This window comes from Flavobacterium anhuiense (assembly GCF_001705175.1).
GTDB lineage: Bacteria > Bacteroidota > Bacteroidia > Flavobacteriales > Flavobacteriaceae > Flavobacterium > Flavobacterium anhuiense.
The window spans coordinates 519,043-576,713 of the sequence record NZ_CP016907.1; the positions used below are offsets into that span (position 1 = coordinate 519,043).

The following is a 57,671-nucleotide window of genomic DNA, read 5'->3' on the forward strand; positions in this document are numbered from 1 at the left end:
TATTAAACCTTGATAATTAGGATTGTAATAATACTTAAAGTTAATACAATAAATTTTACACAATTTATTAAGTATGTTATATAATTATTATCAAACCACTCAATAGCATTATTTGTATCTTTGCCAGCAAGAAATTATCGAATAGAAATGCGAATTGACATTATTACTCTTTTACCTGAATTATTAAGAAGTCCGTTTGAGGCTTCTATTATGAAACGCGCCATTGACAAAGGTTTGGTCGAAGTGCATTTTCACAATCTTCGTGACTATAGCACCAACAAACAGAAAAGTGTAGATGATTATCCTTTTGGTGGAGGTGCTGGAATGGTAATGACAATTCAGCCGATAGATGATTGCATCACACATTTGAAAAGCCAACGCGAATATGATGAAGTAATTTATATGTCTCCTGACGGTGAAACTTTAAATCAAAGAATGGCTAATAAAATGTCGATGTATGAAAACATTATTATTTTATGCGGACATTATAAAGGTGTTGATCAAAGAGTTAGAGATCATTTTATCACAAAAGAAATTTCTATTGGAGATTACGTTTTATCAGGCGGAGAATTAGGTGCTTTAGTTTTATCTGATGCTTTAATTCGATTAATACCTGGCGTTTTAAGTGACGAAACCTCAGCTTTAACAGACAGTTTTCAAGACAACCTATTATCAGGTCCAATCTATACAAGACCCGCAGATTATAAAGGATGGAAAGTTCCTGAAGTTCTAACAAGCGGTCATGCAGCCAAAATAGATAAATGGCGTGAAGACATGGCCTACGAACATACTAAAAATAGACGTCCAGATTTATTGGAAGGACATTAAAATTTAATTTCAAGTTTAAAGCAGTTTTTGTTTCAAGTTAAAACTCTAGACAGCAACAACTTGAAATCTTAAACTTGAAACAAAAGAAACTAAAAATAATTTACAATTTATAATTCATAATTTATAATTATTTTTTACATTTGCACCCGAATTTGACCAACCTCTGGCGAGATCCGTGAATGTTGCTCTAATATAAAAACCATAATTTAAATTATCATGGCAGATTTATTAAAATTCGTTCAAGACGAATTCGTTGCTAAAAAAGATTTCCCAGATTTCGGAGCTGGAGACACAATCACTGTTTTCTACGAAATTAAAGAGGGTGAAAAAACAAGAACTCAGTTTTTTAAAGGAGTTGTTATTCAAAGAAGAGGTTCTGGTGTTACAGAAACTTTTACTATCCGTAAAATGTCTGGATCTGTTGGTGTTGAGCGTATCTTCCCAGTAAACTTACCAGCTTTACAAAAAATCGAAGTTAACAAGAAAGGTGCTGTACGTAGAGCTAGAATTTTCTACTTCAGACAACTTACTGGTAAAAAAGCTAAGATTAAAGATAAAAGAAGATAATCATTTATCAAAATGTTATAAAAAACTCGTTTCATACTCTTTGAAACGAGTTTTTTTTATGTTCCATTTTCAACACTAACAAAACCGTAATTTTTTAATACCAAAATCATCGATTTAGCAATTTAACGAGCTCGAAATAACAATCTGTTAATTTCGTCTTTTCTCGGGAAAACTCAACCGTTTTCGTTGTGATTTTATTATATTTGCTCCGCTCATTTTGAGCCGAATATATCTTTTACATCGTTAACTCCTGACGATACGATTATAAAAAAAAAAGAAAATGACAAAATCAAAAATTTTTTACACCTTAACTGATGAGGCGCCTTTATTGGCAACTTACTCTCTTTTACCAATTGTTCAAGCTTTTACAGCAACAGCTGGAATTGAAATCGAAACCAGAGATATTTCGCTGGCAGGAAGAATTTTATCAAACTTCCCAGATTCTTTGACAGATGCTCAAAAAACTGGAGATGCATTGGCAGAACTTGGCCAATTAGCAACTCAGCCAGAAGCTAACATTATTAAATTACCAAACATCTCAGCATCTGTACCGCAATTAAAAGCGGCAATTGCTGAATTACAATCACACGGATACAACGTACCAAATTTCCCAGAAGATCCGCAAAACGATGCTGAAAAGGAAATTAAAGCGAAATATGCAAAAGTTTTAGGTTCTGCTGTAAACCCAGTTTTACGTGAAGGAAACTCTGACCGTAGAGCCCCAAGAGCAGTTAAAAACTTTGCAAAAGCAAATCCGCACTCAATGGGTGCTTGGTCTGCTGACTCAAAAACTAAAGTGGCTTCTATGTCAGGCGGTGATTTTTACGGAAGTGAAAAATCATTAACTGTAAACGAAGCAAACGATGTAAAAATCGAATTTGTTGCTAAAGACGGAACTACAACTGTTCTTAAAGCAAGTACTCCATTAAAAGCTGGAGAAATCATTGACAGCTCTGTTTTAAGCGTAAACAAATTAAAAGCTTTTGCTGCTGATGTAATCGCTGAAGCTAAAGCTGCAGGAGTTTTACTTTCTGTACACTTAAAAGCTACTATGATGAAAGTTTCTGATCCAATTATCTTTGGCGCTATCGTTGAAGTATATTTTGCAGATGTTTTCAAAAAATACGCTTCTTTATTCGCTGAATTAAACGTTGACACTAGAAATGGTTTAGGTGATATCTACGCTAAAATTGCTGGAAGACCAGAACAAGCAGAAGTTGAAGCCGCTATCGATCAAGCAATCGCAAACGGGCCAGCTTTGGCAATGGTTAATTCTGAAAAAGGAATTACAAACTTACACGTTCCTTCAGATGTAATCGTTGATGCTTCTATGCCAGCAATGATCCGTACTTCTGGACAAATGTGGAACAAAGAAGGAAAACAGCAAGATACATTTGCAGTTATTCCAGACAGATCTTATGCTGGTGTTTATACTGCAACTATCGATTTCTGTAAAAAACATGGTGCTTTTGATCCAAAAACTATGGGAAGTGTTCCTAACGTTGGTTTAATGGCTCAAAAAGCTGAAGAATATGGTTCTCACGACAAAACTTTCCAAATTAAAGGTGATGGTGTTGTGCGTGTGGTTGACCAAAACGGAAATGTTTTAATGGAACAAAACGTTGAAACAAATGATATTTTCAGAATGTGTCAGGCAAAAGATGCTCCTATTCAGGACTGGGTTAAATTGGCTGTAAACAGAGCTCGTTTATCTAGTACTCCTGCTGTTTTCTGGTTAGACGAAAACAGAGCGCACGATAGAGAATTGATCGTAAAAGTTCAAAAATACCTTAAAGACTACGATACTACAAACTTAGATATCCGTATTTTAAACCCAGTTGCTGCTACTGAATTTACTTTAGATAGAATCATCAAAGGTTTAGATACAATTTCTGTAACTGGAAACGTATTACGTGACTATTTAACAGATTTATTTCCAATCTTAGAATTAGGAACTTCTGCAAAAATGCTTTCTATCGTTCCGTTAATGAACGGTGGTGGATTGTTCGAAACTGGTGCTGGAGGTTCTGCTCCTAAACACGTTGAGCAATTTACAGAAGAAGGATACCTACGTTGGGATTCATTAGGAGAGTTCTTAGCTCTTGGTGCTTCATTAGAGCATTTAGGGCAAACTTTAGACAATTCTAAAGCAATTGTTTTATCTGAGACTTTAGACCAAGCTAATGATAAATTCTTAGCAAACGATAAATCTCCAGCACGTAAAGTGGGTCAGATTGACAATAGAGGTTCTCACTTCTATTTAGCTTTTTACTGGGCTCAGGCTTTGGCTGCTCAAACTAAAGATGCTGAATTGAAAGCCATCTTTACTCCAATTGCTGCTGAATTTGAAGCTAACGAAGCTAAAATCGATGCTGAATTAATCGGTGCACAAGGTAAACCTCAAAACATTGGAGGTTACTACCAGCCAACTCCAGAATTGGTAAGCAAAGCAATGCGTCCTAGCGAAACTTTCAACGCTATTGTTGCTAAAATCAAATAATTCAGAATACATCTGTATTTGTAAATAAACAAAAAGGACAACTCGCAAGGTTGTCCTTTTTTTATCTTAACTTATGTTTAACAAAAGTTCCGCGAGATTATTTAGTAAGAATTGTTAACTATGTAAATCAAAATCAATATAATGATTACAAAAAATACCTGCACATTTTTTCTTTTTATTTTAACGATTTTCACCTCATTTGCGCAGGAAAAATTCACTCTAAGCGGAACCATCAGCGACAGCAAAAACAATGAAACTTTAATTGGAGTAAACATTTTTATTCCATCTTTAAAAATAGGAACCACAACAAACGAATACGGTTTTTATTCGCTTTCAGCCCCAAAAGGAGAATACGAAATCGAAATCAGTTATGTTGGCTATCAGACTATTCAAAAGCACATTTCTTTAAATCAAAATACAAAAACCAATTTTTCTATCAGCGAGGGAAATGGCGAAGAACTTCAAGAAGTTATCATTACAGAAAACAAAGGCAAAATAAACGTCAAGTCGCCAGAAATGAGTGTGAATAAACTCTCCATTTCTACCATAAAAAAAATGCCGGTAGTTTTAGGCGAAGTTGATGTTTTAAAATCTATTTTATTACTTCCTGGAGTAACCAATGCAGGTGAAGGTGCTTCTGGATTTAATGTTCGCGGAGGCGGTGCCGATCAAAACTTGATTCTTTTGGACGAAGCAACGATTTTTAATTCTTCTCACGTTTTCGGATTCTTTTCTGTTTTTAATCCTGATGCTATTAAAGATTTAAAATTATATAAAGGCGGAATTCCGGCACGCTATGGCGGAAGAGCTTCTTCTGTTTTAGAAATTTATCAAAAAGATGGAAGCAGTAAAGATTTCCATATGAATGGCGGAATTGGGTTAATTTCAAGTCGCTTATTAGCTGAAGGCCCAATTGTAAAAGACAAAGGTTCTTTCCTGATTGGCGGACGAGCTTCTTATGCGCATCTTTTTCTCAAATTTTCTGAAGATGACAAAGATAATGCCGCCTATTTTTATGATTTAAACACCAAATTAAGCTATAAACTCAATGACAATAACAGTCTTTATTTATCTGGATATTTTGGACGAGACGTTTTCAGGCTGAACAAAAGTTTTACTAATACCTACGGAAATTCAACTTTAAACCTGAGATGGAATCATCTGTATTCCAATAAATTATTCTCCAATCTCTCTTTAATTTACAGCGATTATTACTATGGTTTAGATCTTGATTTTGTGGGATTCAACTGGGACTCTGGAATCAAAAATTATAATATTAAATACGATTTCAAACATTATCTTTCAGATAAACTAAAACTAAATTATGGCGTAAACGGAATTTACTATGATTTTAATCCAGGAACCATAAAGCCAACTGGCAAAGATTCAGGAATCAATCCAGATCAATTAGACAAAAAATATGCTTTTGAACCTTCTGTTTATTTAGATGCTGAAAGTCAGCTTTCTAAAAAAATCACCGTTGCATACGGATTGCGTTACAGCTTATTTTACAGATTAGGCGCATCCACTATTAATTATTACGATAACAATCAGCCAGTGGTTTTTAATAATGATATGCAGATTTATGAAAAAGGTACGCCAACTTCAACAAAATATTTTGGCAAGAACAAAGTCATTCAGAGTTATAATAATCTTGAACCGCGTTTTTCTCTTTCTTATCAATTAAATGAAGACCAATCGATCAAAGCGAGCTATAACCGAATGGCGCAATATCTTCAATTGATTTCCAACACCTCTTCTCCAACTCCTCTTGATGTCTGGATGCCGAGTGACAATTACATCAAACCTCAGCTTGCAGATCAAGTAGCTCTGGGTTATTTTAGAAATATCTATGATGACGCCTATTCTTTGGAAGTAGAAACCTATTACAAGAAAATACAAAACCGATTAGATTATATAGACGGAGCCGATTTAATTGCCAACAATGCCATTGAGCAGGTTATCTTAAACGGTCATATGCGCTCATATGGTTTAGAATTGATGGTAAAGAAAAACAAAGGCCGATTTAATGGCTGGATTTCCTATACCATTTCAAGATCAGAACAGCAGACTCCAGGAAGAACACCAGAAGAAACAGGCATTAATAATGGCAAATGGTATGCTTCGGCTTATGACAAAACACATAATTTAGCCATTACATCAGCTTATAATTTAAACGAAAAATGGTCTTTTGGCGCTAACTTTGTATTGCAGTCAGGACAGCCTGTAACATATCCGAACGGACAGTATGAATATTTAGGAATTGTGGTTCCGAGTTATGGCTTACGAAATGAAAACCGACTTCCTTCTTACAATCATTTGGATATTTCTGCCACTTTAACGCCAAGAAAGAACAAAGACAGAAACTGGAAAGGCGAATGGGTTTTCAGCATTTACAATCTTTATAATAGAATGAATGCTGCGTCAATCAACTTTAGGCAAAATGTTGACACAGGTGTAAATGAAGCCGTGAAATTATCTATTTTCGGAATTGTTCCAGCGGTAAGTTATAATTTCAAATTCTAGAAAATCAGTTCAAAAACTAAAAATATACTTATGAGAAAATTAGTTTTTTTAATCGCATTTTTTACATCCCTATTCTTCACTAGCTGTGAAGAAGTAGTTGATGTCGACTTAGACACCGCGCCTCCGAAATTGGTAATTGAAGCTGCTATCAATTGGGAAAAAGGCACTTCTGGAAAACAGCAGGTTATAAAACTTTCCACGACAACAGGCTATTTTGAGAGTCAGATTCCGGTCGTATCCAATGCTATAATTTCCATAAAAAATAGCAAAAATCAGACGTTTAATTTCGTTGAATTCAATAAATCTGGGCGCTACATCTGCAATGACTTCATACCTCAGCTTAATGAACAATATACTTTAACCGTTATCAGCAAAGGAAATACATACACAGCGACAGAAACTCTAAAATCGGTCGCGCCAATTACAAGAATCGAGCAGAAAAATGATGGCGGTTTTACAGGCAAGGACACCGAAATAAAAGCTTACTTTACAGATCCTGGAGACGAGGATAATTTTTATTTATTTAAATATGTTTATTCGAATAAAATAACTTCCAATTATTATGTTTCTGAAGATAAATTCTATCAAGGCAATGAAATTTTCAGCAGTACCGTTGATGAAGATTTAAAAACTGGAGATGAAGTCGAAATAACGCATTACGGAATTTCAAAACAATATTATAATTACATGAATATTTTGGTCAGCATTGCGGGCAGCAATGTTGGAGGTCCCTTTCAGTCGCCGCCCGCGACGGTAAAAGGAAACATTATCAATACAACAGATAAAAACAATTATCCGTTGGGTTATTTCTCCCTAAGCGAAACCAGTACAAAAAAGTACAAAATAGAGTAATTATGCAACCTATAATCAAAAACTTAGCCGAGAAAAAACTCATTGGACATTTTTTAGAAATGTCTTTTATAGAGAATAAAACTTTTCAATTATGGAATGGTTTTATGCCAAATCGAAAAAAAATTAGCAATACAATTAATGCTAATTTATATTCTTTAGAAGTATACGCAGAAAATCATTTTGATAATTTTGATCCTAGTGACAGTTTCCAAAAGTGGGCTGCTGTAGAAGTCTCAGATTATTCAGCTATTCCCGAAGGAATGGAGATGCTAATTGTTCCTGACGGTTTGTATGCTGTTTTTCTTCATATAGGCCCCGCCTCGGAAGGACATAAAACGTATCATTACATTTTTACGGAATGGCTTCCAAATTCTGAATATACGGTAGACGACAGACCGCATTTTGCCGTTATGAATGAAAAATATAAGAAAGACGATCCAGCTTCTGAGGAAGAAATCTGGATTCCGATAAAAAACAGAAATTAAGTATGATACTAGAAACGCTAAAAACACTTTTCAATCGAGATTTAAACAAACTAAAAAGCGAAATTGAATCGTATCAAACTGAAAGTTCGATCTGGACAATTGATAAAAACATCTCCAATTCAGCAGGAAATCTTTGTCTTCATTTAATTGGAAATTTAAACACATATATTGGCGCAGAAATCGGCAAAACGGGGTATATTCGAAATCGTCCTTTAGAGTTTTCGTTGAAAGACATTCCGAAATCAGAATTAGTTCAAAAAATTGAAGACACCATTTCAATTGTAAACAGCGCCCTTGACAACTTAACAGAGGCCGATTTAGAAGCGATATACCCGCAGATTGTTTTCGAAAAAGAAATGAAAACTGGATTTTTCTTAATTCATCTTTCAACTCATTTAGCCTATCATTTAGGCCAAATTAATTATCACCGAAGACTTTTAGATTAAAAAACAGCTTCTCAACATATGTAAATGTTTTAAAAATTAGAATTACGAAACCTTTGTAATCTTAATTTTAATTTTTAAAACATGAAATATTTAATTTCTCTTTTATTATGCGCCTTCACATTCCAAACAAAAGCGCAAACTTTTAAAAATCCTGATTCATTATTTAATCCAGCTCCATATGGTTTCAGCCATGTATCTTCTGTAAAAACACCTGGCGAATTTATTTATATTTCAGGGCAAAGCGGCGGTTTGGGCAAAGAACATTTTTTAAACCCTGACTTTAGAATACAAGTTAAAACTGCCCTTGAAAACCTAAAAGTAATTTTAAATAGTTATCAGCTAAAACCAGAAAATGTAATGAAAATTACAATCCTGATTGTTGATCACTCTCCTGAAAAATTAAAAATATGGGAAGAAGAAATTAGCAAGGTATGGAACGGCAAACCATTTCCTGCCAGCACATTAATTCCTGTTCCTAAATTAGCGCTCGATGGAATGCTCATCGAAGTGGATGCAATTGCTTTTAAAGCCAATTAACTTAAGACATTTTCTGCCAAAGACTATATCTTTTGTACATTTGTAATTCATTCAAAAAAACTTACATGTCATCACATCATATAGTCCGAGACGATCAGGAACCTGCTTTAATCATTGCCAATGGCGCTGCTTGCGATCCTGAATTATTAGGACAATTGCTAGAATGGTCTCCTTTGGTTGTTGTTTTAGATTCGGCTATCGAAAGAGTGATTGAATTGGGCATAAAAGTCGATGTTCTTTTGGGCGATTTTGATCGCGGATTTGATCCAGAAATTTACAAATCACAATTCCCAATCGAAATCGTTCATACGCCAGATCAGGATAAAACCGATTTAGAAAAGGCTTTTGATTATCTTATCGAAAGAAAAATTCCTGCCGTAAATGTCGTTTGGGCAACAGGAAAACGCGCCGACCATACAATTACAAACCTTACACAAATTGTTCGTTACAGAGATTTACTAAAAATTGTAATTCTTGATGACCATTCTAAAATATTCCTGCTGCCTACAAAATTCGAAAAATGGTATACAGCAGACACCCCAATTTCGCTTATTCCAATTGGAATTGTAAATGGAATTTATTCAACGAACTTGAAATATGAACTAAAAAACGATACGCTCACAATGGGCTACAGAACCGGAAGCAGCAATTCGGTCGAAAAAGATGGAATCGTAACCATTACACATCGTGAAGGCGATTTGCTTTTAATGGAGTGTTTTGATTAGGAGAATTAAAAAATAAAAAGTCCCAGCGGACGAAATTTATAGATTATAATGCTTTAATCTAATTAAAGCTCCAGCGGAGCGACATTTGTTATGTCGCTCCGCTGGAGCTTTTGTTGTAATAATAAATTAAACTAGCTATAAACATTGCGCTCCTCCGGAGCCATTCTTCAAAAAAGGAATCCCTATCTTTGCAATCGAAATCAATGAAAATGAAAGCAGAAAACAATTCGCAAAAAGACAATTTACACCCAAGAAATCTTCATAGAAACCGATATGATTTTGAAAAACTGATTTCAAATTGTCCCGAATTGAAAGCTTTTATTTTCATCAATAAACACGGAATCGAAACGATTGATTTCAGTAATCCACTTGCTGTAAAAACTTTAAATAAGGCTTTACTTCAAACCTATTACAATATTCAAAACTGGGATATTCCTAAAAATTACCTTTGCCCGCCAATTCCAGGACGTGCCGATTATATTCACTACATCGCCGATTTATTGGCAGAAAGCAATAACAATCAAATTCCTGAAACTAGTACAGTTTTAGGATTAGATATCGGAACGGGTTCGAATTTAATCTATCCGATATTAGGGAATTCTATTTACAACTGGAGCTTTGTCGGAACCGATATTGACAAAAAATCAATTGAAAATTGTGCCAAAATTATTGAAGCTAATCCAAAATTAATCGATTCTATCAGTTTGCAACAACAAACAGAACCCCGATTTATCTTTAAAAATATTATAACGCTCGAAGATCGTTTTACCTTCACAATGTGCAATCCGCCTTTTCATGCATCAGCAGAAGAAGCCAATAAAAGCGCTTCGAGGAAAACTTCTAATTTAAATCCGAAAGAAAAAAAGAATGCAAATCCTGTTTTAAATTTTGGCGGACAAAATGCAGAATTATGGTGCAATGGCGGTGAAATCGGATTTATAACCCAAATGATTTACGAAAGTGCCAAATATCCTTCGCAGGTTTTATGGTTTACCACTTTAGTTTCTAAAAAAGAAAATCTTGCTTCCATTTATAAAACTTTGAAAAAAGTAAACGCCATTTCTGTGAAAACAATCGAAATGTCTCAAGGACAAAAAAACAGCAGAATTGTGGCTTGGAGTTTTTTAAATAGTTCAGAGCAGTACTCTTGGAAATTTTAAGACTTTTAAAACCAATAGTATGGTTATCTTTTGTAACTTCGATAAAATTATGCAATCATGAACACTCTTGAACTTAAAACTATTTTAATTTCTGAAATTGAAAAAATTGATGATGATCAATTTTTATCAGCATTAAAAACAATTTTAGATAGTCGCAAAACTCCTATCAATTATTCTGAAAGATATAATGAAGATTTAAAAGTTGCCGAAGAAGATATTCAAAATGGCAATTATTATTCTCATAATGAAATTAAGGATCAAATTGAACAATGGAAAAAGAAATAATCTGGTCAAAAGCTGCTAAAAATCAGCTTGAAAAAATATACTTCCACATATTTAAAGAATCTAAAAGCAGAAACATTTCAAACAAAGTAATTGAGACTATTTATAGCTCTGTTACAATCTTAAAAACAAATTGGGAAATTTACGAATTGGATGAAATGAAGATTCCAAACGATGTAAATTATCGTGCATATGAAATTTATAGCTATAGAATATCTTATAAAATAACTTCAAAAGAGATTCACATTCTAAGAATTCGACATACAAGTCGTAATCCTAAAAAACTGTAATCATTTACTAAAACATCATAGTAATCTGATTTCCAATGCCAAAATCTTGATTTTGCAGTTTACTTTTGCTACATTTATTGTAAAATACTTAAAATCAAGACCATGGCAGAATATATTGGTTATCTCGCATCTGTATTTATTGTTGGCGGTTTTTTGCTGAAAAATCTTCGAACAATCCGATTCATTAATATGTTTGGCTGTATCTGCTTTGTCATTTACGGTATCTTTTTAAACGATTACAGAGATTTCAACCAATGGCTTTGGCCTGTAATTATTCCGAATGCGATTTTAGCGTTTGTTCAGATTTATTATCTGACTTCCAAAAACGACAAATCTTAAAATTATGATATTTTAAAATAAAATTCTGATACACTTTTCGCCCACTCTACCCGTAACTTTAAGCTGAAAATTGAATTTTATTACCATGTCAAAACTATATTCCCGAGTAGTCATTATACTTTTTTTAGTGACAAGTTGCGCTTCAAAAAAAACGAAATACGAAGACTATGTTTTTAAAACCAAAAGCGAAGAAGTAAATTATCAAACCTCTTACGATAAAGCTTTAAAACTTTGGAACATTCCGTACACCGAAGAAGATGTAAAAACAAGTTTCGGAACAGCGCATGTTGTAATGGCTGGCCCAAAAAACGGAAAAGATCTGGTTTTACTTCACGGAATGGATGCCAGTTCTACCATGTGGTATCCCAATATTAAAGCTTTTTCTAAAAATCATCGCATTTACGCAATTGATTTCATCATGGAACCCAATAAATCCAATTTGACAGCAAAACCGCTTTCGTCAGATGATATTGTTACTTTTTACAACGAAGTTTTTACTCACTATAAATTAAAGGATTTTGATATTATTGGCGCTTCACGAGGTGGCTGGATTGCCACCTTATTAGCCGTTCAAAAACCAAATTCAATTGATAAAATTGTTTTACTGAGTCCTGCCCAAACTTTCAAATTTCTTGACCAACCTAGAAAAACGACTTCGGCGTTAATGCTGAAACTTTTTCCTAGCGAAAAGAAATTCAGTAAAACATTAAACACTTTTTCAACTCATCCAGAAAATATAAGCCGCATTTACAAAAGGCAGTTTTATTTGGCCAATAAATATGCAAAATCCAATTCCAGCATGCTCAAAATGATGCCCTTTTCAGATAAAGAATTAGAATCTATTCAAAATCCAGTTTTAGTTTTAATTGGCGACAAAGACGTTATTAATTCGAAAGAAAGTTTAGAAAGAGCACATAAACATCTAAAAAACAGTAAAACCAAAGTTGTACAAGATGCTGGGCATTTTCTAACTATCGATCAGCCCAAAACGGTGAATGATGCTGTAATTAATTTTTTAGATTAAGATTTTGCTGGATCTAATTTTATGAACTTTGACAAATTAGCTTTGAATAATTGTGCAAATTAGTACAATTCGGGACAGACTTTAAATTACTTACTTACACAAACTTCGTATCTTTACAAAACCAAATTTTCAGTATACGCAAATGAAATTTCAAGTTTCCTCAGAATATAGTCCAAAAGGAGATCAGCCTCAAGCCATACAAAAACTGGCGCAAGGTGTAGTCGACGGAGATAAATACCAAACTTTATTGGGAGTTACAGGTTCCGGAAAAACTTTTACCGTAGCCAATGTAATTCAGGAAGTGCAAAGGCCAACTTTGGTTTTGGCGCACAATAAAACATTGGCAGCACAGTTATATTCCGAATTCAAGCAGTTTTTTCCAAATAATGCTGTTGAATATTTTGTTTCGTACTACGACTACTATCAGCCTGAAGCTTTTATGCCCGTAACCGGAGTTTTCATAGAAAAAGATTTATCTATCAATGAAGAATTGGAGAAAATGCGTTTAAGCACTACTTCTTCTCTACTTTCAGGGCGTCGCGACGTTTTGGTCGTGGCATCAGTTTCCTGTCTGTATGGTATTGGAAACCCAGTTGAATTTAAAAAGAACGTAATTGAAATCAAACGCGATCAGGTTATTTCAAGAACTAAATTATTGCATAGTTTAGTACAGAGTTTATACGCCAGAACAGAAGCCGATTTTAACCCTGGAACTTTCAGGATTAAAGGAGATACGGTTGAAGTTTATCCGAGTTATGCAGATGATGCGTATCGAATTCATTTCTTTGGAGATGAAATCGAAGAAATCGAATCATTTGATGCCAAGACTTCTCAAGTTATAGAGAAATTTCAGAGATTAACCATTTATCCAGCCAATATGTTTGTGACTTCGCCAGAAGTTTTACAAGGTGCGATTTGGCAAATTCAGCAGGATTTGGTGAAACAGGTTGATTATTTTAAAGAAATCGGAAAACATCTCGAAGCCAAACGTCTGGAAGAAAGAACCAATTTTGATTTAGAAATGATTCGCGAATTGGGCTATTGTTCTGGAATTGAAAATTACTCGCGTTACCTTGACGGACGTGAAGCTGGAACAAGACCTTTCTGCCTTCTAGATTATTTCCCAAGCGATTATTTGATGGTTGTAGATGAAAGTCACGTAACCGTTTCGCAAGTTCATGCCATGTACGGAGGCGACCGCAGCCGTAAAGAAAATTTGGTTGAATATGGTTTCAGACTTCCAGCTGCAATGGACAATCGTCCGTTGAAATTCGAAGAATTCGAAGCATTGCAAAATCAGGTGATTTACGTTTCGGCAACTCCTGCCGATTACGAACTACAGAAATCTGATGGAATTTATGTAGAACAAATTATTCGTCCAACCGGGTTATTAGATCCAGAAATCGAAGTTCGTCCAAGTTTAAATCAGATCGATGATTTAATTGAGGAAATTCAGGTTCGTTGCGAATTGGACGAAAGGGTTTTAGTGACCACTTTAACCAAAAGAATGGCCGAAGAATTAGCTAAATATTTGACAAAAGTTAGCATCAGATGCCGTTATATCCATTCTGAAGTAGACACTTTAGAACGTATTGAAATCATGCAGGATTTACGAAAAGGCCTTTTTGATGTTTTAATTGGAGTAAACTTGCTTCGTGAAGGTTTGGATTTACCAGAAGTTTCGCTTGTTGCCATTTTAGATGCCGACAAAGAAGGTTTCTTGAGAAATCACAGATCTTTGACGCAGACTATTGGCCGTGCGGCGAGAAACTTAAATGGTAAAGCCATTATGTATGCTGATAAAATCACAGCGAGCATGCAGCGAACAATCGACGAAACCAATTACAGAAGAACCAAACAGATTAATTTCAACGTAGAAAACAATATCGTTCCGCAAGCGCTAAACAAAAAAATCGAAAGCGCATTTACCAAAAATCCGTTGGTAGAATATGAATTAGGACATCCGATTCCTGTTGCAGCTGAACCAGAAACAGCTTATTTATCTAAAACAGAGTTGGAGAAAATGATTCGCGAAAAACGCAAAACGATGGAAAAAGCGGCTAAAGAATTAGACTTCTTGCAAGCTGCCAAACTTCGTGACGAAATTAAAAAACTACAGGAACAGCTGGCTTAGTTATGCTGTTCCTTAAAAATCTCTAGCAAAACTATTGGATTGATTACAGTATTGGGAGATTTTTTCATCATTTCTAAAACACGTTTCACCGCAGCAAGATTCAGTCCCATTTGTAAAGCAATCTGCTGAATGGCTTGAAATTCTCTTTCATGTAAAACACCGTCGCAATGCATTAGCAAAGCCAACCTGTAAAACTGATTAATGCGTTGCATCTCAGATGGAATGGGCAACGATTTGGTTTCCTGATGAAATAAGTCCTGAAATTCTTCTTCGCTAATATTCAATTCTACAGCTACAAGTCTTAAAAATTCAAGCTCACGTTTGTGCAAATGTCCGTCTACAGTGGCCAATGTAATCATTTCTAAAAGTAAACTTCTTTTTTCTGCTTCTGTATTCATCAATTTCTTATTTTTAGCTAAAATATTGCTTTTAAATAAAAATACAAAACACGGATAATGAAGAAGATTTTCTTGATAATTTTACTTCTATTTACTCTTATCAGCAAAGCACAAAGCACCGCTTCTAAAAATGTATCGACTTTTACGATTGAAGCACCTCAGCTCAATACTTCAAAAAAAATCTGGATTTATCTTCCTAAAAATTATTCTAAAAATATTCAGAAAAAATACAGCGTTATTTACATGCACGATGCTCAAAACCTCTTTGATGCTAAAACTTCGTATTCTGGTGAATGGAATGTTGACGAAAAATTGGACAGTTTAAAAGCAAAAGTAATTGTAGTAGGAATCGAACATGGAAATGAAAAACGGATTGACGAATTAACGCCTTTCAAAAATGAAAAATATGGAGGAGGAAATGCCGATAATTATTTAGAATTCATTGTAAAAACATTAAAGCCACATATCGATAAAAATTACAGAACCAAAACAAAAGCAAAAAGCACTATTCTTTTTGGAAGCTCACTAGGCGGATTGGTTTCGTATTACGGTGCTTTAAAATATCCAGAAGTTTTTGGAAAAGCAGGCATTTTTTCACCTTCATTCTGGTTTTCTCCTGATATTTATACTTTTACAGAAAAACAACCTAAAATCAAAACGAAAATTTATTTTCTGTGCGGCGATAAAGAAAGTGATGACATGGTAAACGATTTGACTAAGATGAAACGTTTACTAGATACAAAACGCTGTTATTGCCTTCATCTAGACAAAACTAAAATTGTAAAAGGCGGAGAACACAATGAAAAACTTTGGCGAGATCATTTCGCAGAAGCAATTCTTTGGCTGGGCTATTAATTGAAAAAAAAACAAAAACATCGCATACCAATGAAACTAATTTTAAGAGAATACAATCTCAAGCTAAAACACACTTTTACCATTTCGAGAGAGTCTATTGATTTTCAGCCTTCGTTAATTGTCGAATTGCAAAGCGATGGTTTTTCTGGTTTTGGAGAAGCCACTTCAAATCCGTATTACAATATCACGGTTCCAATGATGATGCAGGATTTAGAAAAAATCAGATCTATTATTGAAAATACTGAGAATGAAACTCCAGAAGTATTTTGGGCAAAAATCCATCCGCATTTAAAACAGGATATGTTTGCCTTGTGCGCGTTGGATTTGGCTTATAATGACTTGTATGCTCGCAAAAAAGGTAAAAAACTTTACGAATTGTGGAATTACACCACCGAAAGAAACCCAATGACGGATTATACAATTGGAATTGCTTCTATCGATAAAATGGTTTCTAAAATGCAGGAACTTCCTTGGCCGATTTATAAAATTAAATTAGGTACAAAAGAAGATATCGAAATTGTAAAAGCACTGCGTAAACACACCAATGCTGTTTTCAGAATTGATGCCAACTGCGGATGGACAGTTGAAGAAACCATCAACAACGCTGTTGAATTGAAAAAACTGGGCGTAGAATTCTTAGAACAGCCCATGAAAGCGGATAATTGGGAAGGACATAAAGAAGTTTTTAAACATTCTGTTCTTCCTGTAATTGCTGATGAAAGCTGTATTATCGAAGAAGATGTAGCAAAATGCCACAATCATTTTCATGGCGTGAATGTAAAACTGGTAAAATGTGGCGGTCTAACTCCTGGAAAACGCATGATCGAGGAAGCTAAAAAATTAGGCTTAAGAACCATGGTGGGTTGTATGACGGAATCTACTGTCGGAATTTCTGCAATTGCGCATTTGCTTCCGCAATTGGATTATGTAGATATGGACGGCGCACTTCTTTTAGCAGAAGATATTGCGACGGGAGTAACCATAAAAGATGGCGTTGTAAGTTATTCAGATCTTAACGGAACTGGTGTTACACTTTTATAAAAATGACAGTCGATAAATTTCCAGATCGAGTTATTGAAATTGACCAAGAACAGTATTTGTATTTTGGCGGAACTGCGTATTTGGGACTTCCAACAAACAAAGAGTTTCAAGAATTAGTAATTCAAAACATTTTAAATTGGGGAACTACATACGGAAGCTCCAGAACGGCAAATATTCAGCTGTCAGCTTATGATGCAGGCGAAAGCTTTTTGGCTTCTCATATTGGTTCTGAAAAGACTGTCACAGTTTCTTCAGGAATGCTGGCTGGAAAATTGGTTATTGATTTAATGAAAAAGCAGACTGATTGCTTTTTTCATTTGAATGATACGCATAATGCGATCCAAACTGAAAATAGTTTTCCAATATTCTTAGACGGAAATTTAAATAACCGTTTATTAGGTTCAAAATCTGAGAAAATAACGATTCTAACTGACGGAATTCCATCTTTTGAAACAAAACCTGCCGATTTATCGTTTTTAGAAAAAATTTCAAAAAGCAAAGAAATTACTTTAGTAATTGATGAATCGCATTCGCTAGGAATTACTGGCAAAAATGGTAGTGGAATTTATTCTTCAATTGAATTTCCCGTTAAAAGAAAAATCATGGTTTCTTCATTAGGAAAAGCTTTCGGATTAACTGGCGGTATAATTGCTTCCGATTCTGAATTTATAAATCTAATCAAAGAATTGGAAACTTTTACAAGTGCCGCAGGAATGAATCCTGCTTTTGTGCAGACACTTTCTGATGCCAGAGAAATATATAAAATACAGCATCAAAAACTGCTGGATAATCTAAATTATATTGATTCGATTTTAATCAAAAACAGCACTATCTTATTTGATAAAAACTATCCTTTAATTTATCTTTTATCGAATGAATTAGTTGAAAAACTAAAACACGAAAACATTATTATTGCCAGTTTCAGATATAAAAAAGAAGCTGAACCTTTAAACCGAATTGTGATTACTGCCAATCATCTTAAACAGGATTTAGATAAACTTGTAAACGTTTTAAATGATTTTAATTCTCGTTTTTAATCATTTAAAAAAACTACCTTTGCAAAAAGTAAATAATGTTTTTTAAGTTCAAGTAACGATTGGAAAAACTTGAAACTTTAAACATGAAACAAAAATTATGACAAATAACGATATACTTAAAAAACTTCGCGTGGCTTTGATGCTCCGTGATGACCAAATAGTTGAAATTTTAGAATTAGTAGATTTCAGAATTTCTAAATCAGAATTGGGCGCTTTTTTTAGAGCAGAGGATCATCCGAATTACATGGAATGCGGCGATCAGGTTTTACGCAATTTCTTAAACGGATTGGTGATTCATTTAAGAGGAACGAAAGAAAACCCTAAAAATCCAAACGAGGTTTTAGCAAAGCATAAAGCTGAAATTCCGAAAAGAGAAACCTCTAAAGAAAGACCGGAATTTAAAGCTGCTCCAAAAGATTCTGAAAAATACAGAGGCGATAAAAGTCCATCAAAATCAGGTTCTGCTGCTGGAAAGCCTAAGAAGAAATCATTCCCAAAAGGAAATGGAAAACCGGTTGTTGTAGAAAAAGTGGTTTACAAAAACGGCAATAAGAAAAAATCATAATTGAGGATTTAACCGCAAAGAACGCAAGTTTTTTTACTTAAAAGACTAAATACAAACGCAAAGTTCGCAAAGCTTTTCCATATAGCTTTGCGAACTTTATGTTTTAAAAAGATTCTAATTACGGTGTACTTTCAAATATAGCCCGCGGTTTCAACCGCAGGGACGCCCAGAATTGTGTCCCCGTGGTTGAAACCACAGGCTATATTGAAATAAAAATCGAAAAATTTTATTGTTTTAGCTTTGCGAACTTTACGTTTGTATTCACAATACTTGGTCAAAAATCCTTGCGTCCTTTGCGGTAAAAAAATCTATATCTTATTCTCCTCGATTTTATCAAAAAAAGCATCTTTAAAAGTCGCACCTATCGGCAGTTCTTTTCCATTGATAAAAACAGAAAAATTATCAGTTGATTCGATATGTTTTAGAGAAACAACATATGATTTATAAATCTGTATAAACTCATTTTCCGGTAACGATTCAATTACATTTTTCAAAGACGAATGTGTGATAATCTGCTGTTTTTCTGTATGAATGCAAACATAATTCTGGAGACTTTCTATATATAAAATGTCTCTTAAAAATACTTTCTGAAATTTATTCTTACCATCTGTTTTAACGAAAAGAAAATCTGGCAGATTGCTCTGATTTGAAATTTCTATTTTAGGTTCTGAATTCAGCTTTGAGACCGCTTGATAAAAACGTTCAAACGAAATCGGTTTCAATAAATAATCGACTGCATTCAATTCAAAACCTTCTAAAGCAAAATCTGGATAAGCGGTTGTGAAAATGACTTTTATATTTTTCGAAATGATTCTAGAAAGCTGCAATCCCGTTAACTGAGGCATTTGAATATCCAAGAAAATCACATCAACAGATTGTGTGTTTAAAAATTCTAATGCTTTTAATGAATCATTAAAAACTCCAACTTTTTCAAGAAAATTTACTTTTCCTATATAGTTTTCCAATATTCTGGTTGCAGGCGGTTCATCGTCTACAATAATGCATTTAAAAGCCATAGATTATTTTTTTAGCGGTATTTTTAAGTACGTTTTAAAGGTATTATTTTCTTCTGTTTTTTCAAGAATAAATTGATCTTTGTACATATACTCAAGTCTTTTGGTAAGGTTTTCAAAACCAATCCCGGTAGAGGAATAATTTTCTCCGCTTACATTATAATTGAAAGTTAAAATCTCTAAAAAACCGTTTGTTATTTTGATAGAAATAAGAGCTTTTTCCTTTTCATCATTTAGTTTCCCGTGTTTAAAAACATTCTCCACAAAATGTACCAAAGCCGAAGAAATGAGTTTTTCGTTTGAATAATTCCCTTCAATTGTAAAATCTAAAAACAGCTGATCTTCAAAACGTTTTTTCTGCAAATGAATATAGTTTTGAATAAATTGAATTTCTTTTGAAAGTATGGCTTCATCTTTATCTGTTTCGGTAATAACGTATCGAAGCAAATCGGAAAGCACCAAAATATCATCAGCCATTTCGTCTTCTTTCAAAACCAACTGACTATAAAAAGAATTCAACGTATTAAACAAAAAATGTGGGCTAACCTGTGCTTTAAGCATTTGAAACTCTGCTTTTTTATTCTCCAAAAGCAATTCCTGGTTTTGATGCTGTGCGGTTTGGAACTGCCAAAACAAAAAAGTTAATGCACTTAAAATTACAGCTGGCAATCCGAAGAAAAAATTGTCTTTTATGTAATAGGTAATTTCCCTTGCTTCTTCATAATAGTTGTGCATTCCTGTGATACTATACAAAACAACTTCTTCCAAAAAATAACGAACAGCAGTAAATAGCAATAACGAAACTGGAATTGTTAGAATATAAAAGAGTAATTTCTTTTTGTTTAAAAACCAATTACAAAAAAGATAAAAATTAAGAATATAGATAATAAAAACAGCCAATAAATAAGCTGGAGTAATTCCTAAGTAAATAGATTGCAATACGAATTTTACTTCTCTATTATTTAGTCCAATATCCCAGAAAATATAGGTTAGAAGTAACAAAAAGAAAAGAACAATATGATAGTAAAAAGGAATTTTTGATTTCATAGTTTTTGATAATTAACTCAAAAATACGATTATGACTTTAAAAGAAAATGGTATTTATATGAAACCTTATTTTTTTGATGACAAACGGCTAAAAGCTTTACACGAACATTTTGAAAGTGAAATTTGGATAGTTGGTCTAATGGAATCTGCGTTTCATCAAAAATGAAAATTAAGTTCTAAATCTGCTGATACATTTGCCATGAATTTAAAAAACAAAACGTCATGCAAAAAATCATTTTATTACTCGCAATTATCACATTAAATTTAACTTCTGCTCAAACCAAGAAAAAACAGATATTATTGGTTGGGACTTTTCATTACGCCAATCCAGGTCTTGATGTTGCTAAACTGAATAGTTTCAATATTATGTCTGAAAAGAGCCAAAAGGAACTCGAAATAATGAGTGACAAAATCAAAAAATTTGGTCCTGATAAAATATTCGTTGAATGGGAGTTTAGCAAACAAGCAGAATTAGATAAGCTTTATAATAAAAACACGGATAGTCTTTTTAAAAACGATAAAAACGAAATAACACAACTGGCAATTCGCACGGCTAAAAAACTGAATCATAAAAAATTGTATGGAATGAATCTTTATACTCCTTTTCGATATGATAGTTTAATGATAGCCATGGAAAAAGCAAACCAAAAGGAGTTAATGGAGAAAAACAAAGTTACAACAGGAAATTTTGAAAAAGAACATAATGAAAAAATAGCAAAAAGCTCATTACAAGAAATGATGTTGTATTACAATACAAAACAAACCGAAAATGAAAATCTTCAATGGTATTTGGAAATAGCAAACAGAGCTGGAAATCCAGATGATTTTTCAGGACCTTCTTTAGTTGCTAATTGGTACAAAAGAAACTTATACATGTATTCTTTAATCCAGAAATTAACCGAAAGCACAGATAACAAAATAATGGTATTAGTTGGTTCAGGTCATGCTTCAATCATTCGAGGCTTTATAGAAAATGATCCAACATTTGAAATTGTGGACTTATCAACTGTTTTGAAATAATATTTTTTAACCGCAAAGCACGCAAGGATTTTACCAAGTAATATGTATACAAACGCAAAGTTCGCAAAGCTATATGGATAAAGCTTTGCGAACTTTGCGTTTATTTATATTCTTATACGTAGAAAATCCTTGCGCCCTTTGCGGTTAAAACAAAAAAAAATCCACTCCTTTTGGAATGGATTTTCTATATAAATTGATTTCTTATTTTAATTAAGAAAGAGCAGCTTTTACTTGGTCAGCAGCTTCTTGGAATTGAACTGCAGATAAGATTGGCATACCAGAGTTGTCAATTAATTCTTTTGCAATTTCAGCATTTGTTCCTTGCAAACGAACGATAATTGGCACTTTAATAGCGTCACCCATGTTTTTGTAAGCATCAACTACACCTTGAGCAACACGGTCACAACGAACGATTCCTCCGAAGATGTTAATTAAAATAGCTTTTACGTTTGGATCTTTCAAGATAATTCTGAAAGCTGTCTCAACACGTTTTGCATCAGCAGTTCCTCCTACGTCAAGGAAGTTAGCAGGCTCAAAACCAGCATATTTAATTAAGTCCATAGTTGCCATTGCAAGACCTGCTCCGTTTACCATACATCCAACAGTACCGTCAAGGTCAACATAGTTAAGACCAACTTCTTTAGCTTCAACTTCGATTGGATTCTCCTCACGGATATCTCTCATTTCAGCATATTTAGGTTGTCTGTATAAAGCGTTATCATCGATGTTAACTTTAGCGTCAACAGCTAAGATTTTGTTATCAGAAGTTTTAAGAACTGGATTGATTTCAAACATTGAAGCATCAGAACCAATGTAAGCATTGTAAAGTGCATCGATGAATTTCACCATTTCTTTGAAAGCGTTTCCAGAAAGACCTAAATTGAAAGCAATTCTTCTAGCTTGGAAACCTTGTAATCCTACAGAAGGATCGATTTCTTCAGTAAAGATTAAGTGCGGAGTATGCTCAGCAACTTCTTCGATATCCATTCCACCTTCAGTAGAATACATAATCATGTTGCGTCCTGTACCTCTATTCAATAAAACAGAAACATAAAATTCAGAAGTTTCGCTTTCTCCAGGATAGTAAACATCTTCAGCTACTAATACTTTGTTAACTTTTTTACCTTCAGGCGGAGTCTGAGGAGTAATTAATTGCATTCCGATGATTTGTTCTGCTAACTCTTCAACTTGTTGTAAGTTTTTTGCCAGCTTAACTCCACCACCTTTTCCACGACCACCTGCGTGAATTTGTGCTTTAATTACATGCCATCCTGTTCCAGTTTCGGCAGTTAATTGTTTTGCAGCAGCCACAGCTTCAACTGCATTATTAGCCACGATTCCGCGTTGCACACGTACTCCGTAACTCGCTAAAATTTCTTTTCCTTGATATTCGTGTATGTTCATAATATAGAATTTGTCTGGTTCTGAATTTATTTCAGAATAAAAGTGCGACAAAAGTAACAAAATACAACTGAATAGTAAAATCTTTTTCAATTAAATAAATATTATATGTAGGTATTGAGCGTTGATAATTTTTCAAAGCAAACAAATCGTTAACGGAACAATTTGTTAATGTTAACACAATTCTCAGAAAACGTTTGATATTTAACAAAAAATTCATTGGTTTTATTGGCCTCCCGACGATTTTTCCTAATATATTTTAAGAGTAATTATATTTTTAGCAATTCGGGATGCCTTCTATAATAATATTAATAATTAAGAACCCTTTTTCTAATATTACAGCAAAAATGAAAGCAAAAGCACTATTTCAATACATTATGTTTAACGAAATCTGTATTTTTGTAAAAAAAATATCAAGAATGAGAGTTAAAGAACAAGGGCTTTATCTGCCTGAATTTGAACACGACAATTGTGGTGCAGGATTTATTTGTAATTTGAATGGTATTAAGTCAAATGATATTATTCACAAAGCATTAGACATCTTAATTAAATTGGAACATCGTGGTGCCGTAAGTTCTGATGGAAGAACTGGTGACGGAGCCGGAATTTTATTCGACATTCCTCATGATTTTTTTAAGAAAGTTTGTGACTTTGAAATCCCAGAAGCGCGTGAGTATGCAGTAGGAATGGTTTTTTTACCAAAAAGCAAAAACCAGGTTTCTTTTTGTATTAATGCATTTGAAGCTACTATTAAAGATCAAAACTTAAAAGTTTTAGGTTGGAGAGATGTACCTGTTGACGTTGAAAATTTAGGTGAAATCGCCGCAGAAAAAGAACCAACAATTAAACAAGTTTTCGTTTCTAAAAACGGACAAGATTTAACTGAACAAGAATTTAATGCAAAACTTTTTGCAGCTAGAAAAATTGCTGAACATGCCGTAAGAGGATCTAAGACCTCAGAAAGCCACATGTTTTATTTTACTAGTTTATCGACAACTACTATAATATATAAAGGTCTATTGATGCCAGAAGACATCAGCCGTTATTATATAGATTTGAAAGATCCAGACTTGGTGACACGCTTAGCGCTTGTACACCAGCGTTTCTCTACAAATACATTCCCATCTTGGGACTTAGCTCAACCATTTAGATACATGTGTCACAATGGTGAGATCAACACACTTCGTGGAAACGTAAGCCGTATGCGTGCTCGTGAAGAGCTTATGCAAAGCGCAGTTTTTGGCGATGACATCAAAAAATTATTCCCAATTATCTTAGAAGGAAAATCAGATTCTGCTTCTATGGATATGGTAATTGAACTTTTATTAATGACTGGCCGTTCTCTTCCAGAGGCAATGATGATGGTAGTTCCTGAAGCTTGGGAAAAACACCAGACAATGTCTCCTGAGAAAAGAGCTTTCTATGAGTACAATGCTTGTATCATGGAGCCTTGGGATGGTCCAGCCTCTATTCCGTTTACTGATGGAAACGTAATTGGAGCTTTACTAGACAGAAATGGTTTACGTCCTTCTCGTTATACATTAACAAAAAGCGGCTTCGTAATTATGTCATCTGAAATTGGTGTATTAGACATCGATCCAGAAGATGTAATTCAGCACGGTCGTCTTGAGCCAGGAAAAATGTTCTTGGTGGATATGAACGAAGGGCGTATCATCGAAGACGAAGAAGTAAAGAAAGCGATCGTTACAAAACGTCCATATAAACAATGGGTTGACGAAAACTTATTGCCTTTGGCTAGTGTTCCTTATACCAACAACCCTACTCCTGTTGAAAAATTAGATTTCTTAACAAGACAGCGTTTGTTTGGTTATACTATTGAAGATTTAAAAACAATCATCAACCCAATGGGTAGCGACGGAGCTGAAGCCATCAGTTCTATGGGTAACGATACACCTTTGGCAGTTCTTTCAGATCAGCCTCAGTTGTTGTACAACTACTTCAAACAATTGTTTGCTCAGGTTACAAACCCGCCATTGGATGGTATTCGTGAAGAAATCATTACGGATATCAGTTTAGCGATTGGTGGAGATTTCAATATTTTCGAAATTGAATCTAAACAATGTAAAAAATTAAAAATCCAAAATCCTGTTATTTCTAATGAGGATTTGGATAAAATCAGAAATATCGATCACGCAGATTTCAAATCGGCTACTATTTCTACTTTATATAAAATAGAAAAAGGAGTTAACGGTTTAGAGCGCGCGCTTGAAAAATGCGTTCAGGCGACTTTTAAAGCGGTTAATGAAGGATGCAACATCATCATCTTATCAGATAGAGGTGTAAGCGAAGAATTAGCTCCAATTCCTATGTTATTGGCTTGTTCTTACATTCACCACTCCTTAAACATTTTACAAGTTCGTTCTAAATTCGGAATCATCATCGAATCTGCTGAACCACGTGAACCGCATCATTTTGCTTTATTGTTCGGATACGGCGCAAGTGCTATCAATCCTTACATGGTAAACGAAATCATTCACGATCAGGTTGAAAAAGGTTTCATTACAAAAGTAAAAGCAGATTACGCAGTTGTGAATTACAACAAAGCGATTGCAAAAGGAATCGTGAAAATCATGAACAAGATTGGTATCTCTACTTTACATTCATACAGAGCTGCTCAGATTTTCGAGATTTTAGGTTTAAACAAAACATTTACATCTAAATACTTCCCTTACACTCCATCAAGAATTGAAGGAATTGGTTTAATGGAAGTTGAAAAAGAGGTTAAAAAACGTTTCCAAAAAGCGTTCCCAAATTCAAAAATTGCAAACTTGCTTTCTCTTGAAATTGGAGGTATTTACAGATGGAGACGTGGTGGCGAAAAACACATGTTTAACCCAACTACGATTTCTAAATTACAACAAGCAGTTCGTTTAAACAGCCCAGAAAGTTATAAAGAATATGCAAATGCTGTAAATGAGCAAAGCTCAAACTTAATGACTATTAGAGGTTTGTTTGAATTCAACAATTTGGACCCAATTTCAATTGACGAAGTAGAGCCTTGGACAGAAATTGTGAAGAAATTCAAAACCGGAGCAATGTCTTACGGTTCTATTAGCCAAGAAGCGCATGAGAACTTAGCAATTGCAATGAACAGAATTGGTGGAAAAAGTAACTCTGGAGAAGGTGGAGAAGATCCAAGACGTTTCCAGAAAGAAATTAACGGAGATTCTAGAAACTCTGCTATTAAACAAGTTGCGTCTGGACGTTTTGGAGTTTCGATCAACTATTTGACAAATGCTAAAGAAATCCAAATCAAAATGGCTCAGGGAGCAAAACCTGGTGAAGGTGGACAGTTGCCTGGAGAAAAAGTAGTGCCTTGGATTGCTGAAACTAGAAACTCTACGCCTTATGTAGGTTTGATTTCGCCTCCACCTCACCACGATATTTACTCTATTGAGGATTTATCTCAGTTGATTTACGATTTGAAAAACGCAAACCGTGAAGCTCGTATCAACGTGAAATTAGTTTCTGAAGTTGGAGTTGGAACCATCGCTGCCGGTGTTGCCAAAGCAAAAGCTGACGTTATTTTGATTTCAGGTTATGACGGAGGAACGGGAGCTGCTCCATTAACGTCTTTACAGCACACAGGTATTCCATGGGAACTTGGTTTAGCTGAAGCACAACAAACTTTGATTCTAAACGATTTAAGAAGCCGTGTAGTTTTAGAATGTGACGGACAGTTGAAAACAGGACGTGACGTAGCAATCGCTGCTTTATTAGGCGCAGAAGAATTCGGATTTGCAACGGCTCCGCTTGTAGCTTCTGGATGTATCATGATGAGAGCTTGTCACTTAAATACTTGCCCGGTTGGTATTGCAACTCAGGATCCAGAATTGAGAAAAAATTTCAAAGGAACTCCAGAGCACGTAATCAACTTCATGTATTTCATTGCTGAAGAGTTAAGAGAAATCATGGCACAGTTAGGTTTCAGAACTTTAAAAGAAATGGTAGGTCAGTCTCAAAAATTAAACGTAGACAAAGCGATCAAACATTATAAAGCAAACGGATTAGATTTATCGACTATTCTATACAAACCAGAAAAAGCGAAAACAGTTCCAAATCACAACACAACAACTCAAGACCACGCTCTTGAAAACGTATTGGATTTCGACATCATCAAAGAAGCTATTCCATCTATCTATAGAAAGGAGAAAACGAGAGTTACTTTCAAAATCAAAAATACAGACCGTTCTGTAGGTGCGATTTTGAGTAACGAAATCTCAAAAATTTATGGCGCACAAGGATTACCAGATGACACTATTTTAGTTGATTTTGAAGGTTCTGCCGGACAAAGTTTTGGTGCATTTGCAACAAACGGATTGTCATTTAAAATTCACGGAAACTGTAATGACTACTTAGGAAAAGGTCTTTCTGGAGGAAAACTAATTGTAAAAGTACCTCCTACTGCGACTTTCAATCCTGAAGACAACATCATTATCGGAAACGTTGCCCTTTACGGAGCTATTACGGGAGAGGCTTATATTAATGGTATCGCAGGAGAGCGTTTCTGTGTGAGAAACTCTGGAGCAACAGCAGTTGTTGAAGGAATTGGGGATCACGGATGCGAGTACATGACAGGTGGTACAGTAGTAGTTTTAGGAAAAACAGGAAGAAACTTCGCAGCTGGTATGAGCGGTGGTGTGGCTTATGTTTACGATCCAAACAAGAAATTCGATTCTACAGTTTGTAACATGGAAATGGTTGCATTCGACCCAATGGAAGAAGAAGATCTTATGAAACTAAGAAAACTGATCAAAAACCATTCGTTGTACACCAGCAGTCCATTAGCAAAAAGAATTTTAGCAGACTGGGAAAACCAACAACAGCACTTCGTAAAAGTAATGCCAACTGATTACAAAAAAGCATTAAAACGAATTGCAGAAGAAAAACAAATAGAAGAATTAATAGCTTAATTAAAGGTTCTGAGATACAAAGGTGCAGAGGTGCTAAGTTTTTTAACTCACCTCTCGCATTTTACAACTCACAACTAAATTTATTAAAATGTCATGGGTAAAATAGGCGGATTTAAAGAATATAACAGAGCCGACGAAAGTAATTTAGCAGTTGCAGAACGCGTTTCGAACTACAACGAATTTACTATTCCGGTACCAAAAGATAAATTAAGAGAACAAGGATCAAGATGTATGGACTGTGGTATTCCTTTTTGCCACAGCGGTTGTCCGTTAGGAAATTTAATTCCTGACTTCAACGACATGGTACATCAGGAAGAATGGCAAAGCGCATTAGAGATTTTACAATCTACCAACAACTTCCCTGAATTTACAGGACGCTTATGCCCTGCTCCATGTGAGAAATCATGTGTATTAGGAATCATCAAAGATCCGGTTTCTATTGAAAACATCGAGAAAAGCATTGTAGAAAGAGGTTTCGCAGAAGGATGGATTAAACCACAGCCACCAAAATCAAGAACTGGAAAAACAGTTGCCGTTATTGGTTCAGGACCTGCAGGTCTTGCTGCAGCTCAACAATTAAACAGAGCAGGTCACACTGTAACTGTTTTTGAAAGAGACAATGCAATTGGAGGTTTATTACGTTACGGAATTCCAAATTTCAAATTAGAAAAAGGAATCATCGATCGTCGTGTAGCTATTCTTGAAGCAGAAGGGATCACTTTCAAAACAAATGTAAATGTTGGAGTTAATTTCAGCGTTGAAGAATTAAACCAATTCGATTCTATTGTTTTATGTGGAGGAGCAACTGAAAGAAGAAGCTTGCCAACTAAAGGAATTGAAAGCAAAGGCGTTGTTCAGGCAATGGATTTCTTAACTCAGCAGACTAAAGTTTTATACGGAGAATCAATTCCAGACCAAGTTAAAGCTACTGGAAAAGATGTAATCGTTATTGGTGGTGGAGATACTGGTTCTGACTGTATCGGTACTTCAAACAGACACGGAGCTAAATCGGTAACTAACTTTGAGATTTTGCCAAAACCTCCAGTTGGAAGAAGCGAGTCAACTCCTTGGCCTTTCTGGCCGTTGCAGTTGAAAACATCTTCTTCTCACGAAGAAGGTTGCGACAGAAACTGGTTAATCAATACTAAAGAATTCATTTCTAACGAAAAAGGTGAATTAACTGGATTAAAAACAGTTGAAGTGCAATGGAAAATGACTCCAGGTCAGCGTCCAGAATTAATCGAAAAAGAAGGTTCTGAAAAAATCTGGCCTTGCGATTTAGCTTTATTAGCTCTTGGATTTACAGGTCCTGAGAAAACGTTAAGCGAGCAATTAGGAATCGAAATTGACGCGAGAAACAACTATAAAGCGCATAACTATCAGACAAACGTTCCTCACATTTTCACTGCTGGTGATATGAGAAGAGGACAATCATTAATCGTGTGGGCTATTTCAGAAGGTCGCGAAGCTGCAAGAGAGGTAGATTTATTCCTTATGGGATCTACAAACTTGCCTACTAAAGGAAAAGGAGATCTTCCTAGCCTGTAAAAACCGAATAAAAATACAACACATACTACCACAAACCCTTGATTTTATATTCAGGGGTTTTGTTTTTTACCACTCCCGATAGTTATCGGGATAAAATGATTAGCACAGATTATTTTTGTCTGCCACTAATTGCACAAATTTTCACGAATTTTTATTTTCTGGTCGATTTCTATTTCAAATAGCTCTTGGTTTCAACCACCGGGATGCAATATATGATTACGTCCAATCCGTACGTTTCCCATGGTTGAAACCACGGGCTATGTTTTGGCATGTTGCGAAAAATCTAAAATTAAAAATTTGCGAAATTTGTGTAATTTGCGGTTAAAACATTTCAACAGCATTTATAAATTAGAGAAATTCGTGAATTCGTGGCAAAAAACCTTTGTATCTTTGTACCTCTGCCCCTTTGAACCTCCTACCACGTTATAAAATTCCAAAAACAGCAACTTTTTGTTTGAAACAAAACAATTTGTTATATTTTGTTATTTTTCTGCAAATTATTTGCTGGTAATCAAAAGTGTAATAACTTTGCCCAAAATGATTTAAAAATGCAAGCAAAAGATTTACTGCAGTTAGCAGACCAATTTGGAAGTCCATTGTATGTTTACGATGCTGAAAAAATCCAATCTCAGTACAACCGATTAACTAAAGCTTTCTCTAAGGTGGAGAACTTAAGAGTTAATTATGCCATGAAGGCATTGTCTAACATTGCGATTCTACAGTTATTAAAGAACATGGGGTCTGGTTTAGACACTGTATCTATTCAGGAAGTTCAGTTAGGGCTTCACGCTGGCTATGAACCCGAAAGAATTTTCTTTACACCAAACGGCGTTTCTCTGGAAGAGATTGAAGAAGTTGCCGCAATGGGTGTACAAATCAATATCGACAATTTATCTATTTTAGAGCAATTCGGAACAAAACACCCACATATTCCGGTATGTATTCGCATCAATCCACACGTAATGGCGGGCGGAAACGCTAACATTTCTGTTGGACATATCGATAGTAAATTCGGAATTTCTGTGCATCAGATTCCGCATATTTTGCGAATTGTAGAGAACACAAAAATGAGCATTATTGGAATTCACATGCACACAGGATCAGATATTTTAGATATCGAAGTATTCTTGTATGCTGCTGAAATCTTGTTTGATACCGCTAAACATTTCAAAGATTTACAATTCTTAGATTTCGGAAGCGGATTCAAAGTTCCTTACAAAAAAGACGATATCGAAACAGACATCGAAGAATTAGGTAAAAAATTATCTAAAAGATTCAATGCTTTCTGTGCAGAATACGGAAGAGATTTAACATTGATTTTCGAACCAGGAAAATTCTTGGTGAGTGAAGCAGGTCATTTCTTAGTAAAAGTAAACGTAGTAAAACAGACAACTTCAACAGTTTTCGCTGGAATCGACAGTGGTTTCAACCACTTAATCCGTCCGATGTTTTACGGATCTTCACACCATATCGAAAACATTTCCAATCCAAAAGGAAAAGAGCGTTTTTACTCTGTTGTAGGATACATTTGCGAAACGGATACTTTTGCAAACAACCGCAGAATTGCAGAAATCACTGAAGGTGACATTTTAGAATTCAGAAACGCTGGAGCATACTGTTTCTCAATGTCTTCAAACTACAATTCAAGATACAAACCAGCCGAAGTTCTTTGGAAAGACGGAAAAGGAATCTTGATTCGTCAAGCCGAAACATTCGAAGATTTACTTAAAAATCAAATTCCATTGCCAGAAGAAATAGCTGCTACGGTTTAACAATAGAAAAAAAAAGGAATATCACTTTTAATCCCGTTTCTTAATTGAGGCGGGATTTTTTTTGATTTTAAAAGTTAATACTTCAATTTTATGATTTATCTCTCTCAATACAAATCAATATTTTAAGATAATAATATGAAATACAAAATTGATTGCGCTTTCTTATTATGGCGCAATCAATTTTATGTTAAAAAGATTATATTTAGGATAATGAACTTATAAACTTTGAACATCTTTTTTTAGTAATATATTTACATTTATATCATAAAATATATTAAACAATTTTCGAGAAAACAATATATGACACAATACGAACAATTTTTAACTCCTGAAAACTTCAAGCTTGCTTTTATAAGACTTAAAACAGCGTCTCGAAATTTATACAAAACGATTTACTACGAAGATTTAAGAACTTTTGGTTTATATCTAGATGAGAATATTGATTCTACAATAGTCCAAATAAAAAATGAAATTTATAAACCAGAAAAAAGTCATAAAATATTTATTCCTAAAAAAGATAATTTGGTAAGACCATTATCTATTTTGACCTTTATCGACCTTCTTATTTATCAAGCTATTACAAATGTAATAGCTGACTCATCTAACGACATTATTGCACCATATTATGATAATTTAATTTTTGGAAACATTATTAATCTATCAACATCAAATGCAACAGATAGAGAATTTTTCTTTAAATCTTGGAAAAAGAAATGGAAAAGATTTAATGAGGTTTCTAAAGAGAACTTTGAAGATGGTTATAAATATTTAAGTGAATTTGATATTGCTTCTTTCTTTGATACTATAGACCACAATATACTTTGTGAAATTTTAGCAAATACTTTTAAGATAGATATTGATATTTTAAATTTACTTTCAAAATGCTTAGAATCATGGACAGCAGATTCAAACCATAGAAGTTTTAAAAGTAAACACGGCATTCCGCAAGGACCAATAAGTTCTCATTTCCTAGCTGATCTTTATCTCTTTTACATCGATACAGAAATAAAAAAATTAAATAAAAAATATGATTTTAAATACCTTCGGTATGTTGATGACATCAGAATATTTTCAAAAGAAAAATTAGTCTCTCAAAAAATCATCGCATCATTAGACTTGATTTCCAGAGATCTAGGCCTAATCCCACAAGGTAGCAAAATATTAATAAAAGAAATAATAGATATTGAAAAGGAATTAAAAATTCAAAACAGCAAGTTTTCTGAAATAACAAAAGAATATAAGAAAGAAAATGAAGGAAAACCAGCTGGTGTCCTAAAATCTAAAACACACAAAAATCTAAAAAAAAGATTCATTAATTGTTTTGATAAAAGTTCCGATGAAGTCTACTTAGACAAAACTGTAATTGGCTTTTCATTGTATAAATTAAATAAGGATGATGAAATAAAAAAAATGATCTTAAAGAATAGTAATATACTATTAACACATTTTGAAGGAATACTCTACTATTTCAAAAAACACTTTGCAAAAGATTCCGAAGTTTTAGATTTTCTTAAATTAATGCTTAACGATGAAGACATTTTATTTCATCATTTAATTGCGTTAATCTTTAAAAATTTTCCAGAATTACCTTTTGATGAAAAAATCTATCAACGCTATAATTTGGAAAAGCATAGACATTGGTTAGTAAACTTTTACATGATTTCTTGGCTCTATCATAATGATAAAAAAGAGCTAATATTAACAGATGCGAATACTGATAATTATTTTATTCAACGGGAATTAAATAATTATAAATATTTTTCATCCTCTGACACAACATATAGAAAAATATTTTCCTCAAAATTGCTAGAAAACTCCAATCCTTTATTAGCTCTTCAAGGCTTGAACCTATTATTTCATGACCCGATTTTATTTAAAGGTTTTAAAACAACATCTGAACAAAATAGTTTTATAAAATTTTTATTAACTAGACAACCTCTAGATATTATCATTCATACATTAAAATATGAGTGGAACATTAATGAACCTGATACATTTTTTAATAGAGGAATCTGGACAGATGATCTTGAATATGAAGAACTAAAAATATCTTTTTTATTATTTCTTAAATCATACAAAATTGATCCCTCTAAAGCATTATTGAATTTAAATGGTTTTAATAATTTAGTTTTTAATAAATTTTGCGACAAATTAAGCATTTCAAAACCTTCAAATGAGTACGGTGTCAATTTAAATAGTGACATAATTGAGAAAGAATTACCTCATTGCAATATGTATTGGAAACAAATAAACGAGAAAAGAAATCAAAAAACAGAAGCCCATCCTTTTGATAAATATGGAAATATTAGGTTAAGAATTACAAATAAAGAATTTGAAGATTTATATCAAAAACAAATTATAACTATAGACGAATTATGCAACTTTAGAAAATATTAAAATAAACTTCACTCTGCTAGTAACGAAGATTACCTAATAAAAATCAAAATCTTATAATTTATAAGAAAAATCATATTTTTGTTTCGATAAAAATTAAATACCTTTGAAATTATGAGCACAACATCAAAACCAAAACATATCGGCAGAAACATAAGCCGAATTAGAGAGCTTAAAGGTATGAAACAGGAAGCGCTTGCGCAGGCAATTGGCTCAAACCAACAAGCAATTTCTATTATTGAAAACAGTGAAAGTGTTGATCAAGAAAGACTTGCTAATATTGCAAAAGCACTTGGCGTTACGGTAGAAGCGATTGAAAATTTTTCAGAAGAAGCGGTTTTCAATTTTTTCAATAACTTTTACGACAATAGTTCTATTAGTGGTGCACAAGGAATTAATAATAATTGCACTTTCAATCCACTTGATAAAGTTGTAGAACTTTACGAACGTTTGGTTCAAGCTGAAAAAGACAAAGTTGAATATTTAGAAAAATTATTAAAAGGAAAATAATTTCCTTGATAAGATAAAATTACAAACGCACAAATATCACTTTGACTTTTGTGCGTTTTTTTATATTGTGAGCTTTAATTTAACAGTTATCTATTTCTTCGATGAAAAAACTTCAATTCCATTTTATTGCTTTTCTATTCCCGCTCTTATTATTATCACAAAATAAAATCTCCAAATCTGAAGTTCAAAAAATAATTAAAGACAGTCAAGCAGCAAAGAAAGATGGCTCGATTAGTTTACCTTCAATTAAATCTTGGAAATTTAATAATTCTGATAGTTTATATTTTAAAAGAGATACGTTAATTGCAATTCAATATAAGACAAATACACAAAATGATTTTTGCGAATTTATTGATTGGACTTTTTATCAAAAAAAGGCATTTATTTTAGGTCGCTGTTCTTTTTGTAAAGAACCTCCGTTACGAAAGGTTACAAAATATCCTAAAGATTATTTTTCGATCGCAATCTATGAAGTTGAAAACAAAACAATTATAGATATTCTCAGATATGACAAAATAATTGTGGAATCCTTTAATGTAATAAAAATTGAAAGTGACGAAAAATTTATTAAAATAAAACTAGTTCGAAGATTCATTCCCGAACCATATGATGAAGTTTATTAGATATATTTACATTCTAAATCCAAACCCCAAAAATCAATGAAACCTACAATCCTACTATCAACACTATTGCTATTATTTGCAACCAATTCATTCAGCCAAACCCTAGCTGATTTAAAACTAAAACCAAAAGAAATTCCGAAAGGCGGTTATATGGTAAGCGACGGCAACGTTTGCATTACGCCACAAGCTTGTAGCTTTTATAATGATATTGAAACCTACAGTAACATTGTTGGAACTGTAAAAAGTAAAGCCATTCAGAGTTTTAAAAGCAAAGCAGACCGCGGTTCTATTATGTATTTTGAATTTGATCATGTTTTTAAAGGCGACCGTTTCTTGCAAGGTTTACTTTGGGGAAAAGCAGGCGAACCAACAGATGAGCATCCGGAAGAATATGTTGTAAAAGGAAAATTTCTAATCATTTGGAGTTTGAAGGCAGATAGTCCGTTAAAAGAAAAATCGGAAACCAAAATAGAAACGCTTTTGCCGTAAAAACCTAATCAGAGCTTCATTTTAAATGCTTAATTTTGCTCGATAAAAAATAATACAAAATGAAACCGCAAGTACGAATCCTCATTTATTCAATTCTTTTCTTTTTATATCTTACTTCTACACAGCTCTTGCTTGAATTAAACGAAAAGTTTAAAGGAGATGCATTTGTCACTTTAGGAGCTGGTTTTGGTATTTTGAATCTTATTTATGCTTTTACAGCCTTAAAATGGAAACCTTTGCTTAACGTACTTTGCGCTGTCGGAATTGCAGCTTTGGCTATGTTTCTAGCTTTACAGTTTACCAATTTGTACCTACTTGTCAATTACGATCCTTATCAGGTTAAAACTGCCATTTTTGCTAATGCTGTTTTTTCAATTATCTTTTGGGAGATTGTATATCAGGTGAAGATCAGAAAATCTAAATAAATACATTTTCAATTGCCTCCAGCTTTAGCTGGAGGTAAATAAAAAGTCATAAAAGGGCTTTAGCCAAATCGTTTTTTTTGGCTAAAGCCTTTTTTATATCAATATTCTACTTCCAGCTAAAGCTGGAGGCAATTCATAAAATAATTTAAAAGGATAATATTCAACAATTCATAAAGCTATATATTTTCGTACGTAATTTTTTATATTAGCATTTTAAATTTATCTAAGCCTAATATGAAAATTAGAACTCTACTCCTTTTATCTGTACTTGCCATTTCTTGTAAAAAAGAAACAAAAACAGAATTAGAAACTCCTAAATTTGTTTCAAAAGATTCTTTGGAAGTAACTGAAAAGAAAAAGCCAGAAACACAAAAAGCAGATACAATTGTTTTATCTATAAAACATAAAACCAACAAAGTTTTATGTGATCTTGACGGAGATAATCTAGACGAAACAGTAGAAATTTTTAGAAGCACAAACAACCAAAAAAGCGGTTTTAAAATCACGTACGGAAACGGAAAAAGAACTGATTATTTAGGTTTTGGAAATGATATTTTAAGACAAGGTTTTGACGAAATTGATTGGGCAGGAATATTTGAAAAAGCGCCTAAAAATGAGGTTTACTTTAACAATGTAAATGAAGATGGCGATATTATTGGCGAAGAACAAGTTGCAGAAGAAGACAAAATAAAACTGCCAAATGACGGAATCTTTATTCATGCCGAAGAAAGCTGCGGAGGCGGTGTTATTTATCTGAAAAACGGAAAATACGAGTGGATTCAGCAGGAATAAACTTTTAATAGTAACTCTTAAATTACTGAATATGAAAAGTACAACAGAAATTGCCAATCGTTTCAGAGAAGTTATTCTAAACGGAACTTGGATTGCAAACACCAATTTTAAAGATCAGCTTGAAAATCTGGATTGGAAAATTGCAGTTAGTCCGATTCAAAATTTAAATACGATTGCAGCTCTGGCTCAGCATGTTCATTATTATATTAACGGAATCAATCAGGTTTTTAAAGGCAGAACATTGGACATAAAAGATCAATTTAGTTTTGACTTTCCTCCTATTCGTTCGCAAGAACAATGGAACAATTTTCTAACTAAATTTTGGAATGATGCTGAAACATTTGCCTCTTTTGTAGAACAAATGCCTGACGAAAACCTAGATGCTGTTTTTGTAGATGTAAAATACGGAACTTACAAAAGAAACATCGAAGCTATGATTGAACATAGTTACTATCATTTAGGACAAATTGTGCTGATCAAAAAACAACTCACTTAAAATTACATACACGCCTTTTATGAAAAAAATTACAATTTTATTATTGTTTATTGTTTTGTTTTCGAATTGTAAACCAGAGAAAAAAGATGACGTAAAAACTGCCGTTTCAAATGGAAAACCTTCAACTGAAGAACCTTTTGTCTTAACGGTTGAAAAAATCGATTCAACTCAATTTCCTGCTTCAATTAAATACGAAGGTTTTGTAAAAAATGCTGTTAGATGGAAAGATAAATTGGGCGATAATATTGTAATTACTACAGAAACTGGTTATCACATCAACAAAAAATTTACGCACGAAACAGAAGGCTCAGATGCTGAATTATTTGGGTATCATTTTATAGTTTCAGGCAATGAAGTGAAGCAAACCTGGAAAGTTTACGATTACATTTCAGATTGTCCAGTTGACATTGTAGCTTCCTTTGTTAAAAACACTTTTCAAGTTACAGATTTAGACAAAAATGGAATTGCCGAAACTTGGCTCATGTATAAAACCGTTTGCCATGGCGATGTAAGCCCTTCTGATATGAAGATTATTATGTATGAAGGCAATACAAAATATGCCATGCGTGGCGAAAATAAAGTCGCAGTTGGCATTGACGATAATGGCAAAAAACAATTTGAAGGAGGCGAATATAAACTGGATGGAAGCTTTAAAAAAGGCCCAAAAATCTTTAAAGATTTTGCTTTGAAATTATGGAGTGATAATGTAATTGAAAACTGGGAAGACTAATTTTTTCCTTCTTATAAAATAGCTTTTTCTGCTCCTCAAATAAATTAGAAAAAGGCATAGTTGTTGAAAGTTAAAAAAGATATATTTACACCTTCAAAAAACAAACTATGCAAAAAATTACTTTTCTCATTTCTATATTGTTTTTAGCTCTTTCTTCTTGTGGGGTAAAGACAACACAATCAATGCTTAGCGATGGAAATTATGATGGCGCAATTGATCGCGCTGTTGAAGCACTTCGCACCAAAAAAGATTCTAAAGGAAAACAAGATTATGTTTATTTATTGGAAGAAGCTTTTGCAAAAGCCAAAGATCGTGATCTTCGAAATTTGGAAATGCTGAACAAAGAAAACAATCCTGCCAATACAGAACGCATTTATAATACTTATTTACAGCTAAATAATCGTCAGGAAAAAATTCGTCCATTATTGCCTCTGCCTTTATTGAAGCAGGGAAAAAATGCTTATTTCCCATTTGATAATTATTCGAATGAAATTGTAAACAGTAAAAATGCACTTTCGAAATATTTATATGAAAACGCTTCAATGCTTTTGAAATCAAATAACAAATTAGATTTTAGAAAAGCTTATGATGATTTTGCGTATTTGGAAAGCATTAATCCAAATTACAAAAACACCAAAAAACTGATGGATGATGCGCAGTTTAAAGGAACTGATTTTGTTGATGTTTATGCTAAAAACGAAACCAATATGGTCATTCCGAAAATGCTTCAGGATGATTTACTGGATTTTAAAACCTACGGATTAAATGATAAATGGACCGTTTATCATAGTGCTAGACAAAAAAATGTGAATTATGACTATAGTTTAATTTTGAGTTTTAGACAAATTGCTATTTCGCCAGAACAAATTAAAGAGAAAGAATTTGTGAAGGAAAGACAAGTTAAAGATGGCGTAAAAACACTTTTGGATAGTCGCGGAAGACCTGTAAAAGACAGTTTAGGCAAAGAGATTAAAGTAGATAATTATAAAACGCTTCGTGCCACGGTTTACGAATTTAGACAGTTTAAGTCTTGTCTCGTAACAGCAAAAGTGGATTATGTAGATTTAAAAAGTAATCAGCTGGTGCAGACTTTCCCGATAAGCAGCGAATATGTTTTTGAAAATATTTATTCTACTTACAAAGGAAATAGAAATGCCTGCGATGATAATTATCTGGCGTATTTTGACAAACGTGCCGTTGCATTTCCGAACAACGAACAAATGGTTTATGATACTGGCGAAGACTTGAAAGCCAAACTAAAAGATATCATTGTAAAAAATAAGTTCAGGAAATAATTATATAACTCCCACATAAAGAAAAGACGCATTTTTAATGCGTCTTTTTTTGTTTAGAATATTCTAATTAAAAAAAATCGCGTTTTTTTATTGCGCAACCAAAAAGTTGCGTATATTTGCAACTGATTAGTTGCGAATTTATATTTAGAAAAATGAAAAGAGATATTTTTCAAGCTATTGCCGATCCGACGAGAAGAGCAATATTAGTTTTGATTTCTTCGAGTGCATTAACCCCAAATGCAATTGCAGAACAGTTTCAAACTACAAGACAAGCAGTTTCTAAACACATTAAAATATTGAATGAATGTGATTTATTAGAAGAAAAGAAATTGGGCAGAGAAATTTACTATCAGCTCAAAATTGAAAAAATGAAAGAAGTTGATCAATGGCTGGAACAATTTAAAGCAATTTGGGAACAGCGTTTTAGCCAATTGGATCAAGTATTACTAAACTTAAAATCTAAAGAAAATGAAGACTGATTTATTAATGATTTTTTCTGTAGACAAGGAAAATAAAAGAGTGAATGTAAAACGCGAATTCAACGCTCCGTTATCAAATGTTTGGTCTGCATGGACAGAACCTGAAATTCTGGATTTGTGGTGGGCTCCAGCTCCGCTAAAATCTGAGACAAAAAGCATGGAGTTTAAAGAAGGCGGACGAAGATTGTACGCAATGGTTGGTGCTGAAGGTGTGCAAGGCTGGAGTACTTTTGATTATACTTCGATTTCTCCTAAAACAAATTTTAAATACACTTCTACTTTTTGCGATGCTGACGGAAATCCAAATTCTGCTTTTGGAAGTTCTTTTTGGGATGTTTCATTCTCTGAGCAGGGAGATTCTACCATTGTTGATATTGTAATTACAAGAGACAGTTTTGAAGAACTTGAAAAAATAATCGAAATGGGATTCAAACAAGGATTTACATCAGCGATGGAAGGTTTGGATAAAATCTTAGCCGAAAAATAAAAACCATTTCTAACGAATTACTATTAACGAATTTAAAATCTAAAGAAAATGAAATCAAATCTTTTAATGAATTTTACTGTTGATAAAGAAAATAATACTGTCAATGTAAAACGCGAATTTAATGCTTCGCTGCCTCAAGTTTGGTCTGCGTGGACAGAACCTCAAATTCTGGATTTGTGGTGGGCTCCTGCTCCGTGGAAATCTAAAACAAAAAGCATGGATTTTAAAGAAGGCGGACGCAGATTATATGCCATGCTTGGGCCAGAAGGCGAAGAACATTGGGCCATTGCAGATTTTACTTCAATTAGTCCGAAAACTAATTTTAAATATCTAGATGCTTTTAGCGACAGCGAAGGCAATTTAAACAAGGAATTTCCACGCTCTGACTGGAATGTGACTTTCTCTGAAAAAGACGGATCTACTTTTGTAGATGTTGTCATCAAACATGAAAAACTATCTGACTTGGAAATGATTATTCAAATGGGATTCAAAGAAGGTTTTACTATTGCAATGGAAGGTCTAGATGCTATTTTTGCTGAAAAAGCAAAATAATTTTCAATTATATATAAAAGGCCAAAACAAAAGAAGAATTTACTGATATTAAAGTTGTATTTTCGTTTTATAAAAACATTTTTACTTTACTATCGATGAACAAATTTTTTGCTCTGGTCTTTTTACTTTTTTCTTCTACTTTCGCATTCAGCCAAAAGAATAAAGCCAAAAACATAGAAACTTCAAAGCCTTTTGTATTGGGAGTTATTGATGAAATTCAATCCAAAGAACTAAACGAAAAAAGAATTTTAAACATTTATCTTCCTGAAGGTTATAATCCAGCAGAAGACACAAAATATCCTGTCATTTACTTATTGGACGGTTCTGCCGATGAAGATTTTATTCATATTTCTGGGCTAGTTCAGTTTAATAGTTTTGAATGGATCAATCAGGTTCCAAAATCAATTGTGGTGGGAATTGCAACTGTTGATAGAAAAAGAGATTTTACTTTTCCAACTACAATTGAAAAAGACAAAACTCGTTTTCCAACCACAGGGCATTCTGATCAGTTTATTGCTTTTATTGAAAAAGAATTACAGCCTTTTATTGAAAAGAAATACAAAACAAATGATTCTAAAACCATCATCGGCCAATCTCTTGGCGGTTTATTAGGAACTGAAATCTTGCTTAAAAAACCAACTCTTTTTAATAAATATGTTATTGTAAGTCCGAGTTTATGGTGGAACAATGGTTCTCTTCTAGATTTAGATTCTGAAATGCTGAAAGAAAATTTTAATCAGCCAACTGAAATCTATATTGCTGTCGGCAAAGAAGGACTAGCTCCAACAGCAATTCCGCATGTTATGGAAGTTGATGCCAATTTACTGGCAGAAAAACTAAAAGAATCAAAAAGTAAAAGCGTAAAAACGTATTTCGATTATTTCCCAGAAGAAAACCACGGATCGATTCTGCATACAGCTGTTTCTAATTCTTTTAAATTCTTTTATCCGAAAAGTAAAGAATAATATTTTTTACAATTATCAATTATCAATTATCAATTGTCAATTGACAATTGATAATTTATCCCAGCCATCCCTCTCGATCCAAACTTCTATATTGAATTGCTTCTGCAATGTGCGATGAAACAATATTTTCTGAATGATCTAAATCGGCTATGGTTCTAGAAACTTTCAAAATCCGATCATAAGCTCTGGCAGAAAGATTTAATCTTTCCATAGCTGTTTTAAGCAATTCTTTTGAAGGTTCGTCCAAAACACAAAATTCACGAATCAGCTTACTGCTCATTTGTGCGTTGTAGTGAACATTTTTAACGGTTTCAAATCGTTTGGTTTGGATTTCTCGCGCTGCTGTAACTCGTTTACGAATTTCGACACTGCTTTCTGCTTTTCGCTCATCTGATAATTTCTCAAACGGGACTGGAGTAACTTCTATATGAATATCGATTCTATCTAATAACGGACCTGAAATTTTACTCATATAACGCTGCATTTCGTGTGGCGAAGAAGTATTCGGCATGCTAGGATCATTAAAAAATCCGCTTGGGCTTGGATTCATACTTGCCACCAGCATAAAAGACGATGGATACGTAATGGTAAACTTAGCACGAGAAATTGTTACTTCTCGATCTTCTAACGGCTGACGCATTACTTCTAAAACATCACGTTTAAATTCTGGCAATTCATCTAAAAATAAGACACCATTATGCGCCATCGAGATTTCGCCAGGCTGAGGATAACTTCCGCCACCAACCAAAGCCACATTAGAAATAGTATGATGCGGACTCCTAAAAGGCCTCTGATTCATCAACCCAACTTCTTTTAATTTTCCTGCAACGCTATGAATTTTGGTAGTTTCCAAAGCTTCTCGCAAAGTCATTGGCGGCAAAATACTCGGAACTCGTTTTGCCAGCATTGTTTTTCCTGCACCAGGCGGACCAATCAAAATGATATTATGACCGCCCGCTGCTGCGATTTCCATGCAACGTTTAATGCTTTCTTGTCCGCGCACGTCTGAAAAATCATGCTCTGGAAAATCTAGTGTTTTATAAAATTCTGCTCTTGTATCAATAACTGTGGGTTCTAGTGTTCCTTTGCCAGCAAAAAAATCAACAATTTCTTTTAAATTTTCAACTCCGTATACATCCAGACCCGCCACAATAGCTGCTTCTTTTACATTTTGAATAGGAAGAAAAAATCCTTTATAACCTTCTTCTTTGGCTTTGATTGCTATGGGCAATGCTCCGCGAATTGGCTGTAAACTTCCATCGAGAGAAAGTTCGCCCATAATAATATATCGTTCAATTTCTGGAGCTTTTATCTGATCTGAACCAACCAGAATTCCCATAGCTAATGTCAAATCGTATGAAGAACCTTCTTTTCGAAGGTCGGCAGGCGCCATATTGACTGTAATTTTCTTTCCTGGAAAATTAAATCCGTTATTTTTTAAAGCCGCAGCAATTCTAAAACTGCTTTCTTTAATTGCATTATCTGGAAGCCCAACTAAATGATAACCAATTCCTTTGTCCATATGTACCTCAACTGTAATCGTTGTGGCCTCAACTCCAAATACGGCACTTCCGTAAACTTTTACTAACATAATTATCCTTTCATTAATAGTTTTTAAAACTAATGAAAAATAATTAATATGTAAATATTTTATTACAAAATAATTAAATTCTAAAAATGCAGTTGGATTTGATTCTTTATCTCCTCCACTATCCTACTCAAATCCAAACAATTCTGATGCGACCAAAGTTTACTTTCAATTTCATTATTCAGAATACAATTTTGACATTCGATTATTTCATGAGAATATCCTTTTCCTAAAGCTGGAAAAGTAAAAGTAGCTTCTTTTTCTTCATTTATAAATAGAGAATAACCGTCTGCAATATACCATGGAGCATTTAATTCTATTCGCCCTTTTGTTCCAGAAATGATGGCTTTCATATCAGATTCGGAAACTATAGAAGCATGCAAAACCGATTGAGCTGTTTCGTATTGCAAAATCATAGAAGTCTGCAAATCGATATCGTTTTTATGCTTGATTGCCTTTGCTAAAATCTCTTTTGGTTTTCCTAATACTATATAAGACAGGAATAACGGATAAACGCCAATATCAAACAATGCACCTCCGCCCAGTTCTTTATCAAAAAGCCTTTTGTTTTCTGTTTCACTTCCGTGAAAGGCAAAATCGGCTTTTATATAATTTACGTCTCCGATTATTCCATTGCCAATTTTCTGAAGAAGATTTTGAATTGAGGGAATAAACCTTGTCCAAAAAGCTTCCATAAAAAATACATTGTTTTTTTTAGACGCTTCTATCATTCTCTGTGCATCTTGATAAGACAAAGCCATTGGTTTTTCGCAAAGTACATGTTTGCCTTTTTCCAATGCTTTTATAGATAATTCGGCATGCGAATTATGCGGAGTTGCAATGTAAACAATTTCAACTTCCGAATCTTCAAAAAGCAAATCATAAGAATTGTACATTCTTAAAGCATTAAATTTTCCTCCAAACTCTTCGGCTTTAGTAAAATCTCTAGATGCAACTGCCGTCAGTTCAGCATTTTCAATCAATAAAAGATCCGATGCAAACTGGCTTGCTATATTTCCCAATCCTACTATTCCCCATTTAATACTTCTATTTCCCATCCTTATATTATAATCATCAAATTTGTTAAAAAGATTAAAAAATATCCATTACAACATCCAACAGACCTTTTTTTAAACAACAAATATCTATTATCCTACAAAAAATAGCAATCAATTACCCCAAAAATTATCAAAAATCACAGTAAGTGAAAAAAAAATGTTGCCAAATTGTAAATTTTAAGTTTGTTTTAAGAAATTCACGCAAAATGATAGGGGTTAAATTTTAAATTTAACAAAAATTAAACATCAAACCCTATTTTTTTAGGGGGTATTAAATCATTTTATACTTTTATAAAAAATTTTAAAACTAAATAACTATGCGAAAAATTATTTTAAGTGTGATTCTTATCACGATTTTAGTCCTAAGCTTTATTTCGAACTTTATCATTGCAGACAACCCAATTCCTGCAGAAGCTGTAAAGTTTGATACGGGAGATACTGCCTGGATGATCGTTGCAACTGCTTTTGTATTGCTAATGACTCCTGGATTAGGATTCTTCTACGGAGGTATGGTAGGTAAGAAAAACGTAATTAGTACTATGCTTCAAAGTTTTATGGCTATGGTAATTGTTACTATACTTTGGACTGTTGTTGCTTTTGGATTGGCTTTTGGACCAACAATTGGAGGAATTATCGGAAACCCGTCTGAGAATTTGTTTTTTGCAGGAGTTGGAACTAATACAGCTTGGAGCCTTGCACCAACTATTCCATTTATATTATTCGCATTATTTCAGGCAAAATTCGCTATCATTACTCCTGCTTTAATTACAGGTGCTTTTGCAGAACGTATTCGTTTCTGGGCTTATTTGTTATTCATGGTTTTATTTATAATTATAATATACGCACCACTTGCTCACATGACATGGCATCCTGATGGAGTTTTCTTCAAAATGGGAGTTCTTGACTTCGCTGGAGGAACTGTAGTTCACATGAGTGCTGGATGGGCTGCTCTGGCTGGAGCTATGTTCTTAGGAAAAAGAAAAGTTCAAAAAGTTAATCCTGCTAGAATTACTTATGTATTATTAGGAACTGGTCTGCTTTGGTTCGGATGGTTTGGTTTCAACGCTGGATCTGCTTTAGGAGCAAATGGCCTTGCTGCTCAAGCTTTAGGAACAACTACTGTTGCTGCCGCCGCTGCTGCAATGGCTTGGGTTTTCCTTGACAAAATTTTAGGTCATAAATTATCTGCTCTTGGTGCTTGTATTGGAGCGGTTGTAGGTCTTGTTGCCATTACACCTGCTGCTGGATTTGTAAGTATCCCTCACGCAATCTTCATCGGTTTATTCTCTGCAATTGTAAGTAACATTGTAGTGAGCAAATTCCCTAAAGGAAAAATCGACGATGCTCTAGATGTATTTGCTTGTCACGGTGTTGGCGGTATGGTAGGTATGCTTTTAACTGGAGTTTTCGCTTCAAAAGCCATCAACCCTGCTGTTGGAGATAATCAAGGTTTAATCTTCGGAACTCCTACATTATTCATCAACCAATTAACTGCTCTTGTTGTAGTTTCAATCTTTGCTTTTGTTGCTTCTTATGCTTTATTCTTCATCGTAAATAAAATCACTCCTCTAAGAGTTACAGAAGAAAAAGAAGAACTAGGATTAGATATCTCTCAACACGGAGAATTCTTATAATAAATTAATTTTCACTTTCGCTTGATAAATAGAAAAGCACTCTAAATTTGACTTAGAGTGCTTTTTGCTTTTGAATTAATCCCTTTTATATTTTAGATTTAGATTATAGAAAAAAGAAAATAGAGAATAGATTGCAGATTAAAACTAAGATTTCTGAATTACTAATCTATTTTCTTTTCTCTATAATCTATTCTCTATTACTTAAAATTCGAAATTCCTTCTTTCAGCCATTGCAGATATTCTTCTGTACTCACATAACTGATTGTTGGCTTTGTGCTGTTTAAATTATTTCCTTCTAAATCCGTAATAACATACAAAGGCTGTGTATTGGTTTTATATTTGGAAATCATAAAATCGGTCCATTTATCTCCAACTGTAATGATTTTATCTCCTGCTTCAGTTGTAAACTGTTCTTCCTTTGGCAATTCACGCTTATCATCAACATAAAGTGAAATCAAAACCACATCGTTTTTAAGAATTGGTAAAACGGAAGGATCTGACCAAACATTATTTTCCATTTTTCTGCAATTCACACAAGCATAACCTGTAAAGTCAAGCATAATTGGCTTATTGATTTCTTTAGCATAAGCTAAACCATCTTCGTAATCATGAAAAACCATAATTCCGTGAGGTCCTAATTCAGCACCTTCTGGCATACCTTTAATAGATCCTGCCGAAACCGCTCCGTTTCCTGAACCTCCTACTCCAAACGGACTTTCGCTATACTGCGGCGGCGGCGGGAATGCACTGATTAATTTTAAAGGCGCTCCCCAAAGTCCAGGAATCATATAAATTGTAAAACTTAAAACAATTAATCCTAATGATAATCTTCCGACTGAAATATGATGAGTTGGGCTATCGTGCGGCAATGTAATTTTTCCGAATAAATAGAATGCAAGAGTTCCAAAAATAGCAATCCAAATCGCTAAGAAAACTTCTCTTTCCAAGAAATGCAATTGTAAAACCAAATCGGCATTTGACAAGAATTTGAATGCTAATGCCAATTCTAAAAATCCTAAAACAACTTTTACAGTGTTTAGCCATCCACCAGATTTTGGTAACGAATTCAACCACCCCGGAAACAATGCAAATAACATAAATGGCAAAGCTAATGCAGAAGAGAATCCTAACATTCCAACAATTGGCGCGATCCCTCCATTTGAAGCTGCTTCAACCAACAATGTCCCTACAATTGGTCCTGTGCACGAAAACGACACGATTGCCAAAGCCAAAGCCATAAATAATATCCCAACCAAACCACCTTTATCTGCTTGCTGATCAGCTTTGTTTGCCCATGAATTTGGAAGCATAATTTCGAATGCTCCTAAAAATGAAACAGCAAAAATGATTAAAATCATGAAGAAAATAAGATTGAACCAAACATCTGTCGATAACGCATTTAATGCATCTGCACCAAATATTTTGGTTACAATCAATCCTAAAATCACATAAATAGCAATGATTGATAATCCGTAAAAAATAGCATTTCTAATTCCTTTTGCTCTGCTTTTACTTTGTTTTGTAAAAAAGCTCACTGTCATTGGAATCATTGGGAAAACACATGGCGTAAATAAAGCTGCAAAACCACCTAAAAAAGCAAAGAAAAAGATCGACCATAAACTTCTAGAAGGAGCTGGCGCTGGAATTTCTGCTGCAGCCGTTTCTGCTGTTTTCTCTATTTTTGGCTGTACTGCATCTTCTTTTTTAACCGTATCAACCGCCAAACCAACTACTTTTGTTTCATCCAATTTAGCCTCTGCCACAACTGGAACTTCATCCATTTTAAAAGTTGAAGGAACAGCTATAGAGAATTTCTTACTCGAATTGATGCAAACTTCTTTACAAACCTGAAAATCAAAATCTACATCAACCGTTTTTAAATTTGGGTTTATGATTTTTATCTCTTGTTCGATATGAGCTTTACCTTCAAAGAAAGTTTCATCTACGCCAAAAACATCGTTAAAAGCTGTTCTTGTTTTGCCTTCTTTAGCTTTTCCAATTAACTCGTAATTTCCTTTTTGGTTTTTAAACGAAATTTCCAATGCAAGAGGACCGCCGTCTGGCGTAAACTGAGAATACATATGCCAGTCTTTTTCGATTGTTCCATCAAAAATTAAAATGACTTTATCTCCTTTTTTCTCCATTTTAGAAGTCCATTTTACCGGTTCTAAGATTTGAGCGTTACTTACTAATGCAAAAAAGAAAAAGAGTAAAAAAGCAGTTATTTTATTCCAGATACTTTTCGAAGTTATCGACTGATGGGCTTGTGTAAAGTTCATTATAGTAATTCTATTTTAAGTATTTTATTTGTGGCTTTTTCTATTTTAAAACGTTCGTCTTGTCTCATTCCGACTACCCAGACGATTTGATCATCTGAGCATAAAATCCAAATTTTTTCCTTTTCAATCAAAGAAAGTTTTTCATCTTTAAAAAGCTTGCTTACCTTTTTTGACTTTCCTTGCATTCCAAATGGCTGAAAAACGTCGCCTTCTCTCCATTTACGCAAAATCAAAGGATAACGGATTTTATCAGAGTCGACAAATATAACTTTATTTGAGCCGAATGTTGTGTGACCTACGTTACAAAGACTCATTTTTAAGGGAAAATTAACTTCTGTATCGTTTTCATTAATTTCATATTCGTCCTTTTCTGATGTTTCAAAAAACGGACTTAAAATAAGTGTTTCTCTATTTTTCAACAATCTAAACTCCTCAGAGAGAACTTGTTTACCAGATTGCCCTTCAACCAAATCGTAAATATCATTCCAAGCAGAAAAACCAAATTCTTTCAGCCATTGATACAAATACGATTTATAATTTGGAAGTTTTTTTAACTGATTTAAATCGAAATGAATATCATCTCCTTCTTCTTTTGCTACTTGTTGATAAACAATAATCGATGCATCTTCAACCATTTCTTTTGATTCTTGAAGAAAAGATTGCGTTTTCTGAAAAGCATCCAAAAAATTCGGATTGATTTCTTTTAAAACTGGAACCAAATTATGGCGAATCTTATTTCTGAGATATTTTGTTGAAGCATTACTGCTGTCTTCTCTCCATTCAATCTTATTTTCTTCTGCATATTTCAAGATTTCTTCTCTTGAAAAAGGAAGCAACGGACGAATTATTCTATCATTTTGTTCGGGAATTCCAGTCAAACCTTCCAAACCAGTTCCGCGAGTTAAGTTAATGATAAAAGTTTCCAGATTATCATCGGCATGATGAGCAGTTAAAATGTAATCAAAGTTTTTTTCTTCTAAAAGTTCATAAAACCAACTATAACGCAATTCTCTCGCTGCAACTTGCGTAGATAGCTTATAATCTTTAGCAAAAGCTTCGGTATCAAAATGAGTGGTGAAAATTGGAATATTATTTTGATTGCAGTAATCCTGAATAAATTCCTGATCTCCAAAACTTTCAAGTCCGCGAAGCTGGAAATTGCAATGCAAAACGGCAATTTCATAAGGCAGTTGATTCATCAAATGCAGCAAAACCATACTGTCTAGTCCGCCACTTACAGCCAGAAAAAGCTTCTTTTCGGCTAAAAAAGGAAATCTTGAAACGATATGATTTTGAAATTTTGAAAACATCTGATAAAAGTAAAAAATTAAATTCGAACTATTTTTAAACGAAATGTTAAGCGCTGTTTTTTCTCCCGCGACTCGAGTGATAGCAAGCAGACGAAGCAATTCATGAATTATTTTTTTATGCCGATGGCGCATGTTTTCTTTTGCCACAAATTTCCACAAATTATTTTCTTCAACTAATAGCCACAGATTAAAGGATTAAAAAAATCTGTGTAAATCTTTTTATCCAGATAGCTATGGGGAATGGCGAAAAAATATGCGTCACGATTATGAAAAATAATTCGTGAATTAGTGGCGGAAAAAAAATTACTGCAAAACTTCGTGCATTGCTTTTGCCTTCAGCAAACATTCTTCATATTCTTTTTCTGGAATTGAAAGCGATGTGATAGCACTTCCCACGGAAAAAGAAACATATTTATTTTCCTGATTGTATAAAATACTTCTGATCACGACATTAAAATCAAAATCACCTTCTGGCGTAAAATAACCAACTGCACCACTGTACAATCCTCTTTTAGTTTCTTCTAGATTCTCAACAATTTCCATTACCGAAATTTTTGGCGCTCCAGTCATGCTTCCCATTGGGAAAGTTGTTTTCAAAACATCTACTGCAGAAAATTTAGAATCTAATTTTGAAGTCACCGTAGAAATCATTTGGTGCACTTGTAGAAACGAATAAATTCCGCAAAGTTCTTCAACCTCAACCGAACCTTTTTGCGAGGTATGTGACAAATCATTTCGAACCAAATCGGTTATCATGATATTTTCAGCACGTTCTTTGGTATCAGAGGCTAAGATATTTTTTGATTTTTCATCTTCAATTGGATCTGAAAAACGCTTAGAAGTTCCTTTGATTGGCTGTGAAATAATCTTATCACCTACTTTTTTTAAATATCGTTCTGGCGAAGCCGAAAGCAGATATTGTTTGTAATTTTTAAAGAAAACAGAAAAAGGCGCTTGTGATATTTCGTTCAGTTTTTGAAACTTTTCTAACGGATTTATTATCGCATTTTCCGCATAAAATTCCATACAGAAATTCGCTTCGTACATATCACCAATATGAATATGTTCGAGCATTTTATTTACTTTCTGAATGTATAAATCTTTAGAAATGCGTTGCTTAATTTCTAAAGATTCCAAACTTTGGAATTTGGAATTTGGGCTTTGGATTATTTCACCAAAATCTTCTTCAAGTTCATCATCGCACAGCAATAAATATTGAATTTCAAGTTCATATCCTTTAAGGATAAAAACTTTTTTAGGCTGAAAGAAAAACAAATCGGGAAAATTCAAACCATCAAAATTATTAGATTGAAGATTTTCGATATCATTCTTCAAATCATAAGAAAGATATCCAAAAAGCCAGTCTTTTGCATTTTGCTGATATTGTTTTAAATCTTCAAAAGCGTTGTAATAATCTGTTTTTAAAGAAGTAAAAGCATCAACTGCCAGAATGCAGTCCAAACTTGAATACTGCTGCGGATAAGAATTACTGTCTAAAAAAACGACTTCGCGAAATTGCTGCGCCCAACTTAAAAGCTGCTCCTTAAACAGTTTTGGATTGGCAATATTTTTACGGATGGAAACTCTCAAAAATGGTAATTTTAAAGGTCAAAATTACGACAAAATTATTTCATTAGAGGAAAACAAAAAAATAATCAAATGTTTTGAATTACATTACAAAACTGTTAAAAAGACATTCATTTTATAAGAAAAAATTCGTTATATTTGATATACAATTAGATTAATCCCAAAAGAGCATTAATTTAATTATAAGATCCTTAAAAAAGAACCTCAAAAAAACAATTTGCGATTCTAATTTAAGCTTATAGATTGTTTCTTTTCCAATAACTTAATTATGTTTTTTAACCTTAAAAAATCCTAAGTATTATGAAAATTGCCACAATTATTGTCCGCGTTTTAATTGGCCTTTTGCTACTGTTTGCCTCTATCAGTTATTTTTTCCATCTCATGCCCGAACCAGAAACTACGGGAAACTTTAAGGCTTTTAACGTAGGTTTAATGGCTTCCACGTATTTAATGCCAATGGCAAAATCTATCGAGTTATTGTGTGGAATTGCATTTGTGACTGGGCGTTACGTAACTCTAGCAAACATCTTGATCTTACCCATTACGGTAAATATTTTGTTTATCAATTATTTCCTCACTCCAGACGGTCTGCCTATCGCAGTTCTTCTTTTTCTAGGAAACCTTTTCTTGATTTACAGATACTGGGATAATTACAAAAGTGTTTTTACTGCATAAGTATTTTTCAAATCGAAATAAAAAAGTCCGTCAGCATTATACTGGCGGACTTTTATTTTTAATTTGCCTTATCGTGTTTTACCCACACCAAATCGGTAACATTATACCCAATTTCCTGAGCTTTGATAAGAAAATCTGCTTTTATACTTTCTGGAATTGTTTTTTCTCTAGAAAGTATCCACATATATTTTAAACTTTCTCCAGCTACAAGTGCGTATTTATAATCAGGGTCGATTGCTACGACATTGTAACCAGAATAAAAAGGACCAAAAAATGAGACTTTCAGCATACCAATATTGTCTTTTTTGACAAATCTAGCTTTCCCGACACTTTGTTCCCACTTGTCTTTTTTGACATTATAGCCCTTATTATCGACTTTTATTGTTTTATCTTCATTTAAAGAATACTCGGCAGTCACATTGTCCAGATCTCTTTCCCATTTATAATCCAATCTAGCAATTTCATACCACTTTCCGAGATATTTTGCACTGTCAAAGTTTGTAACAGCTTTTGCGTTTTTTGGAATTCCGCCTCCGCAAGAATATAATGCGAATCCGATTCCTGCTCCAATCAAAATTGGAATTATATATCTGTTTTTCATAACACTATCTTTTTAGTTGTCATAAAGATAGCACCTGAAATATACATCTAATTTACAAAATTATTTTTGATTATTATATTATATGGAGCACAAAAAAAACCGTCTCATTTTTTAACGAGACGGTTTGTAAATATCATTTAACGTAAAAATTATACGTGTAAAGCTCTATTTTCAGTAGCTGCCAATGCTGCTTCTTTTACCGCTTCCGCGAAAGTTGGGTGCGCATGGCTCATTCTTGAAATATCTTCAGCAGATGCTTTGAATTCCATTGCAGTAACCGCTTCAGCAATTAAATCTGCTGTACGGGCACCAATCATGTGAACTCCTAAAACCTCATCTGTTTTCTCATCAGCTAAGATTTTTACAAATCCATCTAAGTCAGCACTTGCTCTTGCACGTCCTAAAGCTTTGAATGGGAAACTTCCAGATTTGTATTTTACTCCAGATGCTTTCAATTGCTCCTCAGTTTGTCCAACTGCAGCAACCTCTGGCCAAGTGTAAACTACACCAGGAATTAAATTATAATCAATATGCGGTTTTTGACCTGCTAAGATTTCAGCAACCATAACTCCTTCTTCCTCTGCTTTGTGCGCTAACATTGCCCCACGAACAACGTCACCAATTGCATAGATATTTGGAACATTAGTTTGCAAATGATCGTTTACTTCAACTTGTCCCCTCTCTGAAATTTTAACTCCAGCTTTGTCAGCGTTTAATCCGTCTGTGTACGGACGACGACCAACTGAAACTAACGAGTAATCTCCTTCAAGAGTGATTGTTTCTCCTTTTGCGTTTTCAGCTTGAACTACAACAGCATCACCGTTTCTTTCAACTGATTTTACTTTGTGAGAAACGTAGAATTTCATTCCTTGTTTTTTCAACACTTTTGTCAATTCTTTAGAAAGAGCTCCGTCCATTCCAGGAATAATTCTGTCCATGAATTCAACTACAGAAACCTGAGCTCCTAAGCGAAGGTAAACTTGTCCAAGCTCAATTCCGATAACTCCACCACCGATGATAACTAAGTGTTTTGGAACTTCTTTTAAAGCCAAAGCTTCAGTAGAAGTAATGATTCTTTCTTTATCAATTTTAATGAATGGTAAAGAAGATGGTTTTGATCCTGTAGCAATTACAGTATATTTTGCTTCGATAGTTTCAGATGTTCCGTCAGCTTTTGCAATATCAATGTGAGTTGCATCTACGAAAGAACCTAAACCATTGAAAACAGTAATTTTATTTTTATCCATTAGGTAGTTGATTCCACCCACAGTTTGATCTACAACAGCTTGTTTGCGCGCGATCATTTTCTCTAAATTGATTTTTACATCGCCAGAAACTTCGATTCCGTGATCTGCAAAATGAGCGATTTCTGAATAATGGTGAGAAGAAGATAACAATGCTTTTGAAGGAATACAACCTACGTTAAGGCAAGTTCCGCCTAATGAATTATATTTTTCTACAATTGCAGTTTTAAAACCTAATTGTGCGCAACGAATTGCTGATACATATCCTCCAGGACCTGAACCTATAATGACTACGTCAAATGAACTCATAGTATTTGTTTTTATTTTAGCGGTTACAAAATTAAGCAATAAAGTTCTGTTTGAGGTTTAATTTTCAATGTTTTTTGTGTGAAATTTTGGAGGAAGGTTTTCTGCCACGAAGGCTCGATGATGCAAAGTTTTTTCTTTACACTTAATTTTGCTTCTAAATAATATAAACCTAAAAAGTAGTATGATTTACATATAAAACTATTCATTAAAAAAAATTAACGATTCTTTTCCCATTTAAGAAAAACAGTTAAATTAGTCTTACTTTAGAAACAATTTAAGACGATCTAAAAGACAATCAATGGGATTATTTGACATATTCAAGAAAAAGAAAACAGAACTTCAAGAAAATGAACTTGAAAAATTTTTGAGGCAAGCTACGTCCAATTTTTCTGCTCAAAAAGAATTTTATCAGAAATTATTAGAAAATCAATTATTTATAGTTACTAGTAAAAATTCCATTTCTGAAATTGGAAGGAAAACTGAAAAAGAGAATACAACTGTTCAGTGTTTTACTTTTGAAAGCGGTCAAATTCCAATCTTTACATCAGTAAATAGAATATTTGAAAAAGGAATAATGGAAAAAAATGTTCCATATCTTAGTTTAAAAGGACAAGATTTGTTTGAAGTTTTGAATGGAGCAACATTCGTACTAAATCCATTTTCAGATTTTGTAAAAGAATTAATTCCACAAGAAATTGAAAATCTATTAAATGGAACAATCTATAATAGAATTGACAAGCAGGAATTTGAAAATAAAAAAATTCAAGAATTTAATGAAATTTTTGAGCAAGCTGGAAAAAAGCAAGAAGGCCTAGTTATATTAGACGGATATAGAAGAAAAGAATTAAATAAATTTGAAAAACTAAAGCTTGAAGAGTCCATACAAGACTTCCAAAAATGTCTTGATATTGTTCCTGAACATTGGCAAAGTATGGTATTGATGTCTAAAGCTTTTCAAAGATTAGAAAGACACCACGAAGCACTTGAACAATTGGAATTGGCATTTAAACTTGAATTAGAAAATCATATAATTCCTATGGAAGCTTCACTAGAAGCTATGCATTTAAAAGACATTGATAAAGCTATCTTTTATTCTGAAGAATCTCTAAAAAGAAAACCAAATGATTATACATTATTAGGTAATCATGCAATGAACTTACTTGTTGCCCGAAAAGACAATGAAGCAAAAGAAACGATTGATAAAGCAATAAAAATACAGCCAAATGATTCTATAAATAAAAATATTGAATCTATTATAAAAGATGTTATAGCTGAAAAAAGGCAAAGACCTACTTTTGAAGATGCTGTAAAATAAAAAAATGATTTTAAAAACCATATTTCGCATTCAAATGTTGCTCTGCTTCTTCCTAACAACTTGCCTTTATTTCTCCAGACAAATATTTTTCTCTTTCTTCGGTAACTAAATTGTAATGTGAATCTGAACGATTGACTCTTTTTCATCGTGCTTGATAACGTAATGTTAGACGCACTGCAACGCTTCTCTACAGAAAAACCTTCATCCCTTTGAACCTGCTAAAAAGAAATCACCGTAGAATTCTTCACTTCGCTAATCATAAACATACTTTGCGTACTTCCGATATGTTGAAGTGAAGTAAGTTTGGTTACTAAAAACTCTCGATACGCTTCCATATCTTTTACCAGAACTTTTAGGATATAATCGTAATCGCCGCTTACGTGATGGCATTCTAGAACTTCATTGAGTTTGATGACTTCGCTTTCAAATTTGGTTAGAAATTCTTTTGTGTGTTGAATGAGTTTTAAATGGCAAAAAACCACAAATCCTTTTTCAATTTTGGATTTATCGACTAATGCCACATAGTTTTTTATTATGCCTTCGCGTTCTAACTTTTTAATTCGTTCATATACCGCTGTAACCGAAAGATCAAGTTTTAATGATAATTCTTTGGTTGTTTTTTTACTATCAGTTTGAAGTAAAACCAGAAGTTTTTTATCTATAGCGTCTAAAGTCATTTTGGTTGATGGTTTTTGGTTGATGGTTGATAGTTCTTTGCATTCGAAAGAAAATCTATATTACATTGTTTTTTACTTCAAAATTAGATTAAAAATAACAATTAATGCCTTTTTATAGTTTTAAAATCTAATTAATTGACGCATTATTGATTAATTATCTAATTCCTTTTTCCTTTGAATAAAATTTCATTTCAAGCAAACTTGAAACTTGGAAACAAATAAAATTTTAAATAATTAATCTTGAGGATGAGATCGCTTCGTTCCTCGCAATGACATAAAAATGAAAAACTTCAACCCAGCAGATAAAATTCAGGATTTGCAATATTTTGGCGAATTTGGCGGTGTGAATCCGTCGATTTCTGATTCATCGACTTATACTTTTCTTTCGGCGAAAACCATGTTTGATACTTTCGAGGGAAATATGGAAGGCTGTTATTTATATTCGCGTCATTCATCTCCTAGTAATTTATACTTAGATCAGGCATTGGCAGCGATGGAAGGAACCGAAACAGCAAATGTTTCTGCTTCAGGAATGGGAGCTATTACGCCTACTCTATTACAGCTTTGCGGTGCGGGAGATCATATCGTTTCAAGCCGAACAATTTATGGCGGAACTTATGCTTTCTTGAAAAACTTTACACCAAGATTCGGAATTGAAACGAGCTTTGTTGACATCACAAAATTGGATGTTGTCGAAGCGGCGATTACTCCTAAAACTAAAGTTTTGTATTGCGAAACGGTTAGTAATCCGCTTTTAGAAGTTGCTGATATTCGCGGTTTGGCTAAAATTGCTAAAAGACATAATTTGAAATTGGTTGTTGACAATACATTTTCGCCATTATCAGTTTCTCCTGCAAAATTAGGTGCTGATATCGTAATTCATAGTTTGACAAAATACATTAACGGAAGCAGCGATACGGTTGGTGGTGTCACTTGTGCTTCTAAAGAATTTATCAATTCGTTAAAAAATGTAAATTCTGGTGCTAGCATGCTTTTAGGGCCAACAATGGATAGTTTGCGTTCTGCGAGTGTGATGAAAAATCTTCGAACTCTTCATATCAGAATTAAACAGCATAGTCATAATGCGCATTATTTGGCTGATATGTTTGAAAAAGACGGTTTAAAAACAGTTTATCCAGGATTAAAAAGTCATCCGAGTCACGAATTGTATAAAACCATGATTAATCCAGAATATGGTTTTGGCGGAATGCTGACAATTGATGTTGGTTCTTTGGAAAAAGCCAATGAATTAATGGAATTAATGCAAGAAAGAAATTTAGGATATCTCGCAGTAAGTTTAGGCTTTTACAAAACGTTATTCAGCGCGCCGGGAACTTCAACTTCTAGCGAAATTCCGTTAGAAGAACAAAAAGAAATGGGATTGACAGATGGTTTAATTCGTTTTTCTATCGGATTGGATAATGATATTCAGCGTACTTACGAAATGATGAAAGCTTGTATCGTTGAACTTGGAGTTTTAAAAAAAGATTCTAAGGTTCTGAGTTGCTATCCCGATAGCTATCGAGACTAAGTTTTTTTTACTTCCCTGTAAATAAGAAACATCACTCTATAAATAAATTTGCACATTTTTTTTAGATTGTTTTGAATCCGCTGGAGAGCTTTTCTCTAAGCGGATTTTTTTTGGAAATGAAAAAGCCGTTCTAAAATCTTAGAACGGCTTTTTGCAATTTATCTTGGCTCAAAATGTCTAAACGATTGCCAGTATTTATCTTTGTAGATTTCGTAGCTTATTTCAAAAACACCGCTGTATTTTTTAATTAATTCATCGGCAATTTTTGATGGTTTTCTAAAGTCTTTGCAAGTAAAAAAG

54 protein-coding genes (1 of these 54 running past the window's edge) are annotated in these 57,671 nt (G+C 33.6%); 41 read left to right on the top strand and 13 right to left on the bottom strand.

All coding sequences use genetic code 11. The annotated features are described in order from the left end of the window. Window positions 1-147: 147 nt before the first annotated feature. The 15 genes from trmD to uvrB all read left to right on the top strand — a co-directional run bounded on the left by trmD (window position 148) and on the right by uvrB (window position 14,695). Window positions 148-828 (top strand): tRNA (guanosine(37)-N1)-methyltransferase TrmD, encoded by a 681-nt coding sequence (gene trmD / locus BB050_RS02235; protein WP_066032448.1) that lies wholly within the window; start codon window positions 148-150, stop codon window positions 826-828. A gap of 216 nt (window positions 829-1,044) precedes the next feature. Beyond that, entirely contained in the window at window positions 1,045-1,395 is a 351-nt protein-coding gene (gene rplS, locus BB050_RS02240) for a 50S ribosomal protein L19 (protein WP_008462155.1), read from the top strand. 280 nt (window positions 1,396-1,675) lie between these two features. Beyond that, window positions 1,676-3,895 (top strand): NADP-dependent isocitrate dehydrogenase, encoded by a 2,220-nt coding sequence (locus tag BB050_RS02245; protein ID WP_066032449.1) that lies wholly within the window; start codon window positions 1,676-1,678, stop codon window positions 3,893-3,895. A 141-nt stretch (window positions 3,896-4,036) separates the two neighbouring features. Then, window positions 4,037-6,421, top strand: a complete 2,385-nt coding sequence (locus BB050_RS02250; protein ID WP_066032450.1) for a TonB-dependent receptor — start codon at window positions 4,037-4,039, stop codon at window positions 6,419-6,421. Between the two features lie 30 nt (window positions 6,422-6,451). Continuing rightward, complete coding sequence (locus BB050_RS02255; RefSeq protein WP_008462150.1) at window positions 6,452-7,273, top strand: DUF4249 domain-containing protein; 822 nt, start codon at window positions 6,452-6,454, stop codon at window positions 7,271-7,273. Between the two features lie 2 nt (window positions 7,274-7,275). After that, window positions 7,276-7,758: a GyrI-like domain-containing protein gene (locus BB050_RS02260; RefSeq protein ID WP_066032451.1), complete on the top strand. Its 483-nt coding sequence runs from the start codon at window positions 7,276-7,278 to the stop codon at window positions 7,756-7,758. Between the two features lie 2 nt (window positions 7,759-7,760). Beyond that, window positions 7,761-8,204 carry a DinB family protein gene (locus BB050_RS02265; protein ID WP_066032452.1) on the top strand — a complete coding sequence of 148 codons (444 nt, stop codon included), beginning with the start codon at window positions 7,761-7,763 and terminating at the stop codon, window positions 8,202-8,204. An 81-nt stretch (window positions 8,205-8,285) separates the two neighbouring features. Further along, the gene (locus BB050_RS02270) at window positions 8,286-8,741 is read left to right on the top strand and encodes a RidA family protein (RefSeq protein ID WP_066032453.1); all 456 of its coding nucleotides are present in this window, start codon (window positions 8,286-8,288) and stop codon (window positions 8,739-8,741) included. A 65-nt stretch (window positions 8,742-8,806) separates the two neighbouring features. After that, entirely contained in the window at window positions 8,807-9,466 is a 660-nt protein-coding gene (locus tag BB050_RS02275; RefSeq protein WP_066032454.1) for a thiamine diphosphokinase, read from the top strand. Between the two features lie 209 nt (window positions 9,467-9,675). Beyond that, complete coding sequence (rlmF, locus tag BB050_RS02280; RefSeq protein WP_066035081.1) at window positions 9,676-10,626, top strand: 23S rRNA (adenine(1618)-N(6))-methyltransferase RlmF; 951 nt, start codon at window positions 9,676-9,678, stop codon at window positions 10,624-10,626. Between the two features lie 57 nt (window positions 10,627-10,683). Beyond that, the gene (locus BB050_RS02285) at window positions 10,684-10,911 is read left to right on the top strand and encodes a hypothetical protein (RefSeq protein WP_066032455.1); all 228 of its coding nucleotides are present in this window, start codon (window positions 10,684-10,686) and stop codon (window positions 10,909-10,911) included. After that, window positions 10,896-11,198, top strand: a complete 303-nt coding sequence (locus BB050_RS02290; protein WP_066032456.1) for a type II toxin-antitoxin system RelE/ParE family toxin — start codon at window positions 10,896-10,898, stop codon at window positions 11,196-11,198. Before BB050_RS02285 ends, BB050_RS02290 begins: the two co-directional genes overlap by 16 nt. Before the next feature lie 102 nt (window positions 11,199-11,300). Next, window positions 11,301-11,537, top strand: a complete 237-nt coding sequence (locus BB050_RS02295) for a hypothetical protein (RefSeq protein ID WP_026728847.1) — start codon at window positions 11,301-11,303, stop codon at window positions 11,535-11,537. Window positions 11,538-11,622: 85 nt separating this feature from the next. Then, window positions 11,623-12,561: an alpha/beta fold hydrolase gene (locus tag BB050_RS02300; protein WP_066032457.1), complete on the top strand. Its 939-nt coding sequence runs from the start codon at window positions 11,623-11,625 to the stop codon at window positions 12,559-12,561. 142 nt (window positions 12,562-12,703) lie between these two features. After that, the gene (uvrB, locus tag BB050_RS02305; RefSeq protein WP_066032458.1) at window positions 12,704-14,695 is read left to right on the top strand and encodes an excinuclease ABC subunit UvrB; all 1,992 of its coding nucleotides are present in this window, start codon (window positions 12,704-12,706) and stop codon (window positions 14,693-14,695) included. Here the strand turns inward: uvrB and BB050_RS02310 are convergent. After that, window positions 14,692-15,093, bottom strand: a complete 402-nt coding sequence (locus BB050_RS02310; RefSeq protein WP_066032459.1) for a TerB family tellurite resistance protein — start codon at window positions 15,091-15,093, stop codon at window positions 14,692-14,694. The two genes, uvrB and BB050_RS02310, sit on opposite strands and share 4 nt — an antisense overlap. A 57-nt stretch (window positions 15,094-15,150) precedes the next feature. Here BB050_RS02310 and BB050_RS02315 point away from each other — a divergent pair, with 57 nt between their 5' ends. The 4 genes from BB050_RS02315 to BB050_RS02330 all read left to right on the top strand — a co-directional run bounded on the left by BB050_RS02315 (window position 15,151) and on the right by BB050_RS02330 (window position 18,591). Further along, window positions 15,151-15,948: an alpha/beta hydrolase gene (locus BB050_RS02315; RefSeq protein ID WP_066032460.1), complete on the top strand. Its 798-nt coding sequence runs from the start codon at window positions 15,151-15,153 to the stop codon at window positions 15,946-15,948. A 30-nt stretch (window positions 15,949-15,978) separates the two neighbouring features. Further along, entirely contained in the window at window positions 15,979-16,989 is a 1,011-nt protein-coding gene (locus BB050_RS02320; protein WP_066035082.1) for a dipeptide epimerase, read from the top strand. A 2-nt stretch (window positions 16,990-16,991) separates the two neighbouring features. Continuing rightward, window positions 16,992-18,026 carry an aminotransferase class I/II-fold pyridoxal phosphate-dependent enzyme gene (locus tag BB050_RS02325; RefSeq protein ID WP_066032461.1) on the top strand — a complete coding sequence of 345 codons (1,035 nt, stop codon included), beginning with the start codon at window positions 16,992-16,994 and terminating at the stop codon, window positions 18,024-18,026. A gap of 97 nt (window positions 18,027-18,123) precedes the next feature. After that, window positions 18,124-18,591 (top strand): DUF1456 family protein, encoded by a 468-nt coding sequence (locus BB050_RS02330; RefSeq protein ID WP_066032462.1) that lies wholly within the window; start codon window positions 18,124-18,126, stop codon window positions 18,589-18,591. Window positions 18,592-18,899: 308 nt separating this feature from the next. On the opposite strand, the gene BB050_RS02335 is transcribed toward BB050_RS02330, so the two are convergent. Together BB050_RS02335 and BB050_RS02340 are read right to left on the bottom strand one after the other, a co-directional pair. Continuing rightward, window positions 18,900-19,607, bottom strand: a complete 708-nt coding sequence (locus tag BB050_RS02335) for a LytR/AlgR family response regulator transcription factor (RefSeq protein WP_066032463.1) — start codon at window positions 19,605-19,607, stop codon at window positions 18,900-18,902. 3 nt (window positions 19,608-19,610) lie between these two features. Continuing rightward, window positions 19,611-20,651, bottom strand: a complete 1,041-nt coding sequence (locus BB050_RS02340; protein WP_066032464.1) for a sensor histidine kinase — start codon at window positions 20,649-20,651, stop codon at window positions 19,611-19,613. Between the two features lie 31 nt (window positions 20,652-20,682). Between BB050_RS02340 and BB050_RS22200 the strand changes: the two genes are divergently transcribed. Both BB050_RS22200 and BB050_RS02345 read left to right on the top strand, forming a co-directional pair. Beyond that, window positions 20,683-20,817, top strand: coding sequence for a hypothetical protein (locus BB050_RS22200; protein WP_257784746.1), 135 nt, complete (start codon window positions 20,683-20,685; stop codon window positions 20,815-20,817). 56 nt (window positions 20,818-20,873) lie between these two features. Next, a complete protein-coding gene (locus tag BB050_RS02345) occupies window positions 20,874-21,671 on the top strand; it encodes a DUF5694 domain-containing protein (RefSeq protein WP_066032465.1) in 798 nt (265 codons plus the stop codon). A gap of 210 nt (window positions 21,672-21,881) precedes the next feature. Here the strand turns inward: BB050_RS02345 and sucC are convergent, their stop codons facing one another. Then, window positions 21,882-23,075, bottom strand: a complete 1,194-nt coding sequence (gene sucC / locus BB050_RS02350; RefSeq protein WP_066035083.1) for an ADP-forming succinate--CoA ligase subunit beta — start codon at window positions 23,073-23,075, stop codon at window positions 21,882-21,884. A gap of 416 nt (window positions 23,076-23,491) precedes the next feature. On the opposite strand from sucC, the gene gltB reads away from it, so the two are divergent. From gltB to BB050_RS02430, 16 genes are all read left to right on the top strand, one after another. Beyond that, window positions 23,492-28,006 carry a glutamate synthase large subunit gene (gltB, locus tag BB050_RS02355; protein ID WP_066035084.1) on the top strand — a complete coding sequence of 1,505 codons (4,515 nt, stop codon included), beginning with the start codon at window positions 23,492-23,494 and terminating at the stop codon, window positions 28,004-28,006. Window positions 28,007-28,099: 93 nt separating this feature from the next. Next, on the top strand, window positions 28,100-29,554 hold the full coding sequence (locus tag BB050_RS02360) for a glutamate synthase subunit beta (RefSeq protein WP_066032466.1): 1,455 nt from the start codon (window positions 28,100-28,102) through the stop codon (window positions 29,552-29,554). A 548-nt stretch (window positions 29,555-30,102) separates the two neighbouring features. Beyond that, window positions 30,103-31,326, top strand: a complete 1,224-nt coding sequence (gene lysA, locus BB050_RS02365) for a diaminopimelate decarboxylase (RefSeq protein ID WP_066032467.1) — start codon at window positions 30,103-30,105, stop codon at window positions 31,324-31,326. Between the two features lie 300 nt (window positions 31,327-31,626). Continuing rightward, complete coding sequence (locus BB050_RS02370; protein WP_066032468.1) at window positions 31,627-33,723, top strand: RNA-directed DNA polymerase; 2,097 nt, start codon at window positions 31,627-31,629, stop codon at window positions 33,721-33,723. 111 nt (window positions 33,724-33,834) lie between these two features. Next, entirely contained in the window at window positions 33,835-34,230 is a 396-nt protein-coding gene (locus tag BB050_RS02375) for a helix-turn-helix domain-containing protein (protein ID WP_066032469.1), read from the top strand. A 101-nt stretch (window positions 34,231-34,331) separates the two neighbouring features. Then, window positions 34,332-34,853, top strand: a complete 522-nt coding sequence (locus tag BB050_RS02380) for a hypothetical protein (protein WP_066032470.1) — start codon at window positions 34,332-34,334, stop codon at window positions 34,851-34,853. Window positions 34,854-34,889: 36 nt separating this feature from the next. Beyond that, a complete protein-coding gene (locus BB050_RS02385) occupies window positions 34,890-35,342 on the top strand; it encodes a hypothetical protein (protein WP_066032471.1) in 453 nt (150 codons plus the stop codon). A gap of 59 nt (window positions 35,343-35,401) precedes the next feature. Further along, window positions 35,402-35,767: a hypothetical protein gene (locus BB050_RS02390; protein WP_066032472.1), complete on the top strand. Its 366-nt coding sequence runs from the start codon at window positions 35,402-35,404 to the stop codon at window positions 35,765-35,767. 234 nt (window positions 35,768-36,001) lie between these two features. After that, the gene (locus BB050_RS02395; protein WP_066032473.1) at window positions 36,002-36,559 is read left to right on the top strand and encodes a hypothetical protein; all 558 of its coding nucleotides are present in this window, start codon (window positions 36,002-36,004) and stop codon (window positions 36,557-36,559) included. A 31-nt stretch (window positions 36,560-36,590) separates the two neighbouring features. Next, window positions 36,591-37,055 (top strand): DUF1572 domain-containing protein, encoded by a 465-nt coding sequence (locus BB050_RS02400; RefSeq protein WP_066032474.1) that lies wholly within the window; start codon window positions 36,591-36,593, stop codon window positions 37,053-37,055. A 19-nt stretch (window positions 37,056-37,074) separates the two neighbouring features. Then, on the top strand, window positions 37,075-37,785 hold the full coding sequence (locus BB050_RS02405) for a M949_RS01915 family surface polysaccharide biosynthesis protein (protein WP_066032475.1): 711 nt from the start codon (window positions 37,075-37,077) through the stop codon (window positions 37,783-37,785). A gap of 107 nt (window positions 37,786-37,892) precedes the next feature. Then, entirely contained in the window at window positions 37,893-39,080 is a 1,188-nt protein-coding gene (locus BB050_RS02410) for a hypothetical protein (protein WP_008462103.1), read from the top strand. 152 nt (window positions 39,081-39,232) lie between these two features. Further along, window positions 39,233-39,559, top strand: a complete 327-nt coding sequence (locus BB050_RS02415) for an ArsR/SmtB family transcription factor (RefSeq protein ID WP_008462100.1) — start codon at window positions 39,233-39,235, stop codon at window positions 39,557-39,559. Then, window positions 39,549-40,046: an SRPBCC family protein gene (locus BB050_RS02420; protein WP_066032476.1), complete on the top strand. Its 498-nt coding sequence runs from the start codon at window positions 39,549-39,551 to the stop codon at window positions 40,044-40,046. Before BB050_RS02415 ends, BB050_RS02420 begins: the two co-directional genes overlap by 11 nt. Window positions 40,047-40,094: 48 nt before the next feature. Next, entirely contained in the window at window positions 40,095-40,598 is a 504-nt protein-coding gene (locus BB050_RS02425) for an SRPBCC family protein (RefSeq protein ID WP_008462096.1), read from the top strand. Window positions 40,599-40,693: 95 nt separating this feature from the next. Next, entirely contained in the window at window positions 40,694-41,563 is an 870-nt protein-coding gene (locus BB050_RS02430) for an alpha/beta hydrolase (protein WP_066032477.1), read from the top strand. A 55-nt stretch (window positions 41,564-41,618) separates the two neighbouring features. Here BB050_RS02430 and BB050_RS02435 read toward each other — a convergent pair whose 3' ends face one another. Further along, window positions 41,619-43,154: a YifB family Mg chelatase-like AAA ATPase gene (locus BB050_RS02435; RefSeq protein WP_066032478.1), complete on the bottom strand. Its 1,536-nt coding sequence runs from the start codon at window positions 43,152-43,154 to the stop codon at window positions 41,619-41,621. A gap of 80 nt (window positions 43,155-43,234) precedes the next feature. After that, entirely contained in the window at window positions 43,235-44,209 is a 975-nt protein-coding gene (locus BB050_RS02440) for a Gfo/Idh/MocA family protein (RefSeq protein WP_066032479.1), read from the bottom strand. Window positions 44,210-44,526: 317 nt separating this feature from the next. Here BB050_RS02440 and BB050_RS02445 point away from each other — a divergent pair, with 317 nt between their 5' ends. Then, the gene (locus BB050_RS02445) at window positions 44,527-45,843 is read left to right on the top strand and encodes an ammonium transporter (RefSeq protein ID WP_066032480.1); all 1,317 of its coding nucleotides are present in this window, start codon (window positions 44,527-44,529) and stop codon (window positions 45,841-45,843) included. A gap of 197 nt (window positions 45,844-46,040) precedes the next feature. On the opposite strand, the gene BB050_RS02450 is transcribed toward BB050_RS02445, so the two are convergent. The 3 genes from BB050_RS02450 to BB050_RS02460 all read right to left on the bottom strand — a co-directional run bounded on the left by BB050_RS02450 (window position 46,041) and on the right by BB050_RS02460 (window position 51,022). After that, entirely contained in the window at window positions 46,041-48,122 is a 2,082-nt protein-coding gene (locus BB050_RS02450) for a protein-disulfide reductase DsbD family protein (protein WP_066032481.1), read from the bottom strand. Beyond that, window positions 48,122-49,432: a tRNA lysidine(34) synthetase TilS gene (tilS, locus tag BB050_RS02455; RefSeq protein WP_066035085.1), complete on the bottom strand. Its 1,311-nt coding sequence runs from the start codon at window positions 49,430-49,432 to the stop codon at window positions 48,122-48,124. The genes BB050_RS02450 and tilS overlap by 1 nt, the downstream gene beginning before the upstream one ends. A gap of 303 nt (window positions 49,433-49,735) precedes the next feature. Further along, a complete protein-coding gene (locus tag BB050_RS02460) occupies window positions 49,736-51,022 on the bottom strand; it encodes an anthranilate synthase component I family protein (RefSeq protein WP_066032482.1) in 1,287 nt (428 codons plus the stop codon). Between the two features lie 297 nt (window positions 51,023-51,319). On the opposite strand from BB050_RS02460, the gene BB050_RS02465 reads away from it, so the two are divergent. Further along, window positions 51,320-51,694, top strand: coding sequence for a DoxX family membrane protein (locus BB050_RS02465; RefSeq protein ID WP_008462057.1), 375 nt, complete (start codon window positions 51,320-51,322; stop codon window positions 51,692-51,694). Window positions 51,695-51,752: 58 nt separating this feature from the next. On the opposite strand, the gene BB050_RS02470 is transcribed toward BB050_RS02465, so the two are convergent. Together BB050_RS02470 and lpdA are read right to left on the bottom strand one after the other, a co-directional pair. After that, window positions 51,753-52,295, bottom strand: coding sequence for a lipocalin family protein (locus BB050_RS02470; protein ID WP_008462055.1), 543 nt, complete (start codon window positions 52,293-52,295; stop codon window positions 51,753-51,755). A gap of 149 nt (window positions 52,296-52,444) precedes the next feature. Next, window positions 52,445-53,848, bottom strand: a complete 1,404-nt coding sequence (lpdA, locus tag BB050_RS02475; protein WP_066032483.1) for a dihydrolipoyl dehydrogenase — start codon at window positions 53,846-53,848, stop codon at window positions 52,445-52,447. A 298-nt stretch (window positions 53,849-54,146) separates the two neighbouring features. Between lpdA and BB050_RS02480 the strand changes: the two genes are divergently transcribed. Further along, complete coding sequence (locus BB050_RS02480; RefSeq protein WP_066032484.1) at window positions 54,147-55,163, top strand: SseB family protein; 1,017 nt, start codon at window positions 54,147-54,149, stop codon at window positions 55,161-55,163. A gap of 218 nt (window positions 55,164-55,381) precedes the next feature. On the opposite strand, the gene BB050_RS02485 is transcribed toward BB050_RS02480, so the two are convergent. Next, window positions 55,382-55,840 (bottom strand): Lrp/AsnC family transcriptional regulator, encoded by a 459-nt coding sequence (locus tag BB050_RS02485; protein ID WP_008462051.1) that lies wholly within the window; start codon window positions 55,838-55,840, stop codon window positions 55,382-55,384. Between the two features lie 280 nt (window positions 55,841-56,120). On the opposite strand from BB050_RS02485, the gene BB050_RS02490 reads away from it, so the two are divergent. Continuing rightward, the gene (locus BB050_RS02490) at window positions 56,121-57,371 is read left to right on the top strand and encodes an aminotransferase class I/II-fold pyridoxal phosphate-dependent enzyme (protein WP_066032485.1); all 1,251 of its coding nucleotides are present in this window, start codon (window positions 56,121-56,123) and stop codon (window positions 57,369-57,371) included. 158 nt (window positions 57,372-57,529) lie between these two features. On the opposite strand, the gene BB050_RS02495 is transcribed toward BB050_RS02490, so the two are convergent. Beyond that, window positions 57,530-57,671: the end of a DUF695 domain-containing protein gene (locus tag BB050_RS02495; RefSeq protein ID WP_066032486.1), read on the bottom strand. Its footprint extends 953 nt past the window's final position; only the last 142 of its 1,095 coding nucleotides appear in the window; the start codon falls outside the window, past its right edge; the stop codon is at window positions 57,530-57,532.

Coding starts and splice junctions, on each gene's coding strand:
- tilS (WP_066035085.1), bottom strand. CDS start 49,432: ATGTTTTCAAAATTTCAAAATCATATCGTTTCAAGATTTCCTTTTTTA.
- BB050_RS02255 (WP_008462150.1), top strand. CDS start 6,452: ATGAGAAAATTAGTTTTTTTAATCGCATTTTTTACATCCCTATTCTTC.
- BB050_RS02295 (WP_026728847.1), top strand. CDS start 11,301: ATGGCAGAATATATTGGTTATCTCGCATCTGTATTTATTGTTGGCGGT.
- BB050_RS02465 (WP_008462057.1), top strand. CDS start 51,320: ATGAAAATTGCCACAATTATTGTCCGCGTTTTAATTGGCCTTTTGCTA.
- BB050_RS02405 (WP_066032475.1), top strand. CDS start 37,075: ATGAAAAAAATTACAATTTTATTATTGTTTATTGTTTTGTTTTCGAAT.
- BB050_RS02250 (WP_066032450.1), top strand. CDS start 4,037: ATGATTACAAAAAATACCTGCACATTTTTTCTTTTTATTTTAACGATT.
- BB050_RS02450 (WP_066032481.1), bottom strand. CDS start 48,122: ATGAACTTTACACAAGCCCATCAGTCGATAACTTCGAAAAGTATCTGG.
- BB050_RS02290 (WP_066032456.1), top strand. CDS start 10,896: ATGGAAAAAGAAATAATCTGGTCAAAAGCTGCTAAAAATCAGCTTGAA.
- BB050_RS02340 (WP_066032464.1), bottom strand. CDS start 20,651: ATGAAATCAAAAATTCCTTTTTACTATCATATTGTTCTTTTCTTTTTG.
- BB050_RS02335 (WP_066032463.1), bottom strand. CDS start 19,607: ATGGCTTTTAAATGCATTATTGTAGACGATGAACCGCCTGCAACCAGA.
- lysA (WP_066032467.1), top strand. CDS start 30,103: ATGCAAGCAAAAGATTTACTGCAGTTAGCAGACCAATTTGGAAGTCCA.
- BB050_RS02325 (WP_066032461.1), top strand. CDS start 16,992: ATGACAGTCGATAAATTTCCAGATCGAGTTATTGAAATTGACCAAGAA.
- BB050_RS02395 (WP_066032473.1), top strand. CDS start 36,002: ATGAAAATTAGAACTCTACTCCTTTTATCTGTACTTGCCATTTCTTGT.
- BB050_RS02375 (WP_066032469.1), top strand. CDS start 33,835: ATGAGCACAACATCAAAACCAAAACATATCGGCAGAAACATAAGCCGA.
- BB050_RS22200 (WP_257784746.1), top strand. CDS start 20,683: ATGACTTTAAAAGAAAATGGTATTTATATGAAACCTTATTTTTTTGAT.
- BB050_RS02315 (WP_066032460.1), top strand. CDS start 15,151: ATGAAGAAGATTTTCTTGATAATTTTACTTCTATTTACTCTTATCAGC.
- BB050_RS02275 (WP_066032454.1), top strand. CDS start 8,807: ATGTCATCACATCATATAGTCCGAGACGATCAGGAACCTGCTTTAATC.
- BB050_RS02310 (WP_066032459.1), bottom strand. CDS start 15,093: ATGAATACAGAAGCAGAAAAAAGAAGTTTACTTTTAGAAATGATTACA.
- BB050_RS02370 (WP_066032468.1), top strand. CDS start 31,627: ATGACACAATACGAACAATTTTTAACTCCTGAAAACTTCAAGCTTGCT.
- BB050_RS02345 (WP_066032465.1), top strand. CDS start 20,874: ATGCAAAAAATCATTTTATTACTCGCAATTATCACATTAAATTTAACT.
- BB050_RS02410 (WP_008462103.1), top strand. CDS start 37,893: ATGCAAAAAATTACTTTTCTCATTTCTATATTGTTTTTAGCTCTTTCT.
- BB050_RS02270 (WP_066032453.1), top strand. CDS start 8,286: ATGAAATATTTAATTTCTCTTTTATTATGCGCCTTCACATTCCAAACA.
- BB050_RS02380 (WP_066032470.1), top strand. CDS start 34,332: ATGAAAAAACTTCAATTCCATTTTATTGCTTTTCTATTCCCGCTCTTA.
- trmD (WP_066032448.1), top strand. CDS start 148: ATGCGAATTGACATTATTACTCTTTTACCTGAATTATTAAGAAGTCCG.
- BB050_RS02285 (WP_066032455.1), top strand. CDS start 10,684: ATGAACACTCTTGAACTTAAAACTATTTTAATTTCTGAAATTGAAAAA.
- BB050_RS02440 (WP_066032479.1), bottom strand. CDS start 44,209: ATGGGAAATAGAAGTATTAAATGGGGAATAGTAGGATTGGGAAATATA.
- BB050_RS02420 (WP_066032476.1), top strand. CDS start 39,549: ATGAAGACTGATTTATTAATGATTTTTTCTGTAGACAAGGAAAATAAA.
- BB050_RS02330 (WP_066032462.1), top strand. CDS start 18,124: ATGACAAATAACGATATACTTAAAAAACTTCGCGTGGCTTTGATGCTC.
- lpdA (WP_066032483.1), bottom strand. CDS start 53,848: ATGAGTTCATTTGACGTAGTCATTATAGGTTCAGGTCCTGGAGGATAT.
- BB050_RS02430 (WP_066032477.1), top strand. CDS start 40,694: ATGAACAAATTTTTTGCTCTGGTCTTTTTACTTTTTTCTTCTACTTTC.
- BB050_RS02470 (WP_008462055.1), bottom strand. CDS start 52,295: ATGAAAAACAGATATATAATTCCAATTTTGATTGGAGCAGGAATCGGA.
- BB050_RS02360 (WP_066032466.1), top strand. CDS start 28,100: ATGGGTAAAATAGGCGGATTTAAAGAATATAACAGAGCCGACGAAAGT.
- BB050_RS02445 (WP_066032480.1), top strand. CDS start 44,527: ATGCGAAAAATTATTTTAAGTGTGATTCTTATCACGATTTTAGTCCTA.
- rlmF (WP_066035081.1), top strand. CDS start 9,676: ATGAAAGCAGAAAACAATTCGCAAAAAGACAATTTACACCCAAGAAAT.
- BB050_RS02425 (WP_008462096.1), top strand. CDS start 40,095: ATGAAATCAAATCTTTTAATGAATTTTACTGTTGATAAAGAAAATAAT.
- rplS (WP_008462155.1), top strand. CDS start 1,045: ATGGCAGATTTATTAAAATTCGTTCAAGACGAATTCGTTGCTAAAAAA.
- sucC (WP_066035083.1), bottom strand. CDS start 23,075: ATGAACATACACGAATATCAAGGAAAAGAAATTTTAGCGAGTTACGGA.
- BB050_RS02490 (WP_066032485.1), top strand. CDS start 56,121: ATGAAAAACTTCAACCCAGCAGATAAAATTCAGGATTTGCAATATTTT.
- BB050_RS02435 (WP_066032478.1), bottom strand. CDS start 43,154: ATGTTAGTAAAAGTTTACGGAAGTGCCGTATTTGGAGTTGAGGCCACA.
- BB050_RS02385 (WP_066032471.1), top strand. CDS start 34,890: ATGAAACCTACAATCCTACTATCAACACTATTGCTATTATTTGCAACC.
- BB050_RS02485 (WP_008462051.1), bottom strand. CDS start 55,840: ATGACTTTAGACGCTATAGATAAAAAACTTCTGGTTTTACTTCAAACT.
- BB050_RS02320 (WP_066035082.1), top strand. CDS start 15,979: ATGAAACTAATTTTAAGAGAATACAATCTCAAGCTAAAACACACTTTT.
- BB050_RS02260 (WP_066032451.1), top strand. CDS start 7,276: ATGCAACCTATAATCAAAAACTTAGCCGAGAAAAAACTCATTGGACAT.
- BB050_RS02300 (WP_066032457.1), top strand. CDS start 11,623: ATGTCAAAACTATATTCCCGAGTAGTCATTATACTTTTTTTAGTGACA.
- BB050_RS02400 (WP_066032474.1), top strand. CDS start 36,591: ATGAAAAGTACAACAGAAATTGCCAATCGTTTCAGAGAAGTTATTCTA.
- uvrB (WP_066032458.1), top strand. CDS start 12,704: ATGAAATTTCAAGTTTCCTCAGAATATAGTCCAAAAGGAGATCAGCCT.
- BB050_RS02390 (WP_066032472.1), top strand. CDS start 35,402: ATGAAACCGCAAGTACGAATCCTCATTTATTCAATTCTTTTCTTTTTA.
- BB050_RS02245 (WP_066032449.1), top strand. CDS start 1,676: ATGACAAAATCAAAAATTTTTTACACCTTAACTGATGAGGCGCCTTTA.
- BB050_RS02265 (WP_066032452.1), top strand. CDS start 7,761: ATGATACTAGAAACGCTAAAAACACTTTTCAATCGAGATTTAAACAAA.
- BB050_RS02415 (WP_008462100.1), top strand. CDS start 39,233: ATGAAAAGAGATATTTTTCAAGCTATTGCCGATCCGACGAGAAGAGCA.
- BB050_RS02480 (WP_066032484.1), top strand. CDS start 54,147: ATGGGATTATTTGACATATTCAAGAAAAAGAAAACAGAACTTCAAGAA.
- gltB (WP_066035084.1), top strand. CDS start 23,492: ATGAGAGTTAAAGAACAAGGGCTTTATCTGCCTGAATTTGAACACGAC.